Source organism: Marivita sp. S6314 (assembly GCF_023015985.1).
Lineage (GTDB): Bacteria > Pseudomonadota > Alphaproteobacteria > Rhodobacterales > Rhodobacteraceae > Marivita.
On record NZ_JALKAO010000004.1, the window covers coordinates 282945 to 338246 of the forward strand.

60 protein-coding genes and 2 tRNA genes (1 of these 62 cut by a window edge) are annotated in these 55302 nt (G+C 61.7%); 40 read left to right on the forward strand and 22 right to left on the reverse strand.

Annotation, left to right across the window (positions count from 1 at the left end):
• Positions 1-82 precede the first annotated feature (82 nt).
• The 12 genes from MWU54_RS13625 to MWU54_RS13680 all read left to right on the forward strand — a co-directional run bounded on the left by MWU54_RS13625 (position 83) and on the right by MWU54_RS13680 (position 8491).
• On the forward strand, positions 83-1366 hold the full coding sequence (locus MWU54_RS13625) for a site-specific integrase (protein WP_247084755.1): 1284 nt from the start codon (positions 83-85) through the stop codon (positions 1364-1366).
• A complete protein-coding gene (locus MWU54_RS13630; RefSeq protein WP_247084757.1) occupies positions 1363-2019 on the forward strand; it encodes a hypothetical protein in 657 nt (218 codons plus the stop codon). Before MWU54_RS13625 ends, MWU54_RS13630 begins: the two co-directional genes overlap by 4 nt.
• A 104-nt stretch (positions 2020-2123) precedes the next feature.
• Positions 2124-2309, forward strand: coding sequence for an AlpA family phage regulatory protein (locus tag MWU54_RS13635; RefSeq protein WP_247084759.1), 186 nt, complete (start codon positions 2124-2126; stop codon positions 2307-2309).
• Between the two features lie 3 nt (positions 2310-2312).
• Positions 2313-2501, forward strand: a complete 189-nt coding sequence (locus MWU54_RS13640; protein ID WP_247084761.1) for a hypothetical protein — start codon at positions 2313-2315, stop codon at positions 2499-2501.
• Positions 2498-2716 carry a hypothetical protein gene (locus tag MWU54_RS13645; RefSeq protein WP_247084763.1) on the forward strand — a complete coding sequence of 73 codons (219 nt, stop codon included), beginning with the start codon at positions 2498-2500 and terminating at the stop codon, positions 2714-2716. Before MWU54_RS13640 ends, MWU54_RS13645 begins: the two co-directional genes overlap by 4 nt.
• Entirely contained in the window at positions 2713-3102 is a 390-nt protein-coding gene (locus MWU54_RS13650; protein ID WP_247084765.1) for a hypothetical protein, read from the forward strand. Before MWU54_RS13645 ends, MWU54_RS13650 begins: the two co-directional genes overlap by 4 nt.
• Positions 3102-4241, forward strand: coding sequence for an AAA family ATPase (locus MWU54_RS13655; RefSeq protein WP_247084767.1), 1140 nt, complete (start codon positions 3102-3104; stop codon positions 4239-4241). Before MWU54_RS13650 ends, MWU54_RS13655 begins: the two co-directional genes overlap by 1 nt.
• A 223-nt stretch (positions 4242-4464) precedes the next feature.
• Complete coding sequence (locus MWU54_RS13660; protein WP_247084769.1) at positions 4465-5106, forward strand: hypothetical protein; 642 nt, start codon at positions 4465-4467, stop codon at positions 5104-5106.
• On the forward strand, positions 5103-5336 hold the full coding sequence (locus MWU54_RS13665) for a hypothetical protein (protein ID WP_247084771.1): 234 nt from the start codon (positions 5103-5105) through the stop codon (positions 5334-5336). Before MWU54_RS13660 ends, MWU54_RS13665 begins: the two co-directional genes overlap by 4 nt.
• A gap of 164 nt (positions 5337-5500) precedes the next feature.
• Complete coding sequence (locus MWU54_RS13670) at positions 5501-6892, forward strand: phage major capsid protein (RefSeq protein WP_247084773.1); 1392 nt, start codon at positions 5501-5503, stop codon at positions 6890-6892.
• Between the two features lie 193 nt (positions 6893-7085).
• A complete protein-coding gene (locus MWU54_RS13675; protein ID WP_247084775.1) occupies positions 7086-7499 on the forward strand; it encodes a hypothetical protein in 414 nt (137 codons plus the stop codon).
• A gap of 368 nt (positions 7500-7867) precedes the next feature.
• Entirely contained in the window at positions 7868-8491 is a 624-nt protein-coding gene (locus MWU54_RS13680) for a hypothetical protein (protein WP_247084778.1), read from the forward strand.
• A 23-nt stretch (positions 8492-8514) separates the two neighbouring features.
• On the opposite strand, the gene MWU54_RS13685 is transcribed toward MWU54_RS13680, so the two are convergent.
• Complete coding sequence (locus MWU54_RS13685) at positions 8515-8802, reverse strand: helix-turn-helix transcriptional regulator (protein WP_247084780.1); 288 nt, start codon at positions 8800-8802, stop codon at positions 8515-8517.
• A gap of 89 nt (positions 8803-8891) precedes the next feature.
• On the opposite strand from MWU54_RS13685, the gene MWU54_RS13690 reads away from it, so the two are divergent.
• Entirely contained in the window at positions 8892-9371 is a 480-nt protein-coding gene (locus MWU54_RS13690; protein ID WP_247084782.1) for a hypothetical protein, read from the forward strand.
• Positions 9372-9462: 91 nt separating this feature from the next.
• On the opposite strand, the gene MWU54_RS13695 is transcribed toward MWU54_RS13690, so the two are convergent.
• Positions 9463-9552: transfer RNA gene (locus MWU54_RS13695), tRNA-Ser, on the reverse strand.
• A 149-nt stretch (positions 9553-9701) separates the two neighbouring features.
• On the opposite strand from MWU54_RS13695, the gene MWU54_RS13700 reads away from it, so the two are divergent.
• From MWU54_RS13700 to MWU54_RS13740, 9 genes are all read left to right on the forward strand, one after another.
• Entirely contained in the window at positions 9702-10523 is an 822-nt protein-coding gene (locus tag MWU54_RS13700) for a DUF2059 domain-containing protein (RefSeq protein ID WP_247084784.1), read from the forward strand.
• 189 nt (positions 10524-10712) lie between these two features.
• A complete protein-coding gene (locus MWU54_RS13705) occupies positions 10713-11366 on the forward strand; it encodes a 50S ribosomal protein L21 (RefSeq protein ID WP_247084786.1) in 654 nt (217 codons plus the stop codon).
• Positions 11367-11378: 12 nt separating this feature from the next.
• The gene (gene rpmA, locus MWU54_RS13710) at positions 11379-11648 is read left to right on the forward strand and encodes a 50S ribosomal protein L27 (RefSeq protein WP_195820307.1); all 270 of its coding nucleotides are present in this window, start codon (positions 11379-11381) and stop codon (positions 11646-11648) included.
• 108 nt (positions 11649-11756) lie between these two features.
• Positions 11757-12299 (forward strand): GNAT family N-acetyltransferase, encoded by a 543-nt coding sequence (locus MWU54_RS13715; protein WP_247084788.1) that lies wholly within the window; start codon positions 11757-11759, stop codon positions 12297-12299.
• 40 nt (positions 12300-12339) lie between these two features.
• Complete coding sequence (locus MWU54_RS13720; protein ID WP_247084790.1) at positions 12340-12909, forward strand: GNAT family N-acetyltransferase; 570 nt, start codon at positions 12340-12342, stop codon at positions 12907-12909.
• Entirely contained in the window at positions 12906-13940 is a 1035-nt protein-coding gene (obgE, locus tag MWU54_RS13725) for a GTPase ObgE (protein ID WP_247084792.1), read from the forward strand. Before MWU54_RS13720 ends, obgE begins: the two co-directional genes overlap by 4 nt.
• Entirely contained in the window at positions 13928-15034 is a 1107-nt protein-coding gene (proB, locus tag MWU54_RS13730; protein ID WP_247084794.1) for a glutamate 5-kinase, read from the forward strand. Before obgE ends, proB begins: the two co-directional genes overlap by 13 nt.
• Positions 15035-15083: 49 nt before the next feature.
• Positions 15084-16349 carry a glutamate-5-semialdehyde dehydrogenase gene (locus MWU54_RS13735; RefSeq protein ID WP_247084796.1) on the forward strand — a complete coding sequence of 422 codons (1266 nt, stop codon included), beginning with the start codon at positions 15084-15086 and terminating at the stop codon, positions 16347-16349.
• Positions 16350-16428: 79 nt separating this feature from the next.
• The gene (locus MWU54_RS13740) at positions 16429-17532 is read left to right on the forward strand and encodes an ABC transporter ATP-binding protein (protein ID WP_247084798.1); all 1104 of its coding nucleotides are present in this window, start codon (positions 16429-16431) and stop codon (positions 17530-17532) included.
• On the opposite strand, the gene MWU54_RS13745 is transcribed toward MWU54_RS13740, so the two are convergent.
• The 3 genes from MWU54_RS13745 to MWU54_RS13755 all read right to left on the reverse strand — a co-directional run bounded on the left by MWU54_RS13745 (position 17529) and on the right by MWU54_RS13755 (position 19528).
• Positions 17529-18587: a FliG C-terminal domain-containing protein gene (locus tag MWU54_RS13745; protein ID WP_247084800.1), complete on the reverse strand. Its 1059-nt coding sequence runs from the start codon at positions 18585-18587 to the stop codon at positions 17529-17531. The two genes, MWU54_RS13740 and MWU54_RS13745, sit on opposite strands and share 4 nt — an antisense overlap.
• A gap of 230 nt (positions 18588-18817) precedes the next feature.
• Positions 18818-18982 carry a carbohydrate-binding module family 14 protein gene (locus MWU54_RS13750; RefSeq protein ID WP_247084802.1) on the reverse strand — a complete coding sequence of 55 codons (165 nt, stop codon included), beginning with the start codon at positions 18980-18982 and terminating at the stop codon, positions 18818-18820.
• Positions 18983-19057: 75 nt separating this feature from the next.
• Entirely contained in the window at positions 19058-19528 is a 471-nt protein-coding gene (locus MWU54_RS13755) for a DUF6314 family protein (RefSeq protein WP_247084804.1), read from the reverse strand.
• Between the two features lie 122 nt (positions 19529-19650).
• Here MWU54_RS13755 and purB point away from each other — a divergent pair, with 122 nt between their 5' ends.
• Entirely contained in the window at positions 19651-20955 is a 1305-nt protein-coding gene (purB, locus tag MWU54_RS13760) for an adenylosuccinate lyase (protein WP_247084980.1), read from the forward strand.
• Positions 20956-21055: 100 nt separating this feature from the next.
• Here purB and MWU54_RS13765 read toward each other — a convergent pair whose 3' ends face one another.
• From MWU54_RS13765 to MWU54_RS13780, 4 genes are all read right to left on the reverse strand, one after another.
• Positions 21056-22186, reverse strand: coding sequence for a saccharopine dehydrogenase family protein (locus MWU54_RS13765; protein WP_247084806.1), 1131 nt, complete (start codon positions 22184-22186; stop codon positions 21056-21058).
• A complete protein-coding gene (locus MWU54_RS13770) occupies positions 22183-23232 on the reverse strand; it encodes a saccharopine dehydrogenase (RefSeq protein WP_247084808.1) in 1050 nt (349 codons plus the stop codon). Before MWU54_RS13770 ends, MWU54_RS13765 begins: the two co-directional genes overlap by 4 nt.
• A 175-nt stretch (positions 23233-23407) precedes the next feature.
• A complete protein-coding gene (locus MWU54_RS13775) occupies positions 23408-24067 on the reverse strand; it encodes a histidine phosphatase family protein (RefSeq protein WP_247084810.1) in 660 nt (219 codons plus the stop codon).
• Between the two features lie 92 nt (positions 24068-24159).
• Positions 24160-24474, reverse strand: a complete 315-nt coding sequence (locus MWU54_RS13780) for a DUF1476 domain-containing protein (RefSeq protein ID WP_247084812.1) — start codon at positions 24472-24474, stop codon at positions 24160-24162.
• A 193-nt stretch (positions 24475-24667) separates the two neighbouring features.
• Between MWU54_RS13780 and purC the strand changes: the two genes are divergently transcribed.
• The 5 genes from purC (at position 24668) to MWU54_RS13805 (ending at position 29584) form a co-directional block, all read left to right on the forward strand.
• The gene (gene purC, locus MWU54_RS13785) at positions 24668-25429 is read left to right on the forward strand and encodes a phosphoribosylaminoimidazolesuccinocarboxamide synthase (protein WP_247084814.1); all 762 of its coding nucleotides are present in this window, start codon (positions 24668-24670) and stop codon (positions 25427-25429) included.
• A gap of 86 nt (positions 25430-25515) precedes the next feature.
• Entirely contained in the window at positions 25516-25746 is a 231-nt protein-coding gene (gene purS, locus MWU54_RS13790) for a phosphoribosylformylglycinamidine synthase subunit PurS (protein ID WP_247084982.1), read from the forward strand.
• Positions 25746-26414 (forward strand): phosphoribosylformylglycinamidine synthase subunit PurQ, encoded by a 669-nt coding sequence (gene purQ, locus MWU54_RS13795; RefSeq protein ID WP_247084816.1) that lies wholly within the window; start codon positions 25746-25748, stop codon positions 26412-26414. Before purS ends, purQ begins: the two co-directional genes overlap by 1 nt.
• A gap of 67 nt (positions 26415-26481) precedes the next feature.
• Positions 26482-28245, forward strand: a complete 1764-nt coding sequence (locus MWU54_RS13800) for an ATP-binding protein (RefSeq protein ID WP_247084818.1) — start codon at positions 26482-26484, stop codon at positions 28243-28245.
• Positions 28246-28249: 4 nt separating this feature from the next.
• Entirely contained in the window at positions 28250-29584 is a 1335-nt protein-coding gene (locus tag MWU54_RS13805) for a sigma-54 dependent transcriptional regulator (protein WP_247084820.1), read from the forward strand.
• A gap of 78 nt (positions 29585-29662) precedes the next feature.
• On the opposite strand, the gene MWU54_RS13810 is transcribed toward MWU54_RS13805, so the two are convergent.
• Both MWU54_RS13810 and rocF read right to left on the reverse strand, forming a co-directional pair.
• Complete coding sequence (locus MWU54_RS13810) at positions 29663-30703, reverse strand: ornithine cyclodeaminase (protein WP_247084822.1); 1041 nt, start codon at positions 30701-30703, stop codon at positions 29663-29665.
• Positions 30704-30715: 12 nt separating this feature from the next.
• Entirely contained in the window at positions 30716-31639 is a 924-nt protein-coding gene (gene rocF, locus MWU54_RS13815) for an arginase (protein WP_247084824.1), read from the reverse strand.
• A gap of 116 nt (positions 31640-31755) precedes the next feature.
• Here rocF and MWU54_RS13820 point away from each other — a divergent pair, with 116 nt between their 5' ends.
• Positions 31756-32184 (forward strand): Lrp/AsnC family transcriptional regulator, encoded by a 429-nt coding sequence (locus MWU54_RS13820; RefSeq protein WP_247084984.1) that lies wholly within the window; start codon positions 31756-31758, stop codon positions 32182-32184.
• Here MWU54_RS13820 and MWU54_RS13825 read toward each other — a convergent pair.
• Positions 32181-32648: a disulfide bond formation protein B gene (locus tag MWU54_RS13825; protein ID WP_247084826.1), complete on the reverse strand. Its 468-nt coding sequence runs from the start codon at positions 32646-32648 to the stop codon at positions 32181-32183. The two genes, MWU54_RS13820 and MWU54_RS13825, sit on opposite strands and share 4 nt — an antisense overlap.
• 1 nt (position 32649) lies before the next feature.
• Complete coding sequence (locus MWU54_RS13830) at positions 32650-33264, reverse strand: exopolysaccharide biosynthesis protein (RefSeq protein WP_247084828.1); 615 nt, start codon at positions 33262-33264, stop codon at positions 32650-32652.
• A 202-nt stretch (positions 33265-33466) separates the two neighbouring features.
• On the opposite strand from MWU54_RS13830, the gene MWU54_RS13835 reads away from it, so the two are divergent.
• From MWU54_RS13835 to MWU54_RS13865, 7 genes are all read left to right on the forward strand, one after another.
• Positions 33467-33552 (forward strand) — tRNA-Leu (locus tag MWU54_RS13835).
• A gap of 163 nt (positions 33553-33715) precedes the next feature.
• On the forward strand, positions 33716-35362 hold the full coding sequence (locus MWU54_RS13840) for a GMC family oxidoreductase N-terminal domain-containing protein (RefSeq protein ID WP_247084830.1): 1647 nt from the start codon (positions 33716-33718) through the stop codon (positions 35360-35362).
• Positions 35359-36462 carry a mandelate racemase/muconate lactonizing enzyme family protein gene (locus MWU54_RS13845; RefSeq protein WP_247084832.1) on the forward strand — a complete coding sequence of 368 codons (1104 nt, stop codon included), beginning with the start codon at positions 35359-35361 and terminating at the stop codon, positions 36460-36462. Before MWU54_RS13840 ends, MWU54_RS13845 begins: the two co-directional genes overlap by 4 nt.
• A 68-nt stretch (positions 36463-36530) precedes the next feature.
• Complete coding sequence (locus MWU54_RS13850; protein WP_247084834.1) at positions 36531-37187, forward strand: ABC transporter ATP-binding protein; 657 nt, start codon at positions 36531-36533, stop codon at positions 37185-37187.
• Positions 37184-39580, forward strand: coding sequence for an ABC transporter permease (locus tag MWU54_RS13855; RefSeq protein WP_247084836.1), 2397 nt, complete (start codon positions 37184-37186; stop codon positions 39578-39580). Before MWU54_RS13850 ends, MWU54_RS13855 begins: the two co-directional genes overlap by 4 nt.
• Positions 39570-40610 (forward strand): lipocalin-like domain-containing protein, encoded by a 1041-nt coding sequence (locus MWU54_RS13860; protein ID WP_247084838.1) that lies wholly within the window; start codon positions 39570-39572, stop codon positions 40608-40610. Before MWU54_RS13855 ends, MWU54_RS13860 begins: the two co-directional genes overlap by 11 nt.
• A complete protein-coding gene (locus MWU54_RS13865) occupies positions 40603-41157 on the forward strand; it encodes a pyridoxamine 5'-phosphate oxidase family protein (RefSeq protein WP_247084840.1) in 555 nt (184 codons plus the stop codon). Before MWU54_RS13860 ends, MWU54_RS13865 begins: the two co-directional genes overlap by 8 nt.
• A 209-nt stretch (positions 41158-41366) precedes the next feature.
• Here MWU54_RS13865 and MWU54_RS13870 read toward each other — a convergent pair whose 3' ends face one another.
• A complete protein-coding gene (locus MWU54_RS13870; RefSeq protein WP_247084842.1) occupies positions 41367-41969 on the reverse strand; it encodes a nucleotidyltransferase family protein in 603 nt (200 codons plus the stop codon).
• 9 nt (positions 41970-41978) lie between these two features.
• On the reverse strand, positions 41979-44384 hold the full coding sequence (locus MWU54_RS13875; protein WP_247084844.1) for an FAD-dependent oxidoreductase: 2406 nt from the start codon (positions 44382-44384) through the stop codon (positions 41979-41981).
• 148 nt (positions 44385-44532) lie between these two features.
• Here MWU54_RS13875 and MWU54_RS13880 point away from each other — a divergent pair, with 148 nt between their 5' ends.
• Complete coding sequence (locus tag MWU54_RS13880; protein WP_247084846.1) at positions 44533-46947, forward strand: FAD-dependent oxidoreductase; 2415 nt, start codon at positions 44533-44535, stop codon at positions 46945-46947.
• Positions 46948-47043: 96 nt separating this feature from the next.
• On the opposite strand, the gene MWU54_RS13885 is transcribed toward MWU54_RS13880, so the two are convergent.
• The 4 genes from MWU54_RS13885 to MWU54_RS13900 form a co-directional block, all read right to left on the reverse strand.
• Entirely contained in the window at positions 47044-48360 is a 1317-nt protein-coding gene (locus MWU54_RS13885) for an HlyC/CorC family transporter (protein ID WP_247084848.1), read from the reverse strand.
• 68 nt (positions 48361-48428) lie between these two features.
• Complete coding sequence (locus MWU54_RS13890) at positions 48429-49355, reverse strand: site-specific tyrosine recombinase XerD (protein ID WP_247084850.1); 927 nt, start codon at positions 49353-49355, stop codon at positions 48429-48431.
• Positions 49352-50908, reverse strand: a complete 1557-nt coding sequence (locus MWU54_RS13895) for a hypothetical protein (protein ID WP_247084852.1) — start codon at positions 50906-50908, stop codon at positions 49352-49354. Before MWU54_RS13895 ends, MWU54_RS13890 begins: the two co-directional genes overlap by 4 nt.
• Positions 50898-51047, reverse strand: coding sequence for a hypothetical protein (locus MWU54_RS13900; protein WP_247084854.1), 150 nt, complete (start codon positions 51045-51047; stop codon positions 50898-50900). The genes MWU54_RS13895 and MWU54_RS13900 overlap by 11 nt, the downstream gene beginning before the upstream one ends.
• Positions 51048-51179: 132 nt before the next feature.
• Between MWU54_RS13900 and MWU54_RS13905 the strand changes: the two genes are divergently transcribed.
• Both MWU54_RS13905 and aroB read left to right on the forward strand, forming a co-directional pair.
• Entirely contained in the window at positions 51180-51728 is a 549-nt protein-coding gene (locus MWU54_RS13905) for a shikimate kinase (RefSeq protein WP_247084856.1), read from the forward strand.
• On the forward strand, positions 51725-52825 hold the full coding sequence (gene aroB / locus MWU54_RS13910) for a 3-dehydroquinate synthase (protein WP_247084858.1): 1101 nt from the start codon (positions 51725-51727) through the stop codon (positions 52823-52825). The genes MWU54_RS13905 and aroB overlap by 4 nt, the downstream gene beginning before the upstream one ends.
• A 66-nt stretch (positions 52826-52891) precedes the next feature.
• Here aroB and ssb read toward each other — a convergent pair whose 3' ends face one another.
• Positions 52892-53398 (reverse strand): single-stranded DNA-binding protein, encoded by a 507-nt coding sequence (gene ssb, locus MWU54_RS13915; RefSeq protein WP_247084861.1) that lies wholly within the window; start codon positions 53396-53398, stop codon positions 52892-52894.
• Between the two features lie 212 nt (positions 53399-53610).
• Here ssb and MWU54_RS13920 point away from each other — a divergent pair, with 212 nt between their 5' ends.
• Complete coding sequence (locus MWU54_RS13920; RefSeq protein WP_247084862.1) at positions 53611-54228, forward strand: lytic transglycosylase domain-containing protein; 618 nt, start codon at positions 53611-53613, stop codon at positions 54226-54228.
• 29 nt (positions 54229-54257) lie between these two features.
• On the opposite strand, the gene MWU54_RS13925 is transcribed toward MWU54_RS13920, so the two are convergent.
• Complete coding sequence (locus tag MWU54_RS13925) at positions 54258-55094, reverse strand: DUF1206 domain-containing protein (protein ID WP_247084863.1); 837 nt, start codon at positions 55092-55094, stop codon at positions 54258-54260.
• Between the two features lie 101 nt (positions 55095-55195).
• Positions 55196-55302: the end of an ABC transporter ATP-binding protein gene (locus MWU54_RS13930; protein ID WP_247084864.1), read on the reverse strand. 1978 nt of this gene lie beyond the right edge of the window; 107 of the gene's 2085 nt are visible here — the last part of the coding sequence; its start codon lies beyond the right edge, outside the window; it ends in the stop codon at positions 55196-55198.

Consider the following 55302-nt stretch of genomic DNA (forward strand, 5'->3'; position numbering starts at 1 on the left):
ATTACCTGTTGCAACCTGTAACGACCAATACCATTGTTTTTGGCAGGTAGGAAAGCGGGCGGCAAAAGATTGGAATCGAACTGTGCCAAAGAAGGCTAGGGAACTTTCGGCGCTTGAGGTTAAGCGCCTTGAGCATCCCGGACACGATCACAATGCGACGTTTGCGGTAGGTGGTGTGGATGGCCTGCTGTTGCAGATCACACCCGCCGGGGCGCGGTCTTGGATACTGCGTTGCAACGTCGGCAAAAAGCGGCGGCATATTGGTCTAGGCGGTTTTCCTGACGTGACGCTTGCAGGAGCGCGTGAGAGGGCGCGAGAGGCGCGCGACATGATCCGTCAGGGCGTTGACCCGGTTGAGCACAAGAAGGCCGCTAGGGCGGCTCTGGAGGCTGCGCAAAAGCGTGGCCTGACCTTTGCCGAGGCTATGGAAAAATTCCTCAAGGGCAAGCTGGCGGAATTCGACAATCCAAAGCACCGAAAGCAATGGCGCGCGACCTTGGACGCCTACGCGGTGCCAGCGGTCGGCAAGATGCTGGTGGACGATATCACGGTAACGGACGTGCAGCGCATCCTTGAACCGATTTGGCTGACCAAGAATGAAACGGCATCGCGGTTGCGCGGGCGTGTCGAGGCGGTTCTGGCGTGGGCGACGGTCGCAGGGCATCGGACAGGCGACAACCCGGCGCGGTGGAAGGGCAATCTAGACGCGATCCTGCCAAAGCCCGGAAAGGTGGCGAAGGTAGAGCATCACCCGGCGCTGCAAATTGACCATGCGGCGGCATGGTTCAAAGACGTGCAAGGGCGATCCGGCTTTGCCACTAGGGCGCTTGAATTCATGGCAATGACCGGCGCGCGGTCTGGTGAAATTCGCGGGGCCGTTTGGTCTGAATTCGACCTTGCGGCGGGCATGTGGATCATTCCGGCGGATAGAATGAAGGCGGGCAGGGAACACCGCGTCCCTTTGACCAAGGAAGCTGTGAAGCTGCTGGAAAGCTTGGATTGCATCGAAGGTAGCAAATTCGTATTCCCGGCGGTGCGGGGCGGTATGCTATCCGATGCGGCTCTGAGCGCCTGCATGAAGCGCATCAATGCGGCGAAGGAAGGCGGATACCTTGACCGCGTGTCGGGGCGTCCTGCGGTGCCTCACGGCTTGCGCAGCACGTTTAGGGATTGGGTATCCGAGCGGACAGAATTTCCGCGTGAGATGGCCGAAATTCAGCTTGCACACTCGGTCGGAAGCGACGTTGAGCGGGCCTATCGGCGCGGTGACATGATCGAAAAGCGGCGGGCCATGATGGCGGCTTGGGGCCGGTTCTTGCGCGGCGAAGCAGGGGCCAAGGTGGTGCAGATCGGGGCGGCGGTATGAAGGATTTAGACATTCCGAACTGGACCGACATTGCGGAATACGGCTCTACTGATCGGTGGAGTTTGAAAAGGTGGCGTTGGGAATTTTTGCGCAGGCGAGAGGATCTCCGGCAAGAATTCGATTTGAACGCACCAAGTGAATATGAGGGCAGGCTTTTTGAAGCCGAACAGGAGCCTAATAGATATCCCTACGGCGTTTTGAAGCCGAGCCAGCCGGGATTCTACATTCTAAGTACCTCAATCACAGCGGATTCATGGGAACCGTTGCCAAATCCGAGGATATCGGACCAGCCCGAAGCCGTTCTGACTATGCCACCAGTCGGAGTGACGGTTTTGGCGCATGGCGAAATTGTCACCGACAACCCTAAGGAGGCCGTTCTCAAATTTGATTTGCGAAAGCCCGTTCGAAACCAGATCGCAGAAGCAAAGAAATACCTGATGGAGCAACAGCAGGCGCAAATCGGCGGAAAGGTGCAGTTTAGAAAGCTACTAGGAAAATGGCTGACTTATCTGAGAATTTTGGACGCGCGGACTTGTGGAGCATCTTGGGAGAAAATCGCCGAGGTTCTTAGTCACGAGGATCAAGTTGACCGAACCTGGGTGAACAAGGCTCACGCCGCAGCGGTTCGTCTGACGATGGAATTTAAAATTTAATTTTATCCTCAATACCTGGGCTGATTTGACAATGTTTGTGTGAGGCACCGTAACATTCTGGTGTCATTAGTCCCGACCGGCACCAGCAAGAATGAGGTGCCGATATGGCTGAAATTTACTTGACTGACAACGACCTTGCGCGTCGCTACGGCATCGCCCGTCCGACCGTCTGGCGGTGGCATCGTGAACACCCGGAATTCCCGCGCGTTGTTCGCCTGACACCCGGTTGCGCGCGCTGGAAGCTTTCCGAGATCGAAGCATGGGAAGCGGCAAAGAGCGAGGCCGCGTAACCCATGACCGAGCAGAAAAAGAAAAACCCCGGTGCGCTGGCGGGCGGCACCGAGGCTCTTAACAAAAGCGAAGCGGCAAAACTTCACAAACAGAATACGCCGGAACCCGTCACTTTCGCAACCTTCTTCTGGTGCAAGGCGTCCGGCTCTGTCGAGCGTTTCACCGGCTACCCGCGCGGGGTGACGGCATGAACGAAGTTGTCAAACTGCCAACAGCGGCCACCAGCTATTACACTGTCATCAAGGCGGGCCGTCACTTCGACGTGGTACTGGTGACACCTTGTCCGGGCAAAGACCTTCGGACGCGGCTCTATCGCGTCCCTGAGCGCCAATGCGCACACGACATTGCACGCAACTTGGCGGCGGACATGAAGCGCCCCTTTAAGATCGGGGGGAAGCTGGCATGAGCGTTTCCAAGCACATCCCCCGCAACATCAAAAAGGCCGCGCGCTGCGTGGGCTATGCCGCGTGGCTGGATACGCACGACGCGTGGCTTGGCTTGCCTATTGTCCTGGCGTCGCGTCTTGAGGTTCACCAGCGTGCAGCACTGGCCTACGCGGCTTTGCGCACCTTGGATGATGACCAGATCGAGGCCGTTTTCGAGGCGGTAGCACCGCAGGGCGCAGGACAGCCGCAACCGGCTTTGCTTGGCATCATGGATCAAGCGTCATTTTGGGCCGACCTGACGACACAGGACGAACGCGACGCCTACATGCTGGCATCGCTCAACCGTTCGCCTGCACCGCGTCGCGCGGCTTTCCTTGAATACGTGCAGGGGAGGGCAGCGGCGTGATGCGTGATTTTCAAGACATGGATGACCAAGACCGCGCGCACCGCGCCGAACATCCGAAGTCACAGGATGAACGGGCCGGGGCCGGTGAGCGGTCACGGTTCTATTGCGCGGCAACGCTCAAGGGCAAGGCCGTGCAGCCGCGTGAATGGCTTGTTCAGGATCTTGTACCTCAGAACACTGTCACGCTGTTCAGTGGCGACGGCGGCACCGGCAAGAGCCTTCTTTCCCTGCAATTGGCCGTCGCGGTTTCGACCGGACGCCAGTGGATCGGAAAGGCGGTATCCGAGGGCAGCGTAATTTACATGAGCGCCGAGGATGACGACAACGAATTGCACCGTCGCCTTGATGATATCTTGCGCGCCGAGCGGGCGACATATGACGACCTGAAAGGGCTAACCCTTCGGTCACTGGCGGGCGAAAGCGCCTTGCTGGCGATTGAAAGCCAAGTGTCGCTCATTGCGTCCGAACTGTTCAAGGAACTGGACGAGCGGGCGGCGGATGAAGCGCCTTCGCTTATTGTCATCGACACGTTGGCAGACACTTACCCGGCGAACGAAAACGACCGGGCCAAGGTGCGCCAGTTTATCGGCATCCTGCGCGGGCTGGCGATCAAGCGGCAATGTGCGGTTCTGCTGCTGGGGCATCCGTCGCTGACCGGGCTTTCTAGCGGCTCTGGGTCGTCAGGCTCTACCGCCTGGAATAACTCCGTACGGTCGCGGCTTTACCTATCCCGGATCACAGACAACGGTTTCGAGTCGGACCCTGACCGGCGCGTGATGACGACCATGAAAGCCAACTATGGGCGCATCGGTGGCGAAACGCACATGAAGTGGCAGGCCGGCGTTTTCGTGCCTGAGGCAGTCGAGCAAGGCTTGGACAAGCTTGCGGCGGGGGCGAAGGCGCAACGCGTATTCATGAAGCTGTTGGCGACGTTCACGGCGCAGGGGCGGCAAGTTAATCACGTGAGTGGTTCAAGCTTCGCACCCAAGATTTTCGCAGAACATCCGGACAACGAAGGCATGACAAAGCGCGCCTTGAAAGCGGCGATGGAAAGCCTGCTGGCGGCTGGAAAGATCAAGATCGAAAGCGAAGGGCCAGCGTCGCGCAAGCGGTCTTTCATCGTGAAAGCGGGGGAATGACAACCATGCAAACCCCTACACAACCCCCTAGCAAACTGGGTTCGATACCCCATAGCAAACCCCCTGTAATCCCCCTGAAATCCCCTAGCCAACCACATCCCTTATACCCTGAGGGATTGCGCATCCCCCTTGGCGGGGTCGCGCATCCTATTCCGGGCCAAGCCCGGCGGCGCAAAGCGCCCGCGCAGCGGAATTTCAAAGCATCACCTGAAAGGACCAAGCCATGTCGTTTGAGCAAATCACCTTGGACAGCGCGGAACTAAACCGACGTTTGGAAGCGGCGCGACTTGAGGTAATCACCGGCAAGCGCAAGGCTTTCGATCTGTTCGACCCGATACACTACGCGATCAAGGGGCTTGCGCCGCGTCCTGAGGGCGAAGTCTGGCACCTTCGACAGCCCTTCCCCCCGCTCTATCGAAAGCACGAGAACTGGCGGCACAACCTGCTGCGTGTGATCGACCAGTGGGCAGACAAGCATTACCGCCCCGGCGAACGCGAGTGTTTTTTGTTCGCGGCGCAATGTCTGGACGCGATGCTGGGAACGCAATTCTATGCTGCGAACACCGGACGTTGGGACAGTCTCAAGGACTTCTATTCTCACGCGCGGGCTATCGGCGCTTTGGATTACTTCGACACCGTTGGCGACCGCGTGCCTCATCAGGAAGCGCGTGCTGGCGATCTGCTGCAAATCGAGGATGAGCGGGACGGCAGACTGTATCTTCATTGGGGGATCGTAAGCGACACGCCTAACCAGCACATCTGTTTCGCGGTCAATGGGCTTCAGATGGAGCGTATCCATAGCGACTTGGACTGGCGAAAAAAGCGGGTTTGGCAGCTACGCGAACCGGGGGAGGTGCAGCTATGACCCACGAAGAAATCATGTTGACCGAAAAAGAACGTGTCCAACGCCTTATCACAGCGGCGATTGATGAGATCGAAGCTGAGGGCGGCAACATCCGATTTTTTGCGGCGGCGATTATGGGCGCGGCGATTGAAACGCATATTGCGGTTGAAGGGCCGGAAGGCGTGGAACGCGCATTCACGAAGATGGCGGTAAAAAAGCTGGGCAAGGCGGGGGCAATCAATGCCTGCTGAACTTGCGCGGAAAGCCGGATTCATGTATAAGATTCAACAACAAGCGCCTGCTGATGGCGGGGGCTTGGCTCTACTTTCCGCGAAGCTGATGGCCGAGCGCGAAACGTGAACCCCTAGCCGGGGCCGTTTTCGCGCGCCTTGGCATCAGAAACGGAAACAGACAAATGACACTCATTCTTGATGATGAAACCGACCTTGCCGTTCGCAAGCACTGCATGAAAGCACTACGCGACCTTGGCGTTCGGTCCCTAAACGAAATCGAACCGCACACGATGGCTTGGGGCGATCTGCAAAAAGCATCCAAGCGGATGATGACAGCATCGCGTGACGCTCTGGACAGGATCACCGACAAGACCAGCGCCGAAGAACGTAGACAAGTCGAACTTGCCTGCGATGGCGTCATGGAACTGTTCAACGCGATTGAGCGTGAATACGACGTCCGCACCGAAGAAGGTTCCCGCGAACCCCGCGCACAAGCGGAATCGGCGGCACGGCTTGCCAAGCGGCCTATTCCCGGCGCAAAGGAAGCCCGCACAGATGACGAACCGGAAGGCGATATCTGCCCTGCTCTGACACCGGAACAGAGGTTCACCGATTGGGCCAAAGCGCGTGTGCCGCTTGAAAGCGACTATCGCGGCCTGAGTGTGGGCCAATACCTGCGCAGCATGGTGCTAGGCGGCAAGACCGAGGTGGAACGTCGCGCGCTTTCCGAAGGCTCTGACAGTGCAGGCGGCTACACCGTGCCAGACGTTTTGTCGGCAACCCTGATCGACCTTGCACGGGCCAATAGCGTCGTGATGCAGGCGGGGGCGCAAACCGTGCCTTTGACCAGCGACACGAACAATTGGGCGAAACTGCTGTCCGACCCGGTTCCGGCATGGCGGGCTGAGGCTGGCAACGTGGCAGAGTCCGACCCGACCTTCGGTCTGATGCAGATGATCCCGCGTTCGCTGGCGGTGCAGACGAAAGTCAGCGTCGAACTGATGGAGGACAGTCTTAACCTGGCAACGGAACTGCCCCGCGTTCTCGCAGCGGCTATGGCCGTCGAACTTGACCGTGTGGCGTTGCTGGGTAGCGGTACGGCACCGGAACCGCGCGGCATCGCCAACACAAGCGGTATCGGCACGGTCGCACAAGACGCAATTATTGCGAACTATGCGAACCTGTCCAAAGCCCGGACGGCGATCCTGACAGCCAATAGCGGGCCGGTGAGCGCCTACATCATGCACCCGCGCGATGAAGGTTCTTTCACTGATCTGGTGGACAGCGACGGGCAACCGCTACGGATGAACCCAAAGCTGGAGGCAATCCCGATGTTGACCACGACCAGCATTCCGGTTGATGGCGGTTCGGGCAGCGACGAAAGCACTATCATCGCGGGCAACTTCTCGCGCCTGTTGGTGGGCATCCGTTCCGATATCCGCGTCGAGGTTCTCAAGACCAGTGCTTACGCATCGAACCTGCAATACACGTTGCTTGCACATATGCGGGTTGACGTGGCGGTGACGCATCCCGGCGCATTTTACACGATCACTGGCGTTGGTCAGGCAGCATAAGGGCCATCTTTGAGAGGGCGTGCAGCCCGTCCGATAACGGCAAGCCGGATGCGTGGTCCTTTGTTCTCGCAGACGTTCAATCCGGCAAGGCTGCAATCATTTAGGGAGGGGGTATTCGGTTTTCTGAAAATAACTTTTTGAGTAACCCGTAGCCCCGCCAAACGCACATATCCGCACTTCAAACATTCTGAAAATGAGATACGATATGCCGACACCGAAGAACGCAATCGCTAAGGCACGGTTGACCGGGGCCGACAAGAAAGACCCGCAACGCTACCGTGACCGCAAGGAACCGCGCACCAGTGGGCAACCTGTAGGCAACCCGCCTGACTACCTGCAAGCCAACGCGCGGGCCGTGTGGTGCGAACTCACGGGCGCTTTGGGATGGCTGATCCGCGAGGACAGGGCGGCGGTTGAATTGGCATCTGTCGCACTAGGTCAGGTGCGCGAGTTTGTGAAGGCAGGCGAACCCGTCCCGGCGTCCCTCATGGCGGCATCAAACACGGCACTAGGCAAGCTGGGCGCAACGCCTGCCGATCGGGCGAAGGTGGAAATGCCTGCGGATGAAAACGACGACAAAGACCCGTGGGCGCAGTTTGCACACTAGGGGGTGGTCGCGTCCCTAAACCGGGCATTCCGTTAACCTGATCCGGCCCTCCGTTTGCAATATCACCTAGAAAAAGGGTGTACCCCCCCAAGGAGCTAAAATGGCAATTTCAGCCGAAGAATTGAACATCGTTTTGCAGGTGAAGGGCGATCAACTAAAGGAGTCGATGGACAAAAACACCCGTCTGATGAATCGTTTCACAGATCGCACGAACAAGCCCGTAAGAGCACGACACGCAGTTTTTCGCTTTCGGAGATGTTCACATTTCTCCTGCTAGGAGTTACCAAATCAGTCCCATGCCCCCTTACCGACCAGAACTCTACCCACATGATTGGTCAGATGGCCCTGGGCCATTTGCCAAGGCTTTCTTGAAAATTGATGCATCGGCGCTTGCTGATCAATTGCCAAACAAGGACAAACTCTTTGTAAGGTTGTGTTTGGCTCACAACGACTTCCGTGAAGCATATCATGCCTCTGATCTGTTGCTGGATTGGATCTCCGAAAACGGCACGCCACGGCATTTTGATCCGAAATTCGTTGCGCCCGCAAGCAGTGTTCTCACAAGAAGCTGCTTCGAAACGAGCATGGCTGTCACATATGCGAGGCCATTCAACCGCGCAAACGGATTGCCTGAACTTGGGTTCAGGCGGATCGGACTTGATCCAAAGAAGTCCACGAAAGAACTCCACGAGAAAATTATCGAAAGCAGGAAGGGCTATTTTGCCCATAGCGATCCGGAGGTTCGAAGGTTTTTTCGCCCAACTATCGAGCCGTTGCAAAGCGCGAGTGGCGAACAATTAGCGAGACTTTCAAACCCAGTATTCCCACACGGCGGTGCCTTTGATGAAGTGCAAGTGAATTTGATCCAAGTTGTAGTGTTTGAACTTCAGAACGCCGTGAGAAAGGTGATGGTCGAAATGGCTGAAGCATTCCGTTCAGAACTGGGTGGCCTGATAAGTTTAATTCCGCAAGACGAACCGAAATCTGAGTAGGCTGACGCCCCTAAAGGATTAACCTAATCCTGCGATCTGGTGATGGCCTCGGGTCCACCACCACCTGCCACGCCGCCTTTTTCAGCATCCGGCTTGACCAGACGAACACCAGCACCGCCACCGTTTTCTGCGATGAACTCCACGCCAGCCTTTTCGAGGGCTGTGCGGATGGCGTCAGCGGTTTTTTCACGGATGTTTTCGCCCCTTTCGAGGCGGGCCACTGTGTCTGGCGATACGTTGGCAAGTTTCGCCAAATCACGAACGCCAAGGCCAGTTGCTGCACGGGCCATTTTACATTGCGTGGCGTTCATATCGTAACCCTGTTCGGTTTTCTGTTGACTGCTATCTGCACTGATATTATCGTAACTGTGTTCTGATAATCCATCAAGAGGATATGGCAATGACCAATGATAACGCCGCGACGGCGAACGATACCGGCTTGCAACCACACACGGTCGAAACACCCGGCATCACATACTCGTTCTGCCGCGAGACAGATGCAGACCTGACGACGACAGAAGGGCGCATAGAGTGGTTCTGCAAGCACTTCGATGTTGATCCGCCGGAACTGGAATACGATGAGGAAGAACCCGACCAAATCATTCTGACCACTAGCCTGCTGACTTGGTGCCAGATTGAAGGCGTCAATCTGGATTGGGTGTTCTGCGGTGCTGTCGCGGGCGTGCTGGCGACGTACCGCGAGAAATACAAGCGCACCGAAGAGGAACAGCGCTTCATCGACGCGATCAGCCGTTTTCCACCGGATGAAGTGAAGCTGCTCATAGACGGCATCAAGCGCGGCAATGATCCCGATGCAGACTTTGAAGCCGAGGTGAAAAAGGCGGTGGATGAGATTAAAGCCGGATGGGTCGCGGCCTAAATCAAGCGTTTTTGCGATGGCGGGTAGGATAAGGGGCGGGGCCGCAGGCTATGCTCTTTTTCTTTTAAAATTATGTACTTATGAGAATAATTGGCGGAGAGACAGGGATTCGAACCCTGGGTGGGCTTGCACCCACAACGGTTTTCGAGACCGCCCCGTTCGACCACTCCGGCACCTCTCCGCGGGGGTCAGGGGGGCGTTTAGCTTCTGCTTTTGATCTGTGCAACCTCTATTTCCCAGTGGCCGCGTCGACACGTTCACGGGGGTTTGGGTTGGCATCGCGTTTCGTGCGACATAGGTATCAGGGCAACGCATAACAGGAGATCGAGCATGCTTCGCAATCTGATTGCATCCGCAGCAACGGCATTGGTCGTTGGGCCCTGGGCCACATCGGTGCAGGCATCGTCTGTTGACGATCTTCTCAAGGCTTTGGGCGTTCCGCAAATCGTCGAGATCATGCGGGAGGAAGGGATCGAATACGGCGAAACGCTGGCCCGGGACATGGTGCCGGGGGGGCGGACGCAGGGTTGGGACGCCACGGTCGAGCGCATCTACGATGACGACCGTATGCTGGCCACGGTGCGAGAAGAGTTCAAGGCGGAATTCGGCGATGCGGATATTGATCCGCTGCTGGCCTTCTTCACCTCCGAGGTTGGACAACAGGTTGTCAGCCTCGAACTGAGCGCGCGCACCGCAATGCGCGAACAAGAGATCGAAGACGCGGCCCGCGCGGCGTTTCGGGATCTGGAAGGCACGCAGTCCGAAACGCTGGCGATGATTTCGGAATTTGTCGACACCAATGATCTGGTGGATGCCAATCTCGTCGGGGCTCTGAACGCCAATTACATGTTCTACCTTGGATTGGTGGATGGCGGGGCGCTCGACATGTCTGAACAGGATATCCTGACCGAGGTCTGGTCGTCTGAGGCTGAAACACGGTCGGACACGCGTGAATGGGTCTATGCATTCCTGATCATGGCCTATCGCCCGCTCGAAGACGGCGTGGTGGCGGATTACACCGAACTGTCCAAGACCGATCCGGGGCGGGCGCTGAACCGGGCGCTGTTTGCCGGGTTCAACAAGATGTATGACGATATCTCTTATGCGCTTGGCCGCGCTGTGGCCCGCCAGATGCAGGTCCAGGAGCTTTAGGCCCCAAAACGCGTTGACAAACGCCCGCAAGCGCAGCATAAGCCGCGCACAACAAGACGGGGCTTCGGTCCCGCTTTTGTTTTTATATGATAACTTCGCTCCGAGATGGGGCGCGCTGTCCGAGGTGGGGACCCCCCAAAACGCCGGGAAACCGGGGCCACAGGATGCGGGTGTAAAAGGAAAGACACGATGTTCGCGGTTATGAAAACCGGCGGCAAGCAGTACAAAGTCCAATCGGGCGACGTTCTGCGCGTCGAGAAACTGGCAGCCGATGCAGGCGAAACCGTCCAGTTCAATGAAATTCTGATGGTTGGTGGCGACAAGACTGTCGTTGGTGCCCCTCTTGTCGACGGTGCAGCCGTGCAAGCCGAGGTCGTGGACCAGATCAAAGGCGACAAAGTCATCAACTTCGTCAAGCGTCGTCGTAAGCACAGCTCCAAGCGGACCGTGGGTCATCGCCAGCAGCTGACGCTTCTGCGCGTGACAGACATTCTGGCCTCTGGCGCGGACAAGTCCGGCGTCAAAGCGGCCATCGGTGCTGGCTCTGTCTCCGGCGCGGCCGTAGCGGCTGCGGCTCAGAAGAAAGCGGCTCCGAAAGCAGAAAAAGCAGCTCCCAAGGCCGAGGCACCTGCCGCGGCGGCGGGCGCAGATGATCTCAAGCAGCTGTCCGGCGTTGGCCCGGCGCTTGAGAAGAAGCTGCACGAAGCAGGCGTCACTTCTTTCGCGCAGATCGCTGCGTGGACAGAGGCAGACGTTGAAGAATTTGGCGAGAAACTGTCGTTCAAAGGCCGGATCGAGCGTGAAGGCTGGATTGAACAGGCCAAAGATCTGGCATCGAAGTAAGGAGACTGACCTATGGCACATAAAAAAGCAGGCGGCTCATCCCGCAACGGTCGCGACTCCGCTGGTCGTCGCCTTGGCGTAAAACTCTACGGTGGCCAGGCGGCCATTCCGGGCAACATCATTGTGCGTCAGCGCGGCACAAAGTTCTGGCCGGGCGAAGGCGTGGGCATGGGCAAGGATCACACGATCTTTGCAACCGTCGACGGCGCCGTGACCTTCCACAAAGGTCTCAAAAACCGTACGTTTATTTCCGTTTTGCCAGTGGCGGAGGCCGCTGAGTAAGCCGACCTTAAGGTTTTGAAAAAACAAAGGGGGATCGGCAGACCAGCCGGTCCCCCTTAAGCGTTTGGAGAGGGGCCAGCGCACATGTCTGCGATGAGGAGAGAGCAGATGAGTTTGGATAGCACCAACATGACACAGCCAATCGTCGAAACCGACCGGTTCATTCTGAGACCGCTGCAGGTGTCGGACGTTGGCCTGATCGAGCATTACACAAGCGACAAGCGCGTCGCGAGCATGACCACGTCGATCCCGCACCCATTGCCGCCGGGGGCGTCACAGGCCTTCGTCGACCGTGCGCATGCGCCGGATCGGGACGAAGATGTCTGGGCGATGGATGGCACCTTGGCGGACGGACCCGAAGTGATGGGGCTGATCTCGCTCCAGCGGATGGATCGCAACCAGTCCGAAATCGGGTATTGGGTTGCACCGCCGTTCTGGAACACCGGGCTTGCCTCGGACGCGGTTCAGGCGCTGGTGGACGCCAATCCACTGAACAATCAGACGATTTTCGCCAGCGTGTTTCAGGACAACCCGGCCTCGGCCCGTGTTCTGACCCATTGTGGCTTTGAATATATCGGCGACGCGGAATCGTTTTCCGTCGCCCGCAACGCAACCGTCCAAACCTGGACATATCTCAAACGCATGTGCTGACGCTTGGTCGCTCAACCGCCCAATGGCAGGAGGGGCACCGATGATACAAACACCCCGACTGACCCTGCGCCTGTTGCAGTCCGACGATGCCGTGTGGGTTGCGCAAGAGATTGCGCGCCCGGAGGTGCATCAATGGCTGACAACTCCTCCGCGACCATACGGGCTTGAGGACGCACGCAGCTTCGTCAAGCGCAATTCCTCGGATCCATGGTATCGCGTGATTGTTCTGGATGACCGGCCTTGCGGTATCGTTTCGGTCACCAAGGGGCGTCACGGAAAAGATGTGTCCGATCTTGGGTACTGGCTGTCCCCGAATGTCTGGGGCAAAGGTGTGATGACCGAGGCGGCAACGGCTCTGCTCCAGTTGACTTTCGCAGATGAAGAAAAAGTTGAGAGTGGTTGGATTAAAGGCAACGCTGCTTCGCAGAACGTGTTGAGCAAGCTCGGCTTTCAGCAGACCGGCGAAACGCGCCTGATCTGGTCACATTACCACGGTAGCGACTTGCCTGTGATCCGCGTGCACCTTGACCGCGCCAGTTGGGCAGAGGTAAGTCGCGCACATGCCATCGCAAACGCCAGAGCCTCTGGCGAAGAAAGTCCAAACAAATGAAATTCCTCGATCTCTGCAAGGTCTATATCCGCTCTGGTTCGGGCGGGAACGGATGCATCAGCTTCCGGCGCGAAAAGTACATCGAATACGGTGGCCCCGACGGCGGCGATGGCGGTCGGGGTGGTGACGTCTGGGTCGAAGCCGTGGATGGTCTCAACACGCTGATCGACTTTCGCTATCAGCAGCACTTTTTTGCCGACAATGGCCGCCCCGGGGCCGGCCGTCAGCGCACCGGCGCGGATGGCAAGGACATCGTTCTGAAAGTCCCCGTCGGCACCGAGATCCTGGACGAAGACGAAGAAACGGTGCTCGCTGATCTGACCGAACTGGGCCAGCGCGTTCTGCTGGCCAAGGGCGGCAATGGAGGCTGGGGCAACCTGCACTTCAAAACCTCCACCAATCAGGCCCCGCGACGCTCTAACCCCGGCCAGGAAGGCGTTGAACGCACGATCTGGCTCCGGCTGAAGCTGATCGCCGATGTTGGGCTTCTGGGGCTGCCCAATGCGGGTAAATCCACCTTTCTGGCGGCGACCTCCAACGCCCGTCCAAAGGTGGCGGACTACCCGTTCACGACGCTGCACCCGAACCTTGGCGTGGTCGGTGTGGACGATGCAGAATTTGTCGTCGCCGACATCCCCGGCTTGATCGAAGGCGCGCATGAAGGGCGCGGATTGGGCGATCTGTTCCTCGGCCATGTCGAACGCTGCGCCGCACTGTTGCATCTGGTGGATGGCACGTCTGGCACGTTGCTTGAGGACTACCAGACCATCATCGACGAGATTGAGGCGTACGGCGAAGGTCTGGCTGACAAGCCCCGCGTGACGGTGCTCAACAAGATTGACGCGCTGGACGACGAGGAACGCGGCTTCCTCAAGGAAGAGCTGGAACGCGTCGCGGGTCACGACGTCATGCTGATGTCCGGCGTGTCAAAAGAAGGCCTCACCGATGTGCTGCGCGCCTTGCGCCAGCACGTCAAGATCACGCGCAAACGCGAAGAAGCAACCGAAGAGGCGGGACCGTGGCAACCCTAAGCGACGCGCGTCGGCTGGTTGTTAAAATCGGGTCGGCGCTTCTGGTCGACAAGACACATGGCACGCTGCGCCGGGACTGGCTGTTGTCGCTGGCCGAAGATGTGGCACGGATCAAGAAACGCGGCACGGATGTCATTCTGGTGTCCTCTGGCTCGATTGCGCTGGGACGCGGCGTTTTGAACCTGCCGCCCACCGTTCTGCCGCTGGAACAATCACAAGCCGCTGCGGCTGTCGGGCAAATCCGGCTGGCCCGCGCCTATGAAGAGGCGTTGGCCCCGCATGACCTGACCACCGCTCAGGTGCTGGTGACACTGGAAGACAGCACCGACCGCCGCCGCTATCTCAACAGCCGCGCAACGCTGGAAACGCTTGTTGGCTTTGGCGTCGTGCCCATCGTGAACGAAAACGACACCGTGGCGACGGATGAAATCCGCTATGGCGACAATGACCGGCTCGCCGCCCAGGTGGCCGCGACTGTCGGCGCGGATCAACTGATCCTGCTGTCCGACGTCGATGGGTTCTACAGCGCCAATCCGATGACCGATCCCGATGCCACGCATTTCCCGGTGATTGACGACATCACGCCCCAAATCGAAGCGATGGCAGGCGATGCCGGATCCGGGCTGTCTAAGGGCGGAATGAAGACCAAGCTGATGGCGGCCAAAACCGCCACCGTGTCGGGCTGCGCCATGGCCATTTCCGAAGGCTCCACCTTGCATCCCTTGCAGGCGCTGGAAAACGGGGCCCGTTGTACGTGGTTCACACCACAGCTTGACCCTCATGCGGCGCGCAAACGCTGGATCGTGTCGATGAAACCGCAAGGCAGTCTGAGTGTTGACGACGGCGCGGCGCGCGCGCTCAAGCGGGGAACTTCGCTTCTGCCGCCCGGCATTGTCGGGGTCTCGGGGACCTTCGGGCGCGGAGATCCGGTGGCCATCACCGATGCGCAGGGCCGTGAGCTTGGGTTCGGGCTGACGCGCTACACGGCGGCCGAAGCGCAGGCGATCAAGGGGCATAACTCAGCGGAGATCGAGGAAATTCTGGGCTACCCGGGACGCGCCGTGGTAATACACCGCGACGATATGGCGATCTGACGTCCCGCCTGACTGACCAACCAACGCATTTCACGAAAAGGCCAACGCCATGAAAGATATGACAGATATCCCCACGTTGATGCAGGATTTGGGGGCACGTGCCAAAGCGGCAGCGGGCGCGTTGGCCTTTGCCCCGGCAGAGAAAAAGACAACCGCGCTGATGGCGGCGGCAGATGCGGTCTGGACGCAGCGCGCGCAGATCATCGAGGCCAATAAGCGCGACCTGGAATTCGGCCGTGACAAGGGGCTGACCGATGCGATGATGGACCGCTTGCTGCTGGATGAAAGCCGCATCAAGGGCATCGTGGACGGGTTGAGGGCCGTCGCCGGACAGGACGATCCGGTGGGGGCCGTGATGGAAGAATGGGACCGGCCCAGCGGCCTGCACATCCAGCGCGTGCGCACGCCGCTGGGGGTCATCGGCGTGATCTACGAATCCCGGCCCAACGTGACGGCGGATGCGGGGGCGCTGTGCCTGAAGGCGGGCAATGCGGTGATCCTGCGCGGCGGGTCCGAAAGCTTTCACTCCTCAACCGCCATCCACGCCTGTCTGGTCGAAGGCCTGCGCGCGGCGGGTCTGCCCGCAGACGCGATCCAGCTTGTGCCCACCCGGGATCGTGCGGCGGTCAGCGAATTGCTGACCATGACGGATTACGTCGACGTGATTGTTCCGCGTGGCGGCAAGGGGCTGGTCGGTCTTGTCCAGCGCGAAGCACGCGTGCCGGTTTTTGCCCATCTGGAAGGCATTGTGCACATCTATGTCGACAAGGACGCCGACCCGGTCAAAAGCCTGAACGTGATCCTCAATGCCAAAACCCGACGCACCGGGATCTGTGGGGCAGCCGAGTGCCTGTTGATCCACAAGAATGTGGTCGACACGATCGGGCAGGGCGTCATTCGCGCTTTGTTGGATGCCGGGGTCGAGGTACGCGTGGACGAAACATTGCAGGCCATCGACGGCACGGTTGCGGCGACGGATGCCGATTGGGGATGCGAATACCTCGACAGCATTATCGCGGCCCGCGTTGTGGATGATCTGGATGCGGCCATTGCGCATATCAACACCTACAGTTCAAACCACACCGACTGCATCCTGACTGAAGACGATGCTGCCGCGGACCGGTTCTTTGAACGGATCGACAGCGCTATCCTCATGCGCAACGCCTCCACCCAGTTTGCCGATGGCGGCGAATTTGGCATGGGGGCCGAGATCGGGATCGCGACCGGCAAGATGCATGCGCGCGGTCCGGTCGGGGCGCAGCAGCTGACCAGCTTCAAATACCTCGTGGTGGGCGACGGCACGACGCGGGGCTGAGGGGTTGTCGAGGATCAACGGGCCTGTTACCTGATTTTGCATAATCCGACCCTTTCACTCGGAAACCTGTGAGGCAGCGTTGACCAAATCCCATCCCCGGCTGGAAATCCGCAACATCGTGCGGGATTACGAGGGCAAGCGCGTCGTCGACGACGTGTCCTTGGCGATCGAGCCGGGCAATGTGACCTGTCTTCTGGGGCCATCGGGATGTGGCAAGTCGACGACCCTGCGCATCATTGCGGGCGTCGACATGCAAACCAGCGGCACGATCCATGTGGACGGATCGCTGGTCTGTGACACGGTGTTCCGCGTGCCGCCCGAACGGCGGTCTATCGGCCTGATATTTCAGGATTTTGCGCTGTTTCCGCACCTGACGGTTGGGGACAATGTGGGTTTCGGTCTGCCCGGATCGCGCAAGGACAAGCGGCCCCGTGTTGGAGAGCTTCTCGAACGGGTCGGGCTGTCGCATTACATCAACGAATACCCGCATATGCTGTCGGGCGGTGAACAACAGCGCGTGGCGCTGGCCCGCGCGATTGCGCCGAAGCCGTCCATCATGCTGATGGACGAGCCGTTTTCCGGCCTCGACAACCGCTTGCGGGATGGCATCCGCGACGAAACGCTGGCCTTGCTCAAAGAGGAAGGCACCTCTGTCCTGCTGGTCACCCACGAGCCGGAAGAGGCGATGCGGATGGCGGATGAAATCGCGCTGATGCGCGACGGCAAGATCGTGCAGCGCGGCGCGCCCTATAACATCTACAACGCGCCGGCGGACAAGGCGGCGGTGGCGTTCTTTTCCGACATCAACCTGCTGACAGGCACAGTGCGCGGCGCGCTGACAGAGACCCCGTTCGGGCAGTTTCTGGCACCCGGCGTGCCGGAAGGCGGCGAGGTCGAGATCGTGTTCCGTCCGCAGCATGTCGGCATCGACTTTGACCGTCACGGGCGCGGCCCGAATCCGACGCCCATGGCCGGGGCCCCGGCCCGCGGCGTGGTCGAGCGCGCGCGGTTCATGGGATCGGAAAGCCTTGTCGAGTTCCGCATGGATCATGATCACAGCCTGATCCGCGCGACGGTGCCGAATGTCTTTCTGCCCAAGGCAGGGACGGTGATGTGGCTGACCGTGCGGCGGGATCGCTGTTTCGTGTTCCGCAAGGATAGCGGGACGGTGATCCGCACCTAATCTTCCTCATCTGCCGGGGTCGCGAGTGTGATTTCGCCACTGTCGGCAAGTTCCCGGATGGCGCGGATAATTGCGCCCATGGCGGCTTCGGCCTGTTTTGGTTTCACCTCTCCCAGATCTTCAGACGCTTCCCGAAGAGAATCCGCCATACGTTTGGATATGTTTGATAAAATGAAGTCGATGGAGGCGCGATCCGCGTCCGTCACCGCGCCGGAAATCGCTTCGGCCAGGGTGTCCTGATCCACGTCCCGCGTGATCTTGGGCGCGTCAATCGCCGACATGCGGTCCGGAATATGGGCGAAAGTGAAGATCGACTTGCGCACTTCTTCGGCGAAGCCCTGATCCTCCTCATCAAGCGCGGTCAGCAGTTCATCGCGCTTGGCGGCGCGCGAGAAATTGAGGATGGCACCCACGCGTTTCGACGGGTCCGCGCGGAAGGCGCGGGCCGGTTCGGCGTCGAGCTGGGCGGCGAGGCTGAGACCGATGCGGTCGACGGCGTCGGGGGTGACGGCGTCGGTCATGGACATGGCGTAGGCGATCCGGCGGGCGGTGTCGCCGGGCAGGCTGCTGAGCAGGTCGGCGGCTTTGCTGACGTCGAGCTTTGACACCATCACGGCGGCGACCTGCACGGATTCGGATTTGACCAGGTCCTGCAACCGGGCGCGGGGCAGGGCGGCGATGCGTTTCCAGGGATCACCGATCTGGCGCACGCCCGCTTCTTTGCGCAGGCGCGAGGCGGTTTGTTCGCTGATCTTGCCATCCAGCGCATTCAGCGCGCCCGCAATGTCCCCGGGGAAAGAAAGACCAATGGAATCAAGTTCTTCCGAAAATTCCTCAAGCACCGCGTTCATGGTGGCGCGGTCGATATAGCGCATTTCGCCCAACAGATGGGTGAGTTGCATCTGCAGATCCTCGGGCAGGGAGGCCAGCGGTACATCCGCGCCTTCCTTGAGGATAAACTGCACGATGATGGCGGCCTTGGCGCGACGACTGAGGCCTGCGGCCCGTGAAGGGGCGGGGTTACCCACGGGTAACCCTACTGAGACTTGTGACATGATCCGTACTCCGTCCTGGTCCCTTGGGGATAGGCGGGTAAGGTTAAGAAAGCGTCAGCCCCGGAGGTCTTGAATGCTCCCGGATCCGCCACCCGTACGGTTTGTACGGCTGAACGGTACGGACGCAAACCACGTGATCGACACAAGGTCTGAGCGCCAAATCCGATGGATCGACAAAAAAAGACGGCCCCGAAGGCCGTCCTCAAGAAGTTTTACCAATTGGTAAAAAATTATCCGCTCACCACTTTGCAGGTGTTGCTGGCCTCGTCATAGACCGTGCCGTCGGCGCAGCTCATGGAGGCCGATTCGTGCTTGCCCCATTGGCAGCTGGCAAAGCTTGACGTCGCTGTAACCAGCACAACGGCCGATGCAGTCAGAAGGGTCTTGATGGTCATCATTAATCTCCTGTTTGGGTGTCATGGATGGTAGCACCGTTTTCCGATTTGGCAAAACATGCGTTGCAAAGACCTCTATTTCGGCGGTTCACGCCGGTAGGTTGTGACCATCCGGTAGGCCTTTCTGGGCCCGGAAACGTCCCATGTGCTGTGCCAGACGGGCCAGGAGGCAAAGCTGTAGGTGACGTCATAGGTGTCCGGGTCGCACCAATGCCGGTCGCTGGGCTGATCGGGTGGTATGTGATGAAAGGCGCGCCCGTCGTCGAAATCGACATGGATCACGTCGTCCTCGATCCGCCAGAGATAGCGCCGTTCGGCCTTGAACGGGGGATGCCCGTCAAGCCAGAGCTGGCCGGTTTCGAGATAGGCCAAGCCCGCACCAATGGGCGAAAACGTGGCTGATCCGGCAAAGCGGCCCGTAGAACCTGCGCGATGGTCGTGGATGACGCGGTCAACCTGCCAGAGACCTTCGAACATGTGCAGGTCTGGACGGGTCACGCGGCGGTCCAACCCGGTTGCGCGGCTTGCGCGCCGATGTCCTGCCACAGACCGGCGGCGGGGATCAGGGCAAAGCGTCTCATTCGGCGTGGCCTCCCTTGTCGCGCGGCATGGCGCAGTCTAGGAGTGCGCGCAAATTCCGCAAGCCAGCCTATGAAAGGATCGTGCTTATGATCCCCCGCTATTCCCGCCCTGATATGGTTGCCATCTGGGAGCCGTCCACCAAGTTCCGCATCTGGTACGAGATCGAGGCCCATGCCTGTGACGCGATGGCCGATCTGGGGGTGATCCCGCGCGAAAACGCCGACGCGGTGTGGAAGGCCAAGGATGTCGAGTTCGACGTGGCGCGGATCGACGAGATCGAGGCGGTGACCAAGCATGACGTGATCGCCTTTCTGACCCATCTGGCCGAACATGTCGGGTCGGATGAGGCACGGTTTGTGCATCAGGGCATGACCTCGTCCGACGTTCTGGACACCACGTTCAACGTGCAGCTGGTGCGGGCAGCCGATATCCTGATCGCCGATCTGGAAGGGCTGCTGGCGGCACTGAAGCGGCGCGCCTACGAGCACAAGGACACGGTCCGCATTGGCCGGTCTCATGGCATTCATGCCGAACCCACGACAATGGGTCTGACCTTTGCCCGGTTCTATGCCGAGATGGACCGCAACCTGAGCCGGATGCGGGACGCGCGCGCCGAAGTGGCGACGGGGGCGATCTCGGGTGCTGTTGGCACATTCGCCAATGTCGATCCGGCGGTCGAGGAACATGTCTGTGACAAGCTGGGCCTCGTCCCAGAGCCGATCAGCACGCAGGTGATCCCGCGTGACCGTCATGCGGCGTTCTTTGCCACGCTGGGTGTAATCGCGTCGTCGGTGGAGAACATCGCGGTTGAGATCCGCCACATGCAGCGCACCGAGGTGCTTGAAGGGGCGGAGTTTTTCTCGATGGGGCAGAAGGGCTCGTCGGCCATGCCGCACAAGAAGAACCCGGTGCTGACCGAAAACCTGACGGGGCTGGCGCGCATGGTGCGCTCGGCGGTGATCCCGGCGATGGAGAACGTGGCGCTTTGGCACGAACGGGATATTTCGCACAGCTCGGTCGAGCGGATGATCGGGCCGGATGCGACGATCACGCTGGATTTCGCGCTGGCGCGGTTGACCGGTGTGATCGACAAGATGCTGATCTTCCCCGACAACATGCTGGAAAACATGAACAAGTTCCCGGGTCTGGTGATGAGCCAGCGGGTGCTTCTGGCCCTGACGCAAGCCGGGGTGAGCCGCGAGGATGCCTATTCCTACGTGCAACGCAACGCGCTGAAGGTCTGGGAACACCGGACCGATTTCAAGCAAGAGCTGTTGGCGGATGCGGATGTGGTGGCGGCCCTGAGCCCCGAAGAGATCGAAGAGAAGTTCGATCTGGGCTATCACACCAAACATGTCGACACGATCTTCGCGCGGGTGTTCGGAGAATAGTGGCGTTTGGATGCCGGGCTGAAGCCCGGCCTACGCTTCCTGTCGCCCGATCTGTAGGCCGGGCTTCAGCCCGGCATCCATGCCCATAGGTGACAACCGACTACTTCAGATGATCCACCACCATCAGGTGCTGGGCTTCGGTCTGCACCGCGTCCAGCCACCGCTGCACCAGCTTGGGATCATGCGGGGCCGGGCTGACCCCGGGGGCGATTTCGCGGTTCAGCACCGCTTCGATCGCCAAGGCCACCGGGTTTGACACCAGCCGCGCCATCGCCGATCCGCGCGCATCCCCCCAGGCATCCATCACGTAGGTCTTGTGCCAGACCGGCGCACCGTCCCGTTCCGCCAGCAGATCCACGCACAGCACCACGCGATCCGGTTCGCCGGGGGCATAGGCGTTCTTGGCCAGCAGTTCCTCTGCCAATTCGGTCAGCCGCGCGTCATCGGCGCTGCCCATCTCGGCAAAGATGTCGGCCCAGGCTTCGGCCCAGCCATTCAGCCGCAAGGTGCCGCGGACGAATTCCTTGACCTTCCATGTCGGATCGAACTGGTAATCGGCCATGAAAGGCAGGCTGTCCCGGTTCGGGTAGACTTCGAAAGATTCCGGTGTGGGCAGGGGCGCGTCATAGCGCGAGATGGCGTCCCACGGGTGGGCGACGTCCAGTTCGGTGAAATGCCGGATTGATTTCGACGGCGAGCGCAGCGCCTTGAGCACCCCGACCGGGGCCCAGCTGAACTTGTAGCGGAAGGCGTTGGCCTGTTTCGGCACGCCGCCGCAATAGGATTTGAACGAGAGCACGTTGTCTGCGGCATAGGCCGCGCTGGCGCGGTACTCGGCGATCAGGTGATGCGCCATCAGGTGGTCGATGCCGGGGTCCAGCCCCACCTCGTTGACCAGCGCCACGCCTGCCGCGCGCGCGTCGCTGTCCAGCGCGCGCATCTCGGGGGCGATGTAGGAGGACGACACGAAATGCGCGCCCTTGGCGATGGCCATTTTGGCCAGCGGCACGTGCCAGTCGCCGGGCAGCATGGAGATGACCACGTCCCCGGCCTTGGTCTGCGCGGTCAGCGCATCGAGGTCAAAGACATGGATGTCGTCGGTCAGATCCCCCACCGCCGCGCGCGCCTTGTCGGCGGTCCGGTTCCAGACGGTCACGGGTGTGCCGTTCTGGATCAACCGCCGCAGGCCGGGGATGGCCGACAGGCCTGTGCCGCACCAATGTACCGTCATGAGGAACCCTTTCCGATGTGATCGTCAAACGTGGTTTTTGCCCGCCCCCAGACGCCCTGATCCACTGTGTCGAGCGTTTTGAGATGGGGCAGCAGCTGTGCCGCGAAATCCTCGGAGGATTCGCGCGGCATCAGCGAAGGCAGGTTGTCGATGGCCATGACATCCAGCGGCGGGGCGTCGCAGACCCGGGTGACCGGGCGCGCCCAGCTGGTGGCGGCGTCATAGACCTTGATGGGGGAGAAATCGCTGTCCGGGTCGCAGGCGATGTCGCCGATGACCCGCAGGGCGCGGGGCCGGGTGCAGGTGTCGGCAGGTACAAAGATCGGCGTGCCGGGACGCGCGAGGATGCAGTTGAAAAACAGCGTGTGGTCCAGCACTTCGGGGAAGGGACCCCCGTGGGCGGTTTCGGCCATGTCCCACTTGGTGACCCGCAGCCCGACCGCTTCACACAGATCGCTGGCCCCGGTGCCGACCCGGCCCAGAGCGCCGATGACCAGCGCGTCGGGGGTGGCGCCGTTCAGCGCGGCGGCCACATCGGCGCGCATGGCGTCAGACGACGCCCATGGCGTCACAGGCGGGCAGGTGCCGTCGGATTGCGCGGCATAGGCCAGCAAGGAGACCGCCGCGCCGGCATAACCCGCCCAGTAGCCAAAGGCGGCGACGCGCCGGCCGTCGCTGTCCACAAGGTATTCCAGATCGTAGAGCGTGCCGCCACCGGCGCGGAAGCGCGACAGCAGGCGCTGACCGGCGGGCTGGCCCTTGTAGGCATGGCCAAACATGATGTGGCGGTGCCGCAAGGGTGTGCCATCATCGGGCAGTTCCTTGAGCCCGAACACAATTGCCTCGTCCGGAGCACCGACCCAGGACCCGGTTGGCGCAATCTCGGCCCCGGCCTCCCTGTAGGGTGCAATCGGCACAATGCGCGTCAGGCTGTCTTCGACCGTGACGCGCATGCCTTGCGCCACCAGCGCGGCAACACCGTCCGGCAGGAGGCCCACGCGTTCTTCATTGTCGCGGCTTTCCGCGCGGACCCAGAGATGAGTCATGTTTGTCCCCCGTCACCGTTTTGCTGCACAGTAGCCAGACCACCGCCGGGACAAAAGCCCCGATCCCCTGCTTCTCTGGTTCAAAAATACCTCTGCCGGAGGCACGCCCGAGGCCCGCAGCCGGAGGCGAGGACCGAGTTATCCAGCGTGCGCGGCACGCGCACTCTGTCTGGTCCTAGATGTGGGTCTGGGCGAATTGGCGGTCCGGTGTGTCCAGATGCGGCAGCGCGTTGAACTGCGTCAGGGCCAGATGCCCTTCCAGCGGCAACCACGCGCTCAGAGACGTGTTCTGGATCGACAGGCACACGTTGCAGAACGCCGTCATGTCGAGCCGCAGCGTCAGCCGCATCGCCATGCCGATCAGACCGCCTGACGTCACAACCAGCGACCGTCCGGGCAGGGCGCTGATGTCGTGCATCGCGTCGCGGACGCGGGCCTCGAAAGAATGAAAGCTTTCCGGCGCGCCTTCCAGCTTGCCGTCCTGCCAGTGCTGCATGAGGCTGGGCAGGTGATGGACAAAGCCTTCGCGGGTTGTGGGCAGGGTGATGCCGTGCTGGTCGGCCAGAAGCTGGGACAGGGTGAAATATTCCAGTTCGTTCAGGCGCGGATCTTCGATTGTGTCGGCGGGCGTTTCGGCGGCGATGCCGTCGGCGGTTTCGCGGTGGCGTCTTAGCGTGCCGGTCCAGACGCGGGCAAACACGTCGCCCCGGTGGCGCAGGTGTTCGCCCAGCCATCCGGCCTGCTGATGCCCCAGCGGGCTGAGCCGGTCGTAATCGCCTTCGTCTTTGGCGCCGGAATTGGCTTGTCCGTGACGGACAAGAACGATCTGCGACATGGGGCCTCGGGGTTTCAGGGGAGCGAAAGAAAAACGCGCCCGGTGAGAGATGGGCGCGTTCGTGTCATGCGGAAAAGCTCATGCGGCGAAAATCAGGCTTCGTCCATGATCTGGGCTTTGGCCACCGGCATCAGTTCGGCCATCTTGGCGCGAATCTCGTCATCGGTGATCTTGCCTGCCACATCGGCCGACACCTTGCGGACCACGTCTTCGTGGCCGGCTTCTTCGAAATCGGCCTTGACCACGTCCTTGGCGTAGGCTTCGGCGTCATCGCCGGTTTTGCCAAGCAGCTCTGCCACCCACAGCCCCAACAGCTTGTTGCGGCGGGCTTCGGCCTTGAACTGCATTTCGGCGTCATGGGCGTATTTGTTTTCGAAGGCGTTTTCGCGGTCGTCGAATGTGGACATGGGGTCGGTCTCCTGCCGGTCGGTCTGTTTGACAAAGATATGACCGCAGGCGGCGCGGGCTTCAAGGGTTCAGGTCGCTTGCGACACCGTTGCGCATGCACTATGAGGCACCCAATCCACGCCGTTTTGGCCGGGCGTCGCAAGATGTCCACCGCTTCCGCGCAGTTCTGCGCACCTGACAGAAAGTTCTCGCATGGCCCGTCGCAAGAAGATTTACGAAGGCAAAGCCAAGATTCTGTATGAAGGCCCGGAGCCGGGCACAATCGTGCAGTATTTCAAGGACGACGCCACGGCGTTCAACGCTGAAAAGCGGGACGTGATCGATGGCAAGGGCGCGCTGAACAACCGTCTGAGCGAATTTTTCATGGTGGGTCTGAACTCGATCGGGGTTCCGACACATTTCATGAAGCGGCTGAACATGCGGGAACAATTGGTGCGCGCCTGCGAGATCATTCCGCTGGAAGTGATCGTGCGCAATTATGCGGCAGGCACGATGGCCAAGCGCCTGGGAATCGAGGAAGGCACCCCGATGCCACGCCCGGTTGTCGAATATTGCTACAAGGACGACAAGCTGGGCGATCCGTTGGTGACCGAAGAACATATTGCCGCCTTTGGCTGGGCCAGCCAGCAAGACATGGAAGACATCCTGAGCCTTGCATTGCGGGTGAATGATTTCATGTCCGGCCTGATGTATGGCGTCGGTATCAAGCTGGTGGATTTCAAGATCGAGATCGGCCGGGTCTATGATGGCGATTACCAGCGCCTGATCGTGGCGGATGAGATCAGCCCGGACAGCTGCCGGCTGTGGGACATCGAGTCAGGCCGCAAGCTCGACAAGGACGTGTTCCGCCGCGATCTGGGGGATCTGGCGGATGCGTATACGGAAGTGGCGCGGCGTCTGGGTGTGATGCCCGCGAATGCGACGCCGATGGAAAAGCCAAAGCTGATCAACTGATGCAGCGCGTCATTGCAGGCGCTGCATTTGCATATTTTTGAAAAGAAGACCTTGGGGTTTGCCCCCAATCCGAGACGGAGAGCATGATGAAGGCACGGGTGCATGTGATGCTGAAGGACGGGGTTCTGGACCCCCAGGGCGAAGCGGTGCGGCACGCGCTTGGCGGGCTGGGCTTTGACGGCGTCGACAAGGTGCGTCAGGGCAAGATCATTGAACTGGATCTGGCAGAGGGCACATCCGAAGACACGGTCCGCGAGATGTGCGAGAAGCTGCTGGCTAACACGGTGATCGAAAGCTACCGGATCGAGCTGAGCTGATGCGCGCGGCGGTTGTTGTTTTTCCCGGATCGAACTGTGACCGGGATCTGGCGGTGGCGTTCCGCGAGGCCGGGTGCCAGGTCGAGATGGTCTGGCACAAGGACACGGCGCTGCCTTCGGGGATCGACATCGTGGGCATTCCCGGCGGGTTTTCCTTTGGCGACTACCTGCGCTGCGGCGCGATTGCCGCCAATTCGCCGATCTGCGCCGAGGTCAAGGCCCACGCCAATCGCGGCGGCTACGTGTTCGGTGTGTGCAACGGGTTCCAGGTGTTGACCGAAACCGGGCTGTTGCCGGGCGCGCTGCTGCGCAATGCGGGGCTGAAGTACATTTGCCGGACGGTGCCGCTGATCGTGGGCACCTCTGACAGCATCTACACCAGTGGTTACTCTGTCGGGCAGGAAATCGGCATTCCGATTGCGCATCACGATGGCAATTACACCGCGTCGGACGCGGTGGTGGCCGAATTGAGCGATCAGGACCGGATTGCGTTCCGCTACGGGGCCAACCCCAACGGGTCGACCGCGGATATCGCCGGGATCCTGTCGGAAAACCGGCGCGTGCTTGGCATGATGCCGCATCCGGAACGGGCGGCGGATGAGGGCCATGGCGGCACTGACGGGCGCGCGGTCTTTGCCAGTATCGCAGGGGCGCTGGCGGCAGCTTAGCGCTTGTTGACGCAGGCGTGACGCGGCGCTGCTTGAGCGTGGCGCGTGTTGCGCTTATCGTCATCGGATGGCCCAGTCGACGTCGCTCTTTTCTTCAAACCGGCGGTCCGGATCGCTGTCGTGGCGGGTCCGGCTGGCGCTGATCGCGCTGATCGCGGTGGCCGTGGCGACGGTGTTTGTTACCAACCACTATCTGACCAACCGGTTTACCGAGAGCACCCAGAACCGGGCAGAGCTGCGTCTGGCGCTGTATTCGGGGAACCTTGTGTCCGAGCTGCGCCGCAATGCGATTGTACCGCAGCTGCTGGCGCGGGACCCGGCCTTGATCGGGGCGTTGAATTCGGGCGATTTTTCGCAAAGCTCGCAGCGGTTGATTTCCTTTGTTGACGAGATTGGCGCGGCGTCGCTGATGCTGTTGGACGTGGACGGGCGGACGGTGGCGGCGACCAATCGGGAGCGGTTGGGCGAACAGCATCGCAGCAACGCCTATTTCGTTGAGGCGCTGCGGTCCAACGCGACGGTGTTCAGTTCCGAACGGCAGGAGGTGGGCAGTTTCAATTTCAGCTATTCGCGGCGGATCGAAAGCCAGGGGCAATCCATCGGGGTGATCGTGGTCGAGGTGGATCTGGCCAAGTTCGAACGCGCCTGGGTGGGGATTTCGGACGCGGTGCTGGTGACCAACAGCGAAGGCGAGATCATTCTGGCGACCGAGCCGCGCTGGCGCGGGCAGACGGTTGAGACCGCGCTCCAGCGTGAACCGGCGGACAGCGCGATTGAACGCGCGATCCGGGCGACGGCGGATTGGACGGCGCTTCCGGCGGATGCGTATTTCCAGGGGGAAGCGGTGATGCAGATCGAGGGTCGCATCCCGTTTCGCGGCTGGACCATGACCACCTTCACCACCTATGCCAGCGTGCGCGAGCGGGTGAACGCGGTGCTGGCGCTTGAGATCATGGGCTTTGCGATTCTGCTGGCGCTGGCGTTTTATGCGCTCAGCCGGAAGACCGCGTTGCGGATGGCGCTGTTCCAGCGCGAGTCGGCAGAGCTTCGCGCATTGAACCAGCGGCTACAGCGGGAAATCGCCGAACGCGAACGGGTGCAGGAGACGCTTGCGGTGGCCGAACAGACGCTGGCGCAGTCGTCCAAACTGGCCGCCTTGGGCGAGATGTCAGCGGCGGTGAGCCACGAGTTGAACCAGCCTTTGGCGGCGATGAAAACCTATCTGGCCGGGGCGAAATTGCTGATGCGGCGCAACCGGGCGGAAGAGGCGTTTTCGGCCTTCAGCCGGATCGATGATCTGATCGAGCGGATGGGCGGGATCACACGGCAGCTCAAGAGCTATGCGCGCAAGGGGCAGGAGGCGTTTTCGCCTGTGGATATGGGCGATGCGCTGACGTCGAGCCTGTCGATGATGGAGCCGCAGCTGAAGTCGCGGAAGGTGAAAATCACCAAGATCTTGCCCGAAGACAAGGTGTTGGTGATGGGCGACCGGATGCGGATCGAACAGGTCATGGTGAACCTGTTGCGCAATGCGCTGGATGCCACCAAGACGGTGGCCGATCCGCAGCTTGAGATCATCCTTGCCCGAGGCGAGACGGCGACGCTGGCGATCCGCGACAACGGGCACGGGATCGAGGACCTCGATGCGCTGTTCGAGCCGTTCTACACCACCAAGCAGCCCGGTGACGGGGTGGGTCTGGGCCTTGCCATTTCTTCGGGGATCGTGAACGACCTTGGGGGACGGTTGCTGGCGCGCAACGCCGAAAAAGGCGGCGCGGTCTTTGAAATGCAGTTGCCGATCTTAAATGAGCAAACGCAGGCGGCGGAGTAGGTCCATGGGAAAAGCCATGAAAATAGCGATTGTCGATGACGAAAAGGATATGCGTCAGTCGATCAGTCAGTGGCTGGCCTTGTCAGGCTATGACACCGAAACCTTTGCAAGCGCGGAAGAGGCGCTTGGCACGTTGGGGCCGGATTATCCGGGCATCGTGATTTCAGACATCAAGATGCCGGGGATGGATGGCATCCAGCTTTTGCGCAAGCTGATGGGATCGGACAGCGCGTTGCCGGTGATCATGATCACCGGGCATGGCGATGTGCCGATTGCGGTTGAGGCGATGCGCATCGGCGCGTTTGATTTCCTGGAAAAGCCGTTCAACCCGGACCGGATGTCGGACCTTGCCAAGAAAGCCACCAACGCACGGCGTCTGACGTTGGACAACCGCGCGCTGCGGCGCGAATTGGGCGACGGCACGCAGATGATGCGCAAGCTGATCGGGGCCAGCCCGGCGATGGAGCGGCTGCGCGAGGACATTCTTGATCTGGGACAAGCCGATGGGCATGTGCTGATCGACGGAGAAACCGGCACCGGCAAGACGCTTGTGGCGCATGCGCTGCATGCAGTGGGCAGCCGGGCGGGCAAGAAATTTGTTCTGATCTCTTGTGCCGCGATGGATGAAGACACGCTGATCCGGCGTCTTTTTGGCCCGATGCAGCCGGATGACACGCGCTTGCCAGCGGTCGAAGAGGCGCGCGGCGGAACCTTGGTGCTGGAAGACATCGAAGCGCTGTCGGATTCGACGCAGGCGCGGTTGCTGACGATGATGAACGACCAGGGCAATCCGCCCGAGACGCGGATCGTGGCGATCTGCAATCTTCAGGATGAGGGACGTACCTGCGAAGACGCGTTGCGGCCCGATCTCTATTACCGGCTGGCGGCGCTCAAGATCACGGCTCCGCCGCTGCGCAACCGTGGCGAGGATATCCTCACGCTGTTTACGGCGCTCGCCGAGCAGTACTCCGAAGAATATGGCTGCGACGCGCCGCAGGTCAGCGCGCAGGAAGCGGCACAATTGCTGCAGGCCCCGTGGCCGGGCAATGTGCGGCAGCTGATCAATCTGGCCGAACGTGCGGTGCTGCAATCACGGCGCGGGACGGGGACGATTGCGTCGCTTCTGATGTCGGATCACGAGGAAATGCAGCCGGTCATGACGACCGAGGGCAAGCCCTTGAAGGAATATGTCGAGGCGTTTGAACGGATGCTGATCGACAACACCATGCGCCGTCATCGCGGGTCGATTGCGTCGGTGATGGAAGAGCTGTGCCTGCCGCGTCGGACTTTGAACGAAAAGATGGCCAAGTACGGCTTGCAGCGGTCGGATTATTTGTGAGGTTTCCAAGCGCCTTCGAAGGCGCTTGGACACGCGGTTTCGAAAACGCGTGGCGAAAGGCTTTGGAAAGCCTTTGCGTCAGGCGGCCCGCATCAGCATCCCGAACAGGTCGCGCGGATCGTCCGGGTCCGCGAGCAGGTCCAGCGGCAGGTTGAGACCGGTTTCCCGTGTCAGGTCGTGTACGACGCGCAGGGCTGAGAAATCCTCGATTGCGAACCCCACGCTGTCGAACAGCGTGATTTCACGCGCGTCGGTGCGGCCTGGCACGGCCCCGGTGATCACCTGCCAGAGTTCGGTCACGGGGTGATCGTCGGCCAATTGCTGGATTTCGCCTTCGATGCGCGTCTGCGGCGGGTATTCCACAAAGATCGTCGACCGGTGCAGGATCGCCTCGGCCAGTTCGGTTTTGCCCGGGCAGTCGCCGCCGATGGCGTTGATGTGCACACCGCTGCCGACCATGTTGTCGGTCAGGATGGTCGCGTATTGTTTGTCAGCGGTGCAGGTGGTGAGGATTTGCGCGCCTTCGATGGCCTCTTCCGCGGACGTAAACGCGACGACGTTCAGCCCGGTATTGGCCAGGTTGGCGGCGCATTTGCGGGTTGCGTCCGGATCCTTGTCATAGAGGCGCACGGAGGTGATGCCGCAAATCGCCTGCATGGCCACGCTTTGAAATTCCGCCTGCGCGCCGTTGCCGATCATGGCCATGGTGGTGGCGCCTTTGGGGGCCAGGTGTTTGGCGGCCACGGCGGACATGGCGGCGGTGCGCAGCGCGGTGAGCAGGGTCATTTCGGACAACAGCACCGGGTAGCCGGTGTCCACATCCGCCAGAAGGCCAAAGGCGGTGACGGTTTGCAGGCCTTCGGACGTGTTCTTGGGGTGACCGTTGACGTATTTGAACGCGTAGAGCGTGTCATTGGCGGTGGGCATCAGTTCGATCACGCCAACCGGGCTGTGGGCGGCGACGCGCGGGGTTTTGTCGAACGACTCCCAACGGCGGAAATCCTCTTCGATGGCCTCGGCGATCCGGGTGATCATGCGGGCCAGCCCGACATGGTGCACCAGCTTCATCATGTGATCGACAGAGACAAACGGGACGAGGGCCTTGTCAGACGGTTGCATGGCGGGTGCTCCTTACATCAAACGCGGTGTGGGGCGGTCGAAGATGCGACGGCCGAGGGCAGAGGCGGCAAGATCCACCATCAGATGCGCGGTGCGGCCGCGTTCATCCAGCATCGGGTTCAGTTCGACAAGGTCGAGCGAGGTCATCAGCCCGCTGTCGCAAAGCATCTCCATCACCAGGTGCGCCTCGCGCACGGTGGCGCCGCCGGGAACGGTGGTGCCGACAGCCGGTGCGTGGCTTGGGTCAATGAAATCCACATCGAGCGACACGTGCAGCGCGCCGCCTGCGCGGGCGACATCGTCAAGGAAGGGGGCCAGAAGGGCGGCCACGCCGCTTTCGTCGATGGCGCGCATGTCATAGCCGCGGATTTCCGTGGTTTCCATCAGCGTCCGTTCGAGCGGATCGACCGAGCGCAGACCGATGATGCAGGTCTGGCTGGGCGGGACGGCAGCGGGCAGGGGCGGGAAGCCATGAAACCCGGTTTGACCGGTGGCATAGGCGAGTGGCGTGCCGTGCAGGTTGCCGGATTCGGTGGTTTCCAGCGTGTTGAAATCGCTATGGGCGTCGAGCCAGAGCACGAATTGTGGCCGGTCCTGTTTCGCGGCATGGGCGGCAACGCCCGGGACGGTCCCAAGGGACAGGGCATGGTCGCCGCCAAGGAAGATCGGCAGGCCGTTTTGCATCGCGTCTTCGGCGGCGCGCATCAGGGCGGTGGTCCAGCCCAGCGTTTCGCCAAGATCGACCAGACCGTCGCGGTCCGGTGTGTCATTGGCATCCGGCACCACATCGCCTTCGTCGGTGACGCGGTGACCCAGATCGGTGAGGGCGCGGGCCAGACCGGCTGTGCGATAGGCGTCGGGGCCCATCAGGCAACCCCTGCGGGCCTTGCCGCAATCGAGGGGGGCACCGACCAAAATGATTTCCTGCGAAGACATGAGCGTTCCTTTGTTCCTGTGCCGTGTGCATAGTCTGCGAACTGCGCAGCGCAGAAGTGGTCATTTTGCACAAAACGGTGTATCGTTGATCAAAATGATAGGTGTGAGTGAGCGAAATGGATGATATCGACAGGCGGTTGATTTCAGCGCTGCGGCATGACGGGCGGGCGTCGGTGTCTGATCTGGCGGGGCTGTTGTCGCTGTCGCGTGCCACGGTGCGGGCGCGGCTGGACCGGTTGCGGCAGTCGGGCGACGTGATTGGCTACACGGTGGTTCTGAAGGAAGACGTGGCGCAGGATCCGGTGCGGGCGTTGATGATGATCGGGATCGAAGGGCGCGGGGCGGATCGCATCATGCGGCAATTGTCCGGACTGCCGCAGGTGCGGGCGGTGCATTCGACCAATGGCCGGTGGGATGTGATTGCGGAGCTGGGCACTGACACGCTGGAGGATCTGGACGACGTGCTCTTTCGCATCCGCAAGTTTGACGGGGTCACGCAATCCGAGACGTCGTTGTTGCTGTCGACGCGAAAGGCGGGTGGTTAGGCAGGGCGGCGCGCGGCGGCGATCCAGATGGCCATCAGGGCCAAGGAGATGAGCATGTTCCAGCTGGCCATCGACAGGCCGATGAAGTCCCACGGCACCTCGTCACAGCGGACCACGGGCGCGGACATGATCTGGTCAAACAGCTCGTCCGTGCTCAGGCCGCCGATGGGTTGCGAGGAACAGCTTGTCGGGCCTTCCCACCAGCCGCGTTCGACACCGGTGTGAAACGCGCCGATGGCGGCGGTCGCAAAGGCTGCCAATGCGCCAAGCCATGCAAGGGCGGCATTGCCAAAGCGCAGGGCGATCGCCCCGATTGCAATGGCGATGACGTGGGGGTAGCGCTGCCAGATACACATCTTGCAGGGCGGCAGGCCGCCCAGATGCTGAAAGCCAAACGCGCCCAGCATCAGGGCCAGTGATCCCGCGGCGGCGGTCAACATCAGCATTTTGCGTGTCAGCACCATATCAGAATCCCATCCATGACTTGATCAGGCTGGCCAGCGTTGCACCGGCAATCAGCAGGGTTGCGATCCAGGCGGTGCCCAGAAGCCCGCCCAGAATGACGAGAATCCCGTCCCGTTGCAGCAGGCCCATCGCCACGATGACCACGGCGATGCCGGGCACGGTGTTGGTGCCGGGCAAGGGCACCAGGATAGAGGCGCTGAAGAGCACGAGCGCGAGGCCCACAATCCGGTCCAGCGGCGCGCGGGTCAGGAGGCTGAGACGCGGGCGGCTGATGGCTTCGATCCGGCGCAACCACGGGCCGGCGCGGTCCGCGAGGTTGTGCAGGTCCTTGGAGGCGACGCTGCGCGCAGCAAGACGGGACGGCAGCCAAGGCGTGCGACGGCCAAGCAGGATCTGTGCCGACACAAACATCAGCGGCAATGCGACAACCTGCGGGACACCGTAGAGAAACGGAATGCAGCAGGGCAGGGCCAGCACAAGCAGGAACAACCCGAAAGCGCGTTCGTTCAGTTGGTCAAGCACCCAGCCCAGCGTCACCGCTTCGCCCCGGGATTCGGCGGCAAGCTGATCCAGACGATCCGAGATCGCCATATCCTCGAACAGGGTCGCTGTCATGTGGATGTCTCCTCAAGGATAGTGCGCGCAGTGTGTCGCCGGTCCTGGGGCGTCAGGTAGCAAATCGGACCGGCCTGTACCAGTGTGTTGCGGGCAGGCGGGGTGGGGGTGGGTCGCGCGGCATTCGAACCGCCTTTGCGGCACTTTCTGCGCGATAGGGACTGGACCTTTTCAGACAAGTTCGCTAGCACCCAAACCCGTGGCCCAAGTGGCGGAATGGTAGACGCAGGGGATTCAAAATCCCCCGCCTTCACGGGCGTGAGAGTTCGAGTCTCTCCTTGGGCACCACAGCTGTTTTCCCGCATATCCAACCTGTGTTTGGTCACGTCTCTGCCGTTGTGCGATGGCCCATTTGCGTGCTGTGACAAGCGGTGTTTGTCGCGTGGTGCGCTTGGACCATCCAAATTGGTCTTGAGTGTGGCGGTTTTTTGTGAAGCTCTGAGCAGATTGAATGTTTGGGGCGAACGGCTTGCAGGACTTTGATTACGTGATTGTCGGAGCCGGGTCCGCCGGATCGGTCATCGCCGCGCGCTTGAGCGAGAGCGGGCAGCATTCGGTTCTGGTTTTGGAGGCAGGCGGCGCGGCGCGGCATCCGTGGATCAGGATCCCCATCGGGTATGGCAAGACGTTTTACGACACGCGGTTCAATTGGGCCTACACAGCCGATCCGGATCCGGGGATCATGGATCGCGCGATGTACTGGCCGCGCGGCAAAGGGTTGGGCGGATCGTCGGCGATCAATGCGATGGTCTGGGTGCGCGGTGCGCCGAGTGACTATGCCGAATGGGGGCAGGTTGCGCTCGGTTGGGATTGGCCGGATGTCGAACCGGTGTTTCGCCGGATCGAACGCTGGACCGGGGCTGCACATCCGGCGCGCGGGGTGTCCGGCCCGCTGACGGTGACGGATGTGTCAGAGCATATGCACCCGTTGAGCCGGGCTTATGTGCAGGCGGCGCAAGAGGCCGGGTTTGCCTTTAATCCGGACTATAACGCAGAGCGGTTTGACGGGGTTGGATATTACCAGATCACCACGCGCAACGGCATGCGTGCATCGGCGGCGGGTGCGTATCTGCGGCCTGCGATGCGGCGTGGAAATCTGCGTGTGGAGACCGGCGCGCATGTTACAAGGGTTCTGTTTGAGGGGGGCCGGGCGACCGGGGTCACGTATCGGCAGAACGGTCAGATGCATCAAGTGCGCGCGCGGTCCGAGGTGGTGTTGTGCGGCGGCGCGCTGAACTCGCCGCAACTGTTGATGCTGTCGGGGATCGGCGACGGGGCGCATCTGCAGGAGATGGGGATCGACGTGGTGCATCCCTTGGCGCAGGTCGGGCGCAACCTGAGCGATCACCTTGGAATTGATCACCTGTACACCGCCACGCGGCCCAGCCTGAACCAAGAGCTGCGCCCGGTCTGGGGGAAGCTGAAGGCGGCGCTGCGCTATGGTCTCTTCCGCACCGGTCCGTTGTCGATGAGCCTGAACCACGGGGGCGGGTTTGTGCAGGTGCACGAGGGCGATGGCGCGCCGGATTTGCAGCTTTATTTTTCGCCGCTGAGCTATTCCAAGGCCCCCAGCGGCACACGCCCGTTGATGAGCCCTGATCCGTTTCCGGCGTTCCGGCTGGGGTTCAGCCCGTGCAAGCCGACCAGTCGCGGGGTGGTGTCTTTGCGCACGCCCGACCCGTTCGATCCGCCGAGGATGCAGCCCAATTACCTGTCGACCGAAGACGATTGCGCGATGATGGTTGCGGGATCGCGGCTGGTGCGGCGGATTGCCGAGGCCCCGTCCTTGCGCGCGGTGACGGTGGCGGAAAAAGAGCCCGGATCCGCATGCGAGAGCGACGCGCAATTGCTGGATCACGCGCGCCGCGCCTGTGGCACCGTGTTTCACCAATGCGGGACCTGCGCGATGGGGCGCGATCCGGCGCGGTCGGTTGTGGATGCGCGGCTCCGGGTGCATGGGGTGGCCGGATTGCGGGTCGCGGATGCGTCGGTCTTTCCGACCATTCCGTCGGGCAACACCAATGCGCCTGCGATGATGGTGGGTGAAAAAGCGGCGGATGTCCTGTTGGAAGACGCCAAACATGGGGGTGCATCATGAAGTTGAACCGGATCGAGACCTTTACCAATGACTATGTCGGCTTCGTGCGGGTCACGATGGAAGACGGCGCGCAAGGCTGGGGGCAGGTGTCGAGCTATCAGTCCGATATCACCTGCCAGGTGCTGCACCGGCAAGTGGCCCCGTGGGTTTTGGGGCAGGACACCAGCGATCTGGACGATCTGCTGGACCTGGTGACCGAACGGGAACACAAATTCCCCGGCTCGTACCTGCGGCGCGCCATGGGTGGGGTGGATACGGGGATCTGGGACATGCGCGGCAAGCAGGCGGGCAAGCCGGTGGCGGAACTGCTTGGCGGAACTTCCGGGCCGATCCGGGCCTATGCGTCGTCGATGAAGCGGGACATCACGCCGGCGGAGGAGGCCGCACGTCTGTCGCGGTTGCGCGATGATCTTGGGTTCGACGCCTTCAAGGTGCGCGCCGGGGCCGAGGTTGGGCGCAATCGGGACGAATGGCCGGGGCGCACCGAAGAGATCATTCCGACCATGCGCAAGGCGATGGGAGAGGATGTGGCGCTGCTGATTGATGCCAACAGTTGCTACACACCGGAGCGCGCCATTGAGGTGGGGCATCTGCTGCAGGATCACGGGTTTTCGCATTACGAAGAACCGTGCCCTTACTGGGAATTGGAGCAGACCAAACAGGTGACCGATGCGCTTGAGATTGATGTCACCGGCGGAGAGCAGGATTGCGATCTGCCGACGTGGCGACGGATGATCGACATGCGCGCGGTGGATATCGTGCAGCCGGATATCCTTTATCTGGGCGGCATCAGCCGGACGCTGCGGGTGTGCCGCATGGCGCAGGACGCGGGGCTGCCTGTCACGCCGCATTGTGCGAACCTGTCGCTGGTGACGCTGTTCACCATGCATCTGCTGCGGGCGATCCCGAATGCGGGGAAGTACCTCGAATTTTCGATCGAGGGGGCGGATTATTATCCGTGGCAGGAGGGGTTGTTTGTCACCGACCCTTACGGGATTGTCGATGGTCAGGCGACGGTGTCGGATGCGCCGGGCTGGGGGGTGGAGGTGTCGCCCGATTGGCTGGCGCGGTCGACCTATCAGGTCAGCGACCTGTCCTGATCTTTGGTGTTGCGCGCTTTTTCGCGGCAGGGGCTTTCCATTGCGCGGTGTCGTGATAGCTCAGGCCTATGGTTTTAGAGGTCAGATCCGTGCGGAAATCCTATCCCGGCGCAGAGGGCGTCGTGGAGGTGCTGCGCGGTGTGGATATTGATCTGGCAGCGGGCGGGACGCTGGCGCTGACCGGGGAATCCGGGTCTGGCAAAAGCACGTTGCTGCATCTGATTGGCGGGCTGGACGTTGCGGATGGCGGCACGATCCGGGTCGACGGGCAGGAGATCACCGGGCTTGACGACACCGGGCGCGCAGCGTTGCGGCGGTCCACGGTGGGGGTGGTGTTCCAGCAGTTCAACCTGATCCCGTCGCTGACGGTCGAGGCCAATATCGCCTTTCAGGCGCGGTTGGCCGGTGTGGCGGATGCGGGCCGTCTGGCGCATTTGGCGCAGGCGCTGGGTCTGACACCGCACCTGTCGAAATATCCCGAAGCGTTGTCTGGCGGTCAGCAACAACGGGTTGCGATTGCCCGCACCTTGGCGGCGCAGCCAAAGCTGGTGCTGGCCGATGAGCCGACGGGCAATCTGGACGAGGCCACCGCGTCGGATGTGCTGGACCAGATGCTGAAGCTGGTGCGCGACACCGGGGCGGCGTTGCTGGTGGTCACCCATTCCCCGGCGGTTGCCGCGCGCATGGATCGTCAGGTGCATCTGAGCCAGGGACGGCTTGCGTGACCTGGGCCGCGCTGACGGCGCTGCTGTCGCATTGGCGGCGCAACAGATTGCAGTTCGTTGCGCTGATCTTTGGTCTGGCGCTGGCCACGGCGCTGTGGTCGGGCGTGCAGGCGATCAATGCCGAGGCCCGCGCGAGTTATGACGCGGCGGCGGCGACCTTGGGCGAAAGTCAGTTTGACCAACTTGTGCCCCGCGCCGGAGAGACGATGCCCGAAGACATCTATGTCCTGTTGCGCCGGGCCGGGTGGCTGGTGTCGCCGGTCATTGAAGGGCGGTTTGACGGTGACACCGGCAGGGTGCGGCTGGTGGGGCTTGATCCGCTGACCGCGCCGGGGGCGATTGCGCCTGTGGGTCTGGACGGCGACACCGATCTTGGGGCTTTCCTGACAACCGGCGTGCTGTTCGCCAATGCCGAAACAGCCGCGCGGATCGGGGAGGCCGCACCGGTCCCGGTGGTGGTGGATGCGAGCGTCGCGCCGGGTGTGGCGCTGACCGATGTGGGGATCGCGCAGGGCATTCTGCAAGCCGAGGGTGTGCTGAGCCGATTGATCGTGGCCCGGACCCAGCCGATGGGGGTGACCCCTTTGGAAACGCTGGTGCCCGAACTGGTTCGCCAGCCTGCGCAGGAGGCGGGGGCGGACCGGTTGACCGACAGTTTTCACCTGAACCTGACGGCCTTTGGATTGCTCAGCTTTGCGGTGGGCATCTTCATAGTGCATGGCACCATCGCGCTGGCTTTTGAACAGCGTCGCAGCATGGTGCGGACGCTGCGGGCGCTGGGGGTGCCGTTGCGCACTCTTGTGGGATTGATGATCGGCGAACTGGTGCTGTTTGCCGTGCTGGCGGGCGCGCTTGGTGTGGTTTTGGGATACGGGATTGCGGCGGTGCTGTTGCCCAATGTCGCGGCAACTCTTCAGGGGCTGTATGGCGCGTCGGTGGCCGGATCGCTGCAATTGCGGGCGGATTGGTGGCTGTCTGGCATGGCGATTGCAGTGCTTGGCACGGGGTTTGCGGCACTTGGAGCGTTGTGGAAGATCGCCACCATGCCGTTGCTGGCCAGCGCTCGCCCGCGCGCCTGGGCCGTGGCGTCGGGCGACAGTGCACGGCGTTTGGCGGTCTGTGCGGCGGCGTTGCTGATCGCGGCGGGCGCGATTGCGATCTGGGGGCAGGGACTGTTGATGGGCTTTGCGCTTTTGGCCTGTCTTCTGGTGGGGGCTGCGTTTCTGTTGCCCGGTTTCCTGCGCGGCGTGGTGGGTCTGGCCGGGCACCGTGCCAGCGGCGTGGTTGGTCAATGGTTCTGGGCGGATACGCGCCAGCAAATCCCGGGCATGAGCCTTGCGCTGATGGCGCTGCTGCTGGCCACCGCTGCCAATGTGGGCGTGTCGACCATGGTGTCGAGTTTCCGGGTGACGTTTGTCGATTTTCTGGATCAGCGGTTGGCCCCGGAGCTGTTCGTGCGGTTGGAAGACGCCGCGGACAGCGCCGCGTTGGAGACGTTCTTGATCGCCAATGCCCGCGAGGTTCTGCCGCTGATGTCGGTCGAGATCGAGGTGGAAGATGTGCCGTCGGACCTGTTCGGGGTTCGGGTCGGCGACACGTACCGCGAAGACTGGCTGTTTCTGGCGGACACCGCCAACGCGTGGAACCGCGTGGCGCAGGGCGATGCGGCGGTGGTCAGTGAGCAATTCGCGCGACGGGCCGGGGTGTGGATTGATGACGACATCACGATCGGCGCTTTGGGCGTGTTCCCGGTTGCGGCGATTGTCGCGGATTACGGCAATCCGCTTGGGCAGATCCTTGTGTCGGAACAGGCGTTCCGCGCGCAGTTCCCGGACCTCATCCCGTTGCAGTTCGGCGTGCGCAGCGACGATCCCGAGGCGCTGCAGCGTGTGCTGGTTGAGACCTATGGCCTGTCCGAGGGGGCGATCCTTAATCAGGCGCGGGTCAAGGCGTTTTCGGTGGAGGTGTTTGAACGCACCTTTACCATTACCGGTGCGCTGAACGTCCTGACGCTGGCTGTGGCGGCCTTTGCGATCCTGATGAGCCTGCTGACGCTGGCGGCGATCCGGGTGCCGCAACTGGCCCCGGTCTGGGCGTTGGGACTGACCCGGCGGTCGCTGGGGGGGCTGGAAGTGGTCCGCGCCGTGGTGCTGGCGTCGGTCACAACGGTGCTTGCGATCCCGCTTGGCCTGCTGCTTGCGTGGGTGTTGTTGTCCTTCGTGAATGTCGAGGCGTTTGGTTGGAAATTGCCGATGTACCTGTTTCCGGGGCATTATCTGGTGTTGAGCGGATTTGCCCTTTTGGCGGCGGGTCTGGCCGCGCTGTGGCCCGCGTGGCGTCTGGCGCGGACGCCGCCGTCTGATCTGCTCAAGGTGTTTGCCAATGATCGCTAGGGTGCTTGTCCTGTTGATGCTGTGGCCCGGTCTGGTGATGGCGCAGGGATTTGCCGGGCTTGGCACCGAAGCGGATGGGTTTTCCATTCCGCAGCGCGGGGCGGCGTTTGACTTTCCCGCCGATCACGGGCCGCATCCGGACTACCGGATCGAATGGTGGTACCTGACCGCCAATCTTGAGGACGCTGAGGGGAGGCCCTACGGGGTGCAGTGGACGCTGTTCCGGTCAGCGCTGGCCCCCGAGACACGCGAAGGGTGGCAGGACCCGCAGATCTGGTTTGCCCATGCGGCGGTGACAACATCCGATCAACATCTGGTCGCCGAACGCTTTGCGCGGGGCGGGATCGGTCAGGCGGGGGTGGGGACTGACCCGTTCGAGGCTTGGATTGACGATTGGCAGATGGTCGGCCCGGATTTTGACAATCTGCGCCTGACCGCGCGCGGCGCGGATTTTGCCTATGATCTGGGTCTGACGGCCACTGGTCCTGTGATCTTTCACGGTGATGACGGGTATTCGGTGAAATCTGCGCAGGGGCAGGCGAGTTATTACTATTCGCAACCTTATTACGACGTGGCAGGGACGCTGACTTTGCCCGATGGCGCGGTCGCGGTCACGGGGCAGGCGTGGCTGGATCGGGAATGGTCGTCGCAACCGTTGTCGGACACCCAGACAGGGTGGGACTGGTTTTCGCTGTCCTTTGACACCGGCGACAAGATGATGGGGTTTCTGTTGCGCGATGAGGACGGGACGGCGTTTTCCTCGGCCACGTGGATTGCGCCGGATGGGACGACCACGGCGTATCCGGACGGCGCGTTTCGCGCGCAGCCGTTAGAGACTCACGCGGTTGCCAGGCGTGTGGTGCCGACCCGGTGGGCGGTGCAATTGCCGGATCGCGATGTGGATGTCACCGTGACAGCGCTGAACCCGAACGCGTGGATGGCGGTGTCGATCCCGTACTGGGAAGGGCCGGTTCTGATCGAAGGCAGTCATGGCGGGCGCGGTTATCTGGAGATGACGGGATATGAGTGATCCGAACGATCTGGCGGCGTTTCTGGAGCTTGGCTGGCAGAGGCTGACGCGGGGCGTGGCCGACCGTCGCGCGGCGGCGCGTCATCCCGTGTTGGCCACGGTGTCGCCGGACGGCTTTCCCGAGGCCCGCACCGTTGTGCTGCGGGGGGCTAATCGGACAGGCGGGGTGGTCGAAGTGCATACCGACAGCGGGTCTGACAAGATCGCGTCCCTGCAGGCGCGCCCGTTTGCACAGCTCCACATCTGGGACGAAAAGGTGCAGTTGCAGCTTAGGTTATCCACATCGGTCGAGATCACGCAGGGGGCGGCGGTTGCGCAGAAATGGAGCCGTGTGCCCGGTGGGTCCCGGATGGCCTATGGCGCGTCGCCAAAACCGGGAACGGCGATCCCGCATGCCCATGCCTATGAGAAGCTGGCCAGCGAATCATGTTTTGCGGTTCTGACCTGCACGATTCGCCAGATCGAGCTGATGCACCTTGCGGACCCGCATCGTTGCGCTGTTTTTAAGGCGGATGACGGATGGTGCGGGGAATGGCGCGTTCCGTAGCGTCACCTTTTTTGCGCAGGGTGCGCGATTCGATGCCGATTTCTGTGATTATCGCCTTGCTTTGAAGCAAAACTTGAGTAGGTTCCGCGTCACTGATGAAGATCAGTGCAAAGAACACGCCGGTTGCGCCCGATCGAGGCAGCAATCGCAAGGAATGGGACAGTCGGGGAGAGCTGTCCCATTTTTTTGTCCGCACCTTTATCCACAGGCTATCGCTTTGGGTTTCGGGCCCGCCACGCGGCCCAGTCCTCGGGTGTATCGAGATCCGTGACCGCATGGTCGCCGGGCAGGGACACCTGCATGAGACGGGACCGATGGGCTTTGACAACAGATCGCGCGCCTTCGTCGCCTGTCAGGGTCTGGAAGGCGGGCACGAGGTCTGACGGAAAGATCACGGGGTGACCGGGCGCTCCAGTCGCGCTGGTGGCCTGGACGAGGAAGGTTTCGCCAGAGGCTGCAAAGGCGGCGACCAGTTGGTGCAGATCATCGGTGGTCAGATCGGGCATGTCTGCGGGCAAGACCATCACACCCATGTCGCCCGGCACCTGTGGTGACACCTGCCGCAGCGAGGCCGACATGCCGGTTTGGGCGTCGGGAACGTCGATCACGTGGACCGGCACATTTGCCAGCGCATCGGCGCGGGGGTCTGTTGGGTGTCGCAGGGTGACGAAGACCAGATCGCTGACCTGTCGGGCACGCGTTGCCACCCCCCGGAGCAACGGCGCACCGTCCACGGGTTCGAGCAGTTTGTCCCGGTCCCCCATGCGCTGGCTGGCGCCGGCGGCGGGAATCACGATGGCGAGTTTGGTCATTTCCGCATGTTAACCGCGCATCTGCGCCCCGTCCGCATCGTAAAGCGGGGTGGTGATCAGCGTGGCGTCCCGCATCTGGCCCAGAATTTCGATCTTGGCGGCAAGGCCGTCGATGGCGTGTTCGCGTGGGATCAGCGCAAGGGCGATGGACTTGCCCGTATGGTGCGAATAGCCGCCAGAGGTGCAGAAGCCCTGTACGGTGCCGTCGATCCAGACCGGTTCATACCCATGCGCGTCAGCGTCGTCGGCCTGCACGTCGAAGGCGACAAGCGCGCGGGCAGGAGGTGTTGTCCGTTCGGCTTCGGCGGCGGCGCGTCCGATGAAATCTGCGTTTTTCTTGAAGCTGATGAAGCGGTCCATGCCGGTTTCCGCGGCCGTGTAGTCGGGTGAGAATTCCGACAGCCAGGAGCCGAAGAACTTATCCAGCCGCAGGGACATCATCGCGCGCATGCCAAAGGGGCGCATCCCATGCGCCTGACCGGCGTCCCAAAGCGTGTGCCACAGCTGGTGCTGCGCGACCGGGTCACAGTAGATCTCGTACCCGAGGCCACCGGTATAGCTGACCCGCTGCACAAGGCAGGGGGTCATGCCGATGGTCATGGGGCGCACATCCATAAAGCGCAGGTCGGTGGCGTCACGCGTGACGGCCTCCAGCACCTTGCGGGCGTTCGGGCCCGCGATCTGGAACCCGGTCAGGGTGTCCGAGACATTGCGCACAGATACGCCGTCGCGTTGGTTCTGCTGGAACCAGCGCATGTGATAGGCCTGCGCGCCGTAGCTGGCGGTCAGCTGGAAATGGGTGTCGGACAGGCAGGAGATGGTGAAGTCACCGATCAGCCTGCCCTTGTGTGACAGCATCGGCGTCAGGGACAAGCGACCCGGTCTGGGGATGCGGCCTGCCATGACCGTGTCCAGCCAGTCGCGGGCATTGGGGCCTGTGACCTCGTATTTGCCGAAGTTGTGGACTTCGTTGATCCCGACCGCTTCGCGCACGGCCTTGACCTCTTGCGCGGTGGCGTCCCACGCGTTGGACCGGCGGAAACTTGGGGTCTCGTAGCGCGGCTCGCCTGCGTCGGCGAAGTAGTTGACGACCTCAAGCCCGAATTGCTGGCCCCAGACCGCGCCCATCTGATCGAAGATATCGTACATCGGGGTGGTGCGGTTGGGCCGCGCGGCGGGAAGTTCTTCGTTCGGGTAGCTGACCGAAAAGCGTTTCTGGTAGTTCTCGATCACCTTGGGCAGGGTGTAGCCGGGGGTAATCCACTGGCCATAGCGCGCCACGTCCATCGCGCTGACATCGCGTTCGCATTCGCCCTCGATCATCCATTGTGCCAGCATGAGGCCGACACCGCCGCCTTGGGAAAAGCCCGCCATGACACCACAGGCCGACCAATAGTTGCGCAGGCCGGGGACGGGGCCGACGAGCGGGTTGCCGTCGGGGGCAAAGGTGAAGGGGCCGTGGATGACAGATTTCACGCCCGCGCGTTCAAGCACCGGGAAGCGTTTATAGGCAAAGGCGATGCTGTCTTCGATCTTGTCGAAATCGTCGGGCAGCAGTTCGTGCCCGAATGTCCAGGGCGTGCCATCGACCGCCCACGGGCGACAGGGCTGTTCGTAAAACCCGATGCACAGCCCGCGCCCTTCCTGACGCAGATAGCTTTCGCCCGCCGGGTCCATGACATGGGGGTGTTCTTCGGCGCGTTCGTAAATCTCTGCGATCTCGTCAGTGACGATATACTGATGCTCCATCGGGTGAAGGGGCAGGTAGACCCCGGCCATAGCCCCCACTTCGCGGGCCCAGAGGCCACCTGCGTTGACCACATGTTCGGCGTGGATGGTGCCTTTGTCGGTAACGACGTCCCATGTGCCATCCGCGCGTTGGTTGGTTTCCCGCACCATGACATGGGTTTCAATCGTCGCCCCGCCCATACGTGCAGCCTTGGCATAGGCGTGGGTGGTACTCGACGGATCAAGATGCCCGTCGAGCGGATCATAGAGCGCGCCAAGGATGCCATCGGTGTTGGTGATGGGCGCGATCTTGGCGATCTCGTCGGGGGTGACGATTTCGGTCTCAAGCCCCATGTACCGATGCTTGGCCCGTTCGGCGAGCAGCATGTCGAACCGGTCCTGATTGTCGGCAAGGGTGATACCGCCCACATGGTGCAACCCGCAGGACATGCCGGTGATCTCTTCGAGTTCCTTGTAGAGCCGGATCGTGTAGCCCTGAAGCGCGGCCATGTTGGTGTCGCCATTGAGCGTATGAAACCCGCCCGCCGCGTGCCATGTGCTGCCGGATGTCAGTTCAGAGCGTTCGACCAGCATGACGTCGGACCAGCCCAGCTTGGTCAGGTGGTAGAGCACCGACACACCGACGACCCCGCCGCCGATGACCACCACGCGTGTTTGAGTATTCATTGTCACTGCCCCTGTCTTGCCTCGCATGACCATGTCGGGCAACGCGATCCGGCTTCCTGCCCGAAAACGACATCATGTGTCGGCAGATGGCAACCGGTCGTGTGATCGTCGACAAAGGGTAAGCACATGTCAGCAGGAGACTCCCGCCATGAAAACCCACGCCCAAGCCGTCGTCATCGGAGGCGGCGTTATTGGCTGCTCGATCCTCTATCACCTTGCCAAGCTGGGGTGGACGGACGTGGTCCTGCTGGAACGGGACGAGTTGACCAGTGGGTCGACATGGCACGCGGCGGCGAACATTCACGGGCTGCATGACAGCACCAATATCAGCCGCATTCAGCATTATACGATGAACCTCTACAAAGAGTTGGAGGCCGAGACGGGGCAGTCCTGTGGGGTGTTTCAGCCGGGGTCGCTGTATCTGGCGCAGACGGAAGAGCGCGAGCACCAGTTGCGGCTGCAAGAGGCGAAGGCCCGGCTTTACGGGATGAACTTTCATGAAGTGTCGCGGGATGAGGCGGAGCGCTTACATCCGCTGGTGAATTTCGATGGCATCCGCTGCATCATGTTCGAACCCGATGGCGGCAATGTCGACCCGTCCGGGGTGACCGCGGCCTATGCGGCGGGGGCGCGGCAGCGGGGGGCGGACATCCATCGCTTTACGCCCGTGACGGCGACCGAGCAGCAGGCGGATGGGTCATGGATTGTGCGCACGCCGAACGGGGATATTCACACGCCTTGGGTGGTGAACGCCGCCGGATTGTGGGGGCGGGAAGTCGCGGCTTTAGCAGGGATCACGTTGCCGCTCTTGCCGACAGAGCATCAGTATTTCGTCACCGAAACGATTGTCGAGATCGCCGCGATGGATCGGCGGTTGCCGTCGGTCGCGGACCGGGATGGGGAGTATTATCTTCGGCAAGAGGGCAAGGGCTTGCTGGTGGGTGCCTATGAGAAAGACGTGCGGTTCTGGGCCGAGGATGGCACGCCGCAGGGCTTTGGGCATGAGCTGTTTGCCGATGATCTGGAGCGGATCGAAGACAACATGATGCGCGCGATTGACCGGGTGCCTGCCGTGGGGGAGGCCGGGATCAAACGGGTGATCAACGGGCCAATGATCTGGTCGCCGGACAGCAATGTGTTGCTGGGGCCGGTACCGGAAAAGCAGGGGTATTTTTGCTGCAATGGGATCATTCCGGGGTTTTCGCAATCCGGCGGCATGGGCCAGATGGTGGCGCAGTGGATCGTCGAAGGCGAGATGCAGTACGACATGTTTGCCTGGGACATGGCGCGGTTTGGCGATTGGGCGGATGCCAAGTTCACCAAGGCGCGGGTGGGGGATCAGTACGCGCATCGGTTCAAAATCCACTTCCCGAACGAAGAACGCAGCGCCGGGCGGCCTGCGCGCACGCGGCCTGTTTACGAGATGCAGCGCGACATGGGGGCGGTGTTTGGGCTCAACTACGGCTGGGAACATCCGCTTTATTTTTCGAAAGACGTGCCCGACAGCGCCGGGTTCACGCGCCAACCGTGGTGGGATGTGGTGGGCCATGAGGCGCGGACATTGCGCGACAGGGCCGGGATCATCGACATCTCGAATTTTGCAAAATACCGCGTCACGGGGCCGGGGGCCGAGGACTGGCTGAACGCGGTCTTCGCCAACCGCATGCCGCGCGCGGTGGGGCGGTCGTGCCTGACGCCGCTCATCGGCAAACGCGGCGGGATCGCGGGGGATGCGACGGTCACGCGGGTGGCCGAGGACGACTTCTGGATCATCAGCTCGGGCATGGCGGAGCGCTATCAGAAGCGCTTCTACGATCAGGTGCGACTGCCTGCGGGCACGCGTTTCGAAAGCCTGACAGACACATGGTGCGGCTTCAACGTGGCCGGGCCAGAGAGCCGGGCGCTGTTGCAGCGGTTGACCAACGTGTCTTTGGCGACGCCTGACTGGCCGTTTATGCGGTCGCAGATGATCGACCTGGCTGGGATCGCCGTGATGGCGTTGCGGGTGTCGTTCACGGGCGACCTTGGGTGGGAATTGCATTGCCGGGCCGAGGATCAGGCGGCGCTGTATTCTGCTTTGTTGGAGGCCGGGAAAGAGGTTGGGGCTGTTCCCGTTGGCAGCCGGGCGCTGATGAGCTTGCGGCTGGAAAAGGGCTACGGGTCCTGGGGCCGGGAATACAGCCCGGAATACTGGCCGCAGGAATGTGGGCTGGACCGGTTGTGCACGCGGGACAAGGCGTATCTGAACCGCGACGCGGCAATGGCTGCGATGGAGGCCGCGCCGCGCGAGCGCATGGTGGTGCTGGCCATCAACGCGGAGGACACCGAGGCCTCCTGCGCCGATGCGACGGGGGGTGAGCCGATCTTCAAGGAGGGCACCGGCATCGGGCGCGTGACATCCGGCGGGTATGGCTACCATGTGGGCCTGTCGCTGGCGCTTGGCTATGTCAAAGCCGCAAGCCCCGGTGACGAAGTGGAGGTGATGATCCTTGGTCGGCCACATCGGGCGATGATCCTTGAAACGCCGCCGTTTGATCCGGATGGCGCACGGTTGCGCGCCTGATTTCTCTGTTTTCCAAATACCTCGGGGTTTGGGGTGGAACCCCAAGAGTTTCCAGTGATGGAAACTCCAAAATGCGTCACCGCATTTTGATCCGCCTCATTCAGCCGAGAGCGGGCGGATTTTCAGCGCGGTGATCCGGTTGTTCTCGCGTGCGGCCACTTCAAAGCGGAAGCCGTGAAAGCTGAAACACTGTCCGGTGGTGGGGATCATCTGCGCCTCGTGAATCACCAGACCGGCCACCGTATTGGCCTCGTCATCGGGCAGCGACCAATCCAGCGCCCGGTTGAGATCGCGGATGGTCATCGCGCCTTCGATCCAGAAATTGCCATCCTCAGCGCGCTTGATGTTGTTTTCATCCTCGGGGTCAAATTCATCGGTGATTTCGCCGACGATTTCCTCAAGGATGTCTTCCAGCGTGATCAGGCCCTGCAAAGCGCCGTATTCATCCACCACCAGCGCAAAATGCGTGTGTCTCCGCAGGAACTGGCGCATCTGGTCGTCCAGCGATGTGCTTTCGGGAATGAAATACGGCTGCATCGACACGTCCGAGAATTTGAACTCGGCCAGTGCGTCCACCGGGCGGTCGGTTTCCTGCAGGAACCGGTACATCGCGCGGAAGAGGTCCTTGGCATGCACCACGCCGATGATGTTTTCGGGATCGCCACGGAACACCGGCAGGCGGGTGTGGTTCGATTCCAGACACTGTCGCAGGATGTCCTGCGGGTCCTTGTCGGCATCGATCATCTCGATTCCCGAGCGGTGCAACATGATCTCTTCCACGGTGCGGTCGCTGAGGTCCAGCGCGCCCAGGATGCGGTCGCGGTCTTCCTTCTGGACGACCCCTTCAGAATGGCCCAGCTGCAAGGCGCCCGCAATCTCTTCGCGCACGGCAAGGATGTGGCTGTCGGGGTCGGTTTTCACACCGAACACGCTTAGCACGCCGCGCACCAGGACGCGCACCGCGGCAACAACCGGCGAGAACACGCGGATCACAAGGGCAATGACTGGCGACACGCGGCTTGCGGCGGTTTCGGCGTTGGTGATGGCATAGGTCTTGGGCAGCACTTCGGCAAAGACCAGCACCAGAACCGTCATCACCAGCGTTGCAAGCGCCACACCGGATTCGCCGAACATCCGGGTGAACAGGGCCGTTGCCAGCGACGTCGCTAGGATGTTGACCAGGTTGTTGCCCAGCAGGACCGACCCGATCAGACGCTCATTGTCTTCGGTGATGTTGAGCGCCCGTTCCGCGCCTTTTGATCCCTTGTCGGACATCGTCCGCAGCTTGCCGCGCGATGCGGCGGTCAGGGCGGTTTCCGAGCCACTGAAAAAGGCGGACAGCACCAGCAATCCGACAATGGCAGAAGCGGTGATCCAGAGAGCGGCATCTGCCGCGGTCGTTGCGGGTTCCATTGGGTCCAACGTCTTGAAAGGTTTATAGGGTTATGGGGGCGCTGTGGCCCACGTTCAAGGGCCGCAGGTCAGTCGCGTGCCAGCGGGTGGTGATCCAGCACCAATTCCTTGAGCCGTTCTTCCAGAACATGGGTGTAAATCTCGGTCGTGGATACGTCGGCATGGCCCAGAAAGGTCTGGATGGCGCGCAGATCGGCGCCATTGGCCAGAAGATGCGTCGCAAAGGCGTGCCGCAGCGTGTGTGGTGTGACCTTGTCCGGGGATACGCCGCCTTTGACCGCAAGTTCCTTGATCAGGATATAGAACGCGTGTCGCGTCAGGTATCCGGATTTGCCGCGCGACGGGAACAGGAAGGGCGAGGCCGGTTTGCCTTCCTGCCGGGCCGCGTCTTCCCCGGCTTCGCGGGTGGCCAGCCAGTCGCGCAAGGCGGCGCGGGCGGGGGGCGAGAGCGGCACCATCCGTTCCTTGCCGCCCTTGCCCCGGATGAGCAGCATGCGCGGATCGCCCTTGGCCGATGTCAGCGGCAGCGAGACCAGTTCGCTGACCCGCATGCCGGTGGCATAGAGCAGTTGCATCAGGCAGGTGTTGCGCAGCTTGTCCGCATCGGTGCGCCCATGGGTGGTGGCGGCGTCCAGCAGGCGGTCGACTTCTTCGGTCGACAAGGTCTTGGGCAGGCGTTTGTCGCGGCCGGGGCCGCTGATCTGAACGGCGGGGTTGTCGGCGCGAAAGCCTTCTTCGAAACAGAAGCGATAGAGCTGCTTGATCGCCGACAGGCGGCGCGCGCGGGTCGATTTGGCCAGCCCCTGTGCGTCGCAACTGACCAGATAAGCCTCGACATCGGATTTCTGCGCGTCCGTCAGCGAGGATCCGGCGTGCTCCAGCCAGTCGCGGAAGTCTTTCAGGTCACGCGCATAGGCCAGCTGCGTGTTGGTGGCCGCGCCGCGTTCGGCGGCTTGCGCATCCAGAAACGCGCCAATCCAGTGCAGATCGCTCATCGCCGGGCCCCTTCCATATCAAGGATGGCCAATTGCAGGGCCGCGCGCCGGGCTGTGTCTTCCAGACCAAAGGCGCGCAAGGTTTGCAGCGCCTGCGTCAGGTCCGCCGGTCGCCCCTCGGCCCCGGTTTCAAAGCGCAACAGGGTGGTCAGGAGGGCTTCGCCAAGTCGGTTTTCCTGCGCCATTTGCGCAAGGTCATCGGGGGCTGTCGGGGCTGTTGACCAGGCCTGCGCAAGCGCCTGCGCGTGCGGCACGGTGGATCGCGGTGCACCTGTGGCGTCGCCTTGGGCGATTTTGGCCAGAAAGACCAGTTCGGGCACGTCGCTGCCCAGCAAGGCCGGGGCAAAGCGTTCGTAATCCTTGGACAGAAGGCCGGCAAATCCCGATATCCTCTCGGCCCGGTCGCTGAGCGGCAACCCCTGCAAGCGCGCGGCGAACAGGTTGGAGAAGGGCACAAGCAGGCCTGCGGTGCGCATCTGCGGCCAGACCCGTTCCAACGAGGACGACACTGCGCCGGGGTCGCGGGTGTTCAGGGCGGTTTCGAACCGTTGCAACGCGTCCACGCGGTCCCAGATGCCGCCGGAGGCAGCGCGCAATTGTTCGGTGTACACGCCCAGAAGCTGGTTGCCATCAATCGCCCCGGCACGGGCCAGCCGTTCGGCGGCCTGCAGTTGCGCGCGCCAGCCGGAATCGCCCGACAGTTCGACCACGGCAAAAGGCAGGGGCAGGGGTGTTGTTGGCAGCGCTTCGCCAATCGCTTCGAAGAGCCGGAATTGCAGCGGGGTCGGGCGCACCGGGGGGCGCAGGGGCTGAATGTCTTCGGCGTATTCGGGATCAAGAAAGCGCAGCAAAAGCTCTGCATCCAGATCAGAGAGCTGACCCAGCGCCGTGGCCGTCTGGTAGATCGTCATGGCGCGGGGAAAATCACCGCTGCGCGTCGCGCACCAGATCCGGGTTGGAAGATCATTGCTCAGCGTGGGTTGATCGTTGAGCACCTGGCACAGCGCTTCGTCAGAGCCGGTCAGAAGCGCCAGGTCAAAGGCCTGTTGAAACAGCGCGGGTGTCAGGGTGCCAATCCGTTCCGCCAGCGCTTCGGCAGGGGCCACAAGCCCGTGTGTGTAAAGGCTGCGCAAGCGCGCGCGCAGCAGGTCTTCGCCGCGGCTGCCCGCAGGCGGCGTGGCTTCGGCCAGCAGCAACGTGTGGAACAGGGAATCCAGCGCCGGAACAGAGGGCTTGCGCCGGTGCAAGCGCTCCAGTGCGGCGATCAGATCTGCCTCGGCGCTGCCTTGCCACAGCGCCACCGGCAACCCGGTTACCGCGCTTGGCAGCAACCCGACGCCCCCGATGGACGGTGTGTCCAGTGGCTGGACGTCGATCTTGGGAACCGTTGCGCTTTGCGCCACGGGTTTTTCCGGGGTCTCGGGCTGCACCGTGACCACCGGTTCGACGGTGCGTTGCACCGCCAGCCAGTCGATTGCGGAAAGCGGGGTTTCCTGTGCCGCAAGGGGCAGGGCCCAAAGGCCGAAAATCAGAGGTACTGCGTTAATTTGCATCCAGTGTCACAGGTTTTCGAATCTCGATCTGCGGCGGTGAAAAATCAGCGCCAAAATAAGGTCCAAGATATGCGTACGCCACCAGCGCCAATCCGCCAATGATCAATAGATAGATCAGCCATTTTAGTATGCGCCCCATGGACACCCTCGCCCTGCCTCGGTTATTTTTTGCAACTTATAACTGGCCTTTTGCCCAAGATCACGTCATTCAACCAGCATTATCAGAAAATTGGCGGCAGTTGGCCGAGTTACAAGGGCACCAGCAGCGGGAATGCAGGGCAAACTGAAGAAAACAGTGGTGCTGGTCGGCATGATGGGGGCCGGAAAAACCGCTGTGGGCAAAGCCTTGGCGGCCATGCTTGATGTGCCTTTCCTGGATTCGGACGCGGAAATCCAGAAGGCGGCCAATATGACCATCCCCGAGATTTTCGAACGCGACGGGGAGCCGTTTTTCCGAACCAAGGAAACGCAGGTGATCGGGCGGCTGCTGGACGAAGAGCGGGGCATCCTGTCGACGGGCGGCGGGGCGTTCATGTCGGAAGAAAACCGCGCGCTGATTTCTGGAAAAGGTGTGGCGGTCTGGCTGAATGCCGATCTGGACCTGCTTTGGAACCGGGTCAAGCACAAGGACACGCGGCCTTTGTTGCGTGTGCCTGATCCGCTTGGGGCTTTGACGCGGATTTATGAAGAACGTGTTCCGGTTTACGCCTTGGCCGATCTGAGTGTCACGTCAGAGCCGGGCTTGTCGATTGATGACATGGCCCGGCGCGTGATCGACGCTTTGCGCACCCGCCCGGATGTGTTGGAGGACCTGGCATGATCGAAACGGTACACGTGCCCTTGGGAGACCGCGCCTATGACGTGCGCATCGGGGCCGACCTGATGGCGCGCGCGGGCGCGGAGATCGCGCCGCTTTTGCCGCGTCCACGCGTTGCGATTGTCACGGACACCAATGTCGCTGCACAGCATCTGACCGCGTTGGAAACCGCGCTTGAGGCCGAAGGCATCACCTCGGTGAGCCTCGCGCTGCCCGCCGGGGAGGCGACCAAAGGCTGGCCGGAGTTTGAGCGCACGGTCGAATGGCTGTTGGCGCAAAAGATCGAACGCCGCGATGTCGTGATCGCCCTGGGTGGCGGCGTGATCGGGGATCTGGTTGGATTTGCCGCCGCAGTGCTGCGCCGGGGGGTCCGCTTTGTGCAGATCCCAACCTCGCTGTTGGCGCAGGTCGACAGTTCGGTGGGCGGTAAGACCGGGATCAATGCGCCGCAGGGCAAGAACCTGATCGGGGCGTTTCACCAGCCGGCGTTGGTGTTGGCCGATATCTCGGTGCTGGACACGCTGACCGACCGCGATTTTCTGGCTGGCTATGGCGAAGTGGTGAAATACGGCCTGTTGGGCGATGCCGCGTTTTTCGAATGGCAGGAACAGAACGCCGCGCAGGTGGCCGCCCGTGACCCGGAGGCGCTGGCCTATGCGGTGCGCCGGTCGGTGGAAATGAAAGCCGATATCGTGGTGCGGGACGAGACCGAGCAGGGCGACCGCGCGCTGTTGAACCTTGGTCACACGTTCTGTCACGCGCTTGAGGCCGCGACCGGCTATTCAGACCGGTTGTTGCACGGAGAGGGCGTGGCCATTGGATGCGGGCTGGCGTTCGACCTGTCGTCGCGTCTGGGTCTCTGCGCACAAGAAGACCCCAGCCGCGTGCGGCAATTGCTGGCGCAGATGGGGATGCGGGTGTCGCTGTCGGATATTCCGGGCGACCTGCCGGATGCGGACGCGCTGTTTGGGTTGATGGGGCAGGACAAGAAAGTTGTCGCGGACCAGATCCATTTCATCCTCGCACGCGGCATCGGATCGGCGTTTGTCACAGCAGATGTGCCGAAAGACGCGGTGCTGGAGACGCTGCGCGCGGGTTAGCCGGCGGCGCAGCGTGACCGGGTATTGGGCATCCCCGGCAAGCCCAGAGATGCCCAGAACCGGAGTTTAGAACGGAATTTCGTCGTCGATATCACGGGCCGGGGCGCGCGCCGGGCCACTGCCGCCGCCGCTTGAGCCGCCATAATCGCTGGACGCGCCGTAATCGCCGCCATAATCCCCGCCGCCGCTATAGCCACCGCCACTGCCGCCGCCGCTGTCACCACGGCTGTCGAGCAGTGTCAGTTCCCCGCGATAGGGGCGCAGCACCACTTCGGTCGAATAGCGATCCTGCCCGGACTGGTCCTGCCATTTGCGGGTTTCAAGCTGGCCTTCGATATACACCTTTGACCCTTTGCGCAGGTATTGTTCTGCGATCCGCGCGAGCGGTTCGGAAAAGATGGCCACGCTGTGCCATTCGGTCTTTTCGCGCCGTTCACCGGTGTTGCGGTCTTTCCAGTTTTCGGATGTCGCAATCCGCAGGTTGCAGACCTTGCCGCCGTTCTGAAATGTGCGCACTTCGGGATCGCGCCCCAAATTGCCGACGATGATGACCTTGTTGACTGAACCGGCCATGGCTCCCCCATATATTTGTTCGAATCTGTGACGCACCGCGCCGTTTGCCCGACATTACCGATCACGGCCTCCAGATGCCATCTGCTAATGCCGGGAAAGCTGTCTCGGACCTCAGCAGCTTGTGGTTAATAAATCGTGAGCAACCAAGGCTGGTATGAACCGCAATTTCCGACTATAACCACGCAAAATCTCAAGATGAGGCGAACGCAGCCATGCGAGCAGCAAAACAGGGATTCATCGCGGCCGTGGGTTTGGTCGCGTTTGTCGGTGCAGGGTCAGTGAGCGCGGAAATCCTGTCCACCAAGAACCGCGCTGCATTGTTTTCCAGCAAAACCAGTGTTTTGGACAGTCGCGCGGCGCAACAATACAAAAGCTCGGTGCGGTTGCAGCCGCCCAAAGTGGTCACACCCACCAAATGGGGGAATGCAGGCGTAGACGGCCCGGTGCCGCAATATCGCGGCCGCTACAAAGGCGTCTATGCCGGGATGGCCCGCGATGCGGCGCGGCGTCACGGAATCCCGGAAGACCTGTTTTTGCGTCTTGTTCAGCAGGAATCAAACTTCAATCCCAATGCGCGGTCCAACAAGGGGGCCATCGGTCTGGCCCAGCTGATGCCGGGTACAGCGCGGGATTTGCGGGTGGATCCGAATGATCCGGCACAAAACCTTGAAGGCGGCGCGCGCTATCTCAAGCAGCAGTTCAAGACCTTCGGAAACTGGCCCTTGGCCTTGGCGGCCTATAACGCGGGGCCGGGTGCCGTGCAAAAGCACAAGGGCATTCCCCCGTTCCGCGAAACACGCAACTACGTGAAGAAGATCTGGGGGCGGTAACGGCGGCGTCATAGCGGACTTTTCTGACGTCACGCCTCAGCTTTCTGTTTCAGTTTCTGCCCCAGTGTTTCCACGTCTTCCATCGTCGCGTTGGGCACAATTCGGTATGCCGCGTTCACAAAACAGAACAGCGCGAACCCGGCCAGGCCAATACAAATCGCGACAACGATGGCTTGTCCAAACGGTTGAGAGGTCAGAAAGCTGAACACCTGATCCAGTCCTCCCGCCTCGGATGGGGCATGTGTCAGCGCAGCCATAAAGAAAAAGGCACCGATGATGGTGACGATCAGGCCTTGCGCCGCAACACCCGCCTTGAGCGCGAAGTTCCAGTTGACGGTAAAATGGTTGGCGCGCAGATCGTCCCGGTATTCTTCATTCAATGCCTTCTTAAGATAGTACACACCCGCACCAAGGGTCGCGAGTGACCCAAGGCCGACCAAATAGCGGCCCATCGGCAGTTCGAACACGGTTTGCACAAGTGTCGTCATGCCACCACCGCGACTGCCGGTGCCCATGAGGATCGCAAAGGCGGCGACGCCCAGACCAGCGTGGATGAACCCTGTGATGACCATCCCGGCACGCGCGATCAGGCCTTTGCCATCAGTCCCATAGTCTTCGAGATCGAACACCGAATCCAACACGCGCCAGATGCAATAGGCGACCAGACCAGCAGCGATAAGCGCCAGTACGAAAACCCCAGCAGGCGCGGATGTCAGTCGCTCCAGCGCGCTTTGCGTGCCTTGGGCCTGACCGCCAGACCAGATCGCCCAAAGCGAGGTTGCCGCAATGGCCGCATAGGTCAGGCCGCGTCCGGCATAGCCCGCGCGCATGAAGGGAATGGTCCAGCCATAGCTACGGGTCGACATCCGAAATCTCCTGAGTGGTTCAGAAGATCAACCGCCAAGCCCGCGTTCTGGTTCCGTCTCTTTGACCGTCAGCCTCGCACGCGGCCGGTCTCGCGGACCGATTATTCCGCCGCGATCTGGATCACCGGCTCCATCTCGGCCAGTTTTTCGTCTGTAAGGTGACATTTCACCTGATGGCCTTCGGCCAGAACCCGCACCGGCGGCACTT

What these genes read in the sequence shown, in the direction of transcription:
- MWU54_RS13630 (WP_247084757.1), top strand. Translation starts at nt 1,363, where the DNA reads ATGAAGGATTTAGACATTCCGAACTGGACCGACATTGCGGAATACGGC.
- MWU54_RS13635 (WP_247084759.1), top strand. Translation starts at nt 2,124, where the DNA reads ATGGCTGAAATTTACTTGACTGACAACGACCTTGCGCGTCGCTACGGC.
- MWU54_RS13640 (WP_247084761.1), top strand. Translation starts at nt 2,313, where the DNA reads ATGACCGAGCAGAAAAAGAAAAACCCCGGTGCGCTGGCGGGCGGCACC.
- MWU54_RS13645 (WP_247084763.1), top strand. Translation starts at nt 2,498, where the DNA reads ATGAACGAAGTTGTCAAACTGCCAACAGCGGCCACCAGCTATTACACT.
- MWU54_RS13650 (WP_247084765.1), top strand. Translation starts at nt 2,713, where the DNA reads ATGAGCGTTTCCAAGCACATCCCCCGCAACATCAAAAAGGCCGCGCGC.
- MWU54_RS13655 (WP_247084767.1), top strand. Translation starts at nt 3,102, where the DNA reads ATGCGTGATTTTCAAGACATGGATGACCAAGACCGCGCGCACCGCGCC.
- MWU54_RS13660 (WP_247084769.1), top strand. Translation starts at nt 4,465, where the DNA reads ATGTCGTTTGAGCAAATCACCTTGGACAGCGCGGAACTAAACCGACGT.
- MWU54_RS13665 (WP_247084771.1), top strand. Translation starts at nt 5,103, where the DNA reads ATGACCCACGAAGAAATCATGTTGACCGAAAAAGAACGTGTCCAACGC.
- MWU54_RS13670 (WP_247084773.1), top strand. Translation starts at nt 5,501, where the DNA reads ATGACACTCATTCTTGATGATGAAACCGACCTTGCCGTTCGCAAGCAC.
- MWU54_RS13675 (WP_247084775.1), top strand. Translation starts at nt 7,086, where the DNA reads ATGAGATACGATATGCCGACACCGAAGAACGCAATCGCTAAGGCACGG.
- MWU54_RS13685 (WP_247084780.1), bottom strand. Translation starts at nt 8,802, where the DNA reads ATGAACGCCACGCAATGTAAAATGGCCCGTGCAGCAACTGGCCTTGGC.
- MWU54_RS13690 (WP_247084782.1), top strand. Translation starts at nt 8,892, where the DNA reads ATGACCAATGATAACGCCGCGACGGCGAACGATACCGGCTTGCAACCA.
- MWU54_RS13700 (WP_247084784.1), top strand. Translation starts at nt 9,702, where the DNA reads ATGCTTCGCAATCTGATTGCATCCGCAGCAACGGCATTGGTCGTTGGG.
- MWU54_RS13705 (WP_247084786.1), top strand. Translation starts at nt 10,713, where the DNA reads ATGTTCGCGGTTATGAAAACCGGCGGCAAGCAGTACAAAGTCCAATCG.
- rpmA (WP_195820307.1), top strand. Translation starts at nt 11,379, where the DNA reads ATGGCACATAAAAAAGCAGGCGGCTCATCCCGCAACGGTCGCGACTCC.
- MWU54_RS13715 (WP_247084788.1), top strand. Translation starts at nt 11,757, where the DNA reads ATGAGTTTGGATAGCACCAACATGACACAGCCAATCGTCGAAACCGAC.
- MWU54_RS13720 (WP_247084790.1), top strand. Translation starts at nt 12,340, where the DNA reads ATGATACAAACACCCCGACTGACCCTGCGCCTGTTGCAGTCCGACGAT.
- obgE (WP_247084792.1), top strand. Translation starts at nt 12,906, where the DNA reads ATGAAATTCCTCGATCTCTGCAAGGTCTATATCCGCTCTGGTTCGGGC.
- MWU54_RS13735 (WP_247084796.1), top strand. Translation starts at nt 15,084, where the DNA reads ATGAAAGATATGACAGATATCCCCACGTTGATGCAGGATTTGGGGGCA.
- MWU54_RS13745 (WP_247084800.1), bottom strand. Translation starts at nt 18,587, where the DNA reads ATGTCACAAGTCTCAGTAGGGTTACCCGTGGGTAACCCCGCCCCTTCA.
- MWU54_RS13750 (WP_247084802.1), bottom strand. Translation starts at nt 18,982, where the DNA reads ATGACCATCAAGACCCTTCTGACTGCATCGGCCGTTGTGCTGGTTACA.
- purB (WP_247084980.1), top strand. Translation starts at nt 19,651, where the DNA reads ATGATCCCCCGCTATTCCCGCCCTGATATGGTTGCCATCTGGGAGCCG.
- MWU54_RS13765 (WP_247084806.1), bottom strand. Translation starts at nt 22,186, where the DNA reads ATGACGGTACATTGGTGCGGCACAGGCCTGTCGGCCATCCCCGGCCTG.
- MWU54_RS13770 (WP_247084808.1), bottom strand. Translation starts at nt 23,232, where the DNA reads ATGACTCATCTCTGGGTCCGCGCGGAAAGCCGCGACAATGAAGAACGC.
- MWU54_RS13775 (WP_247084810.1), bottom strand. Translation starts at nt 24,067, where the DNA reads ATGTCGCAGATCGTTCTTGTCCGTCACGGACAAGCCAATTCCGGCGCC.
- MWU54_RS13780 (WP_247084812.1), bottom strand. Translation starts at nt 24,474, where the DNA reads ATGTCCACATTCGACGACCGCGAAAACGCCTTCGAAAACAAATACGCC.
- purC (WP_247084814.1), top strand. Translation starts at nt 24,668, where the DNA reads ATGGCCCGTCGCAAGAAGATTTACGAAGGCAAAGCCAAGATTCTGTAT.
- purS (WP_247084982.1), top strand. Translation starts at nt 25,516, where the DNA reads ATGAAGGCACGGGTGCATGTGATGCTGAAGGACGGGGTTCTGGACCCC.
- purQ (WP_247084816.1), top strand. Translation starts at nt 25,746, where the DNA reads ATGCGCGCGGCGGTTGTTGTTTTTCCCGGATCGAACTGTGACCGGGAT.
- MWU54_RS13800 (WP_247084818.1), top strand. Translation starts at nt 26,482, where the DNA reads ATGGCCCAGTCGACGTCGCTCTTTTCTTCAAACCGGCGGTCCGGATCG.
- MWU54_RS13805 (WP_247084820.1), top strand. Translation starts at nt 28,250, where the DNA reads ATGGGAAAAGCCATGAAAATAGCGATTGTCGATGACGAAAAGGATATG.
- MWU54_RS13810 (WP_247084822.1), bottom strand. Translation starts at nt 30,703, where the DNA reads ATGCAACCGTCTGACAAGGCCCTCGTCCCGTTTGTCTCTGTCGATCAC.
- rocF (WP_247084824.1), bottom strand. Translation starts at nt 31,639, where the DNA reads ATGTCTTCGCAGGAAATCATTTTGGTCGGTGCCCCCCTCGATTGCGGC.
- MWU54_RS13820 (WP_247084984.1), top strand. Translation starts at nt 31,756, where the DNA reads ATGGATGATATCGACAGGCGGTTGATTTCAGCGCTGCGGCATGACGGG.
- MWU54_RS13825 (WP_247084826.1), bottom strand. Translation starts at nt 32,648, where the DNA reads ATGGTGCTGACACGCAAAATGCTGATGTTGACCGCCGCCGCGGGATCA.
- MWU54_RS13830 (WP_247084828.1), bottom strand. Translation starts at nt 33,264, where the DNA reads ATGACAGCGACCCTGTTCGAGGATATGGCGATCTCGGATCGTCTGGAT.
- MWU54_RS13840 (WP_247084830.1), top strand. Translation starts at nt 33,716, where the DNA reads ATGTTTGGGGCGAACGGCTTGCAGGACTTTGATTACGTGATTGTCGGA.
- MWU54_RS13845 (WP_247084832.1), top strand. Translation starts at nt 35,359, where the DNA reads ATGAAGTTGAACCGGATCGAGACCTTTACCAATGACTATGTCGGCTTC.
- MWU54_RS13850 (WP_247084834.1), top strand. Translation starts at nt 36,531, where the DNA reads ATGGTTTTAGAGGTCAGATCCGTGCGGAAATCCTATCCCGGCGCAGAG.
- MWU54_RS13860 (WP_247084838.1), top strand. Translation starts at nt 39,570, where the DNA reads ATGATCGCTAGGGTGCTTGTCCTGTTGATGCTGTGGCCCGGTCTGGTG.
- MWU54_RS13865 (WP_247084840.1), top strand. Translation starts at nt 40,603, where the DNA reads ATGAGTGATCCGAACGATCTGGCGGCGTTTCTGGAGCTTGGCTGGCAG.
- MWU54_RS13870 (WP_247084842.1), bottom strand. Translation starts at nt 41,969, where the DNA reads ATGACCAAACTCGCCATCGTGATTCCCGCCGCCGGCGCCAGCCAGCGC.
- MWU54_RS13875 (WP_247084844.1), bottom strand. Translation starts at nt 44,384, where the DNA reads ATGAATACTCAAACACGCGTGGTGGTCATCGGCGGCGGGGTCGTCGGT.
- MWU54_RS13880 (WP_247084846.1), top strand. Translation starts at nt 44,533, where the DNA reads ATGAAAACCCACGCCCAAGCCGTCGTCATCGGAGGCGGCGTTATTGGC.
- MWU54_RS13885 (WP_247084848.1), bottom strand. Translation starts at nt 48,360, where the DNA reads ATGGAACCCGCAACGACCGCGGCAGATGCCGCTCTCTGGATCACCGCT.
- MWU54_RS13890 (WP_247084850.1), bottom strand. Translation starts at nt 49,355, where the DNA reads ATGAGCGATCTGCACTGGATTGGCGCGTTTCTGGATGCGCAAGCCGCC.
- MWU54_RS13895 (WP_247084852.1), bottom strand. Translation starts at nt 50,908, where the DNA reads ATGCAAATTAACGCAGTACCTCTGATTTTCGGCCTTTGGGCCCTGCCC.
- MWU54_RS13900 (WP_247084854.1), bottom strand. Translation starts at nt 51,047, where the DNA reads ATGGGGCGCATACTAAAATGGCTGATCTATCTATTGATCATTGGCGGA.
- MWU54_RS13905 (WP_247084856.1), top strand. Translation starts at nt 51,180, where the DNA reads ATGCAGGGCAAACTGAAGAAAACAGTGGTGCTGGTCGGCATGATGGGG.
- aroB (WP_247084858.1), top strand. Translation starts at nt 51,725, where the DNA reads ATGATCGAAACGGTACACGTGCCCTTGGGAGACCGCGCCTATGACGTG.
- ssb (WP_247084861.1), bottom strand. Translation starts at nt 53,398, where the DNA reads ATGGCCGGTTCAGTCAACAAGGTCATCATCGTCGGCAATTTGGGGCGC.
- MWU54_RS13920 (WP_247084862.1), top strand. Translation starts at nt 53,611, where the DNA reads ATGCGAGCAGCAAAACAGGGATTCATCGCGGCCGTGGGTTTGGTCGCG.
- MWU54_RS13925 (WP_247084863.1), bottom strand. Translation starts at nt 55,094, where the DNA reads ATGTCGACCCGTAGCTATGGCTGGACCATTCCCTTCATGCGCGCGGGC.